This is a genomic window from Methanocella arvoryzae MRE50, from assembly GCF_000063445.1.
GTDB classification, from domain to species: domain Archaea; phylum Halobacteriota; class Methanocellia; order Methanocellales; family Methanocellaceae; genus Methanocella_A; species Methanocella_A arvoryzae.
This window is the reverse complement of record NC_009464.1, coordinates 2159998-2217668: the sequence shown is the minus strand read 5'-3', so window position 1 is coordinate 2217668 and position 57671 is coordinate 2159998. Positions and strand designations below refer to the sequence as shown.

Sequence of the window (57671 nt, the reverse complement as noted above, 5' to 3'; positions counted from 1 at the left end):
CGTCAGCCTGGGTTAAGCCCTTGCTGATACCGCCGGGGATGTAGGTCACGGGGTTGATGGACCTGCCCGCGGTGGCCTCGACGATCTGCTGGCCGATCTTCCTGAACATGACTGCCTCGGTGGCGAGAGCGGGGTTGGCGCCCACGATGCCGAAGACGTTCCTCTGGGTCGGGTTGCCGTCCGGGGTGAACACGAAGTCCGGTGCGCCCAGGAAGTAGAAATGGAGCGAGTGGGAGTGGATGTACTGACCGTACTGCATGAGCTCACGGAGCATGTTTGCAGTCTGGGGTGCCTCTACGCCGAAGCACTCGTCTACTGCCTTGGCTGCTGCCAGGTGGTGGGACACAGGGCAGATACCGCAGATCTGGGTGACGATCCTGGGGGCCTCTTCGACAGCCCTGCCCTGCAGGAACTTCTCGAAACCCCTGATCTCCATGATGTTGAGCCTTGCGTCGGTGGCCTTGTTGTTGTCATCGACGTCGATGGTAATCTGAGCGTGGCCCTCGATTCTGGTTACTGGTGAGACTTTAATCTGTTTAACCATGATAATCACCTTATTTCTTTGCCGTCTTCTCGACTGCCTTCTTGGTCAGGAACGAGGAGGGCATGGTGTACTTGTAGAAGTTGCCGATGGGGTCGTAGACTTCAGCCACGAACTTGTCCAGGTCGGTGTTCGGGTCGTCGTCGAGGCCGTAGCAGGAGGAGACTGCGCTGATCATGGCAGAGCCCTGCTCGGGAGAGTTCTCGCACGGGCCGAAGCAGCCGCGGCATGCTACGCCGGAGGACGGGCACATTGCGCCGCAGCCTGCCCTGGTGGCAGAACCGCTGCACAGGTATCCCTGCTCGAACAGGCACTTCTTCTCGTCGATGGTGCCTTCGAAGGGCCTGAGGATCTTCTTGAGGTTCCTCTCGGACTTCTCACGGGCGCACTCGTCGCAGACGGACTTAGTGCTGAGCTTGTACTCGGCAGCGCCCAGCAGGCTGAGGATAGCCTGGGCGATCATTGCCGGCCTCGGTCCGCAGCCCGGGATCATTGCGTCTACCTTGACGTAGTCGCTGAGGGGCTTTGCGTCCGGAAGCAGGGTCGGGAGGCCGTCCATGTACGGGTGCCTCTGGATCTCGTTCTTGGTGCTCTTGGTGGTGACGTAGACCTCTTCGAGCAGCTGCTCGGGGGTGTAGAGGTTAGCCATACCGGGCGTGCCGCCGAAGCAGGCGCAGCTGCCGAGAGCTACCAGGATGTCCACGTTCTTCCTCATCTCGAGTAACTCGTGGAGGTTGTCAGAGTTCCTGACACAGCCAGATACGATGCCCACGGTCGCCTTCGGGATGTGCTTGGTGTCCATAAGGACCGGGATGTAGACAAACTCGATCTTGTCAAGGATAGGTAAGAGAGCCTCGTGAGTGTCCAGCACCGAGATTTCACAGCCGGCGCAGGCGCCAATCCAGGTCTCTGCTACTTTTACTTTCGACATACGTTCAACTCCGTTTCGGGCTTCGCCGGAATATTATATTCCATAGTCACCCGATATTAGCTACAGTCTTTTTGCGGCAATGGGGTATATAACACTTTAGTTATAACTGAAAAAATTTTCACCCTGCCACTAATGCCTGCAGTGCAAGGGATTGTGACCCATGAGAAACTGGTTTTTTTACAGGCAACATTTTTAAGCTGCGATTGTTCCTATATATTATGTATCTACCCCTGTCAGGGCAATCACTACCTCACCACGAAGCTGTCGATATGGCGAAATATATCCTGCGCAATAGGATGCAGGTATTCTTGTAAGTTTCTATGTCAGGCAGAGTATTACGACTGCATGAGAATATAATATGTCTCGTGATACAATATAAGTTTAAATAGAGAATATGCTATATATTATAGTATCATTGCGATTTTGACAAATAAATTATAGGCAAACAATGATATATTATATGAGATATGGGAAAAAGTTTATATCACAATAATACTAAATATAGTCCTTAAACATGGTAAGCAAACCCATGTGGTAAGCAAGCAGGATAACCGGTGTTGTTTTTATTTATCGGCCGAATAGCGTAGTGAGAGAGAAGGGAGGATGATAGCGGAAATTGATCATTCAGGATAGAAAAGGATTTAATATGGTGAATAATACGCAATGAAAAACAAATATAAAAGCTTTAAGCCACCAATAAAAAATAATATAAAAATGGCCGCGTTGGTTGAAAAACGACTTCGTAAGCTATAAATAGATTGTGTAGTCATACAAAATCAACCAACTTATTAAAACCTAATGGCTGGTGCTAACGTGACGACAATATCATTAGATATCCAGAACAGGACCTGTACTGGTTGCAATAATTGCGTTGTCGCCTGCCCGGTCAATGCGTTGGAGTTGACGGTTGCCAACCCGGTAACCAAAAAGAAGACTTACAATGTTTTGAACGGTAAGGCAGTGGTTGTCGATGAGGAAGTCTGCAATGGTTGCGGCATTTGCCTTGAAGTCTGCCCTCAGAGAGCGATCACGCTTACAACGGAGTGAGATTGTATAGGAGGAGGAAATAACCTTGTTTCCCAGTTATTCGAAGAAAACAGAGAACAATAAGCAGGTAATCGAACAGAGGCTGCTGACCCAGAAGTTAAATCTGGCTGTGGACCTGGATCGGTGTACCGGTTGCGGAGTCTGTATTGACGCCTGTCCGGAAGAGGCAATTACCGAGGGCCCGATCGGCGCAGTAAGCCGTGGCAAGGCTAAGGTATCCAAGGTCGATGTCGACCCGAAGAAGTGCTCTTTCTGCGGTGTATGCAACATCCTTTGCCCGTTCAACGCCATCAAGCTGTCCGTAGACGGCGTAGAGAAACTCCCCATTCTGGAGCAGCAGGGCTTCCCGGTGCTTGAGAAGAAAGCGAAGATCGACGATGAGAAGTGCTCTCGCTGTGTGCTGTGCGAAGAGGTCTGCCCGAGGGACGCCATCAGGAGAGACGTCGCCAAGGTTGACCAGGGCCACAAGGCTGCTTCGACCATGAAGTACGCGATCGACTACAAGCTCGACGATGCGAAGTGCACCAAGTGCGGCATCTGCGCAGAGGCCTGCGACGCATTCAAGATCGAATACAAAGAGCCGACTCCACTGACAGTAAAGAGGATCGGCGAGGTCAAGTTCGACGAGAAGAAGTGCGACGCCTGCAAAGTCTGCGTAGAGATCTGCCCCGAGGATGCAATCTCCATCGAGCGCAAGATCATCGAAGAGCCCAAGCTCAGCGGCAAGGTCGCCATCGACACTAACGAGTGCGTCACCTGTACGTGGTGTCAGGTCATCTGCCCGAAGGATGCGGCGAAGGTTGAGAAGGTCTTCGAAGGCGAACTCACCATTAACACCGCCAACTGCCCGGCCGGCTGCTCTACCTGCGTAGACGTCTGCCCGTGCAACGCACTGTACCTGCCCGTAGTCGAGGAAGCAGGCCACAAGCCCGGCAAGCTCGCCTACAACAAGGACTTCTGCATCTACTGCGGCGCCTGCATCAACGCCTGCCCGGCTGACAGCACGATCACCATGAAGAGGAACAAGATCAACGTCACCGGCGAGAAGACCAACCTGTACAACAAGATCGAGGCCAAGCTCTTCGCAGAGAAGACCCCGAAGATCAAGGAGGCCTAAAAATGGCTGCATTAGAATCACAGGTAATAAACCTCAACAAGGGTTTAATCAACTTCACCCACGAGGTAGAGAAACAGGGCGGAGAGAACATCGGCGTCTGCTACCAGTGCGGTACCTGCACCGGCAGCTGCCCCCAGGGCAGAAGGAACGCCCTCAGGACCAGGAAGATCATGAGGATGGTTGCCCTTGGTATGAAGGATCAGCTCCTCCGGGATGATTCCATCTGGTACTGCTCGACCTGCTACACCTGCACTGACAGGTGTCCCAGGCATGTCAAGCCCACTGATGTTATCATCGCGCTGAGGAATATGGCCACCAGGGAATTGCTGGTACCGAAGAATTTCGTGCAGAACATGACGTTCATCTCGCAGACCGGCCATGCTGTGCCGAACAATGACGCTAACAGGGCTCTGAGAGTTAAGCTCGGCCTGACGGCAGAGCCGCCGACGACAGCCACGCACCCCGAGTACATCCCGGGCATCATGAAGATCATGGAGGCTACCGGTCTCATGGCTATCAAGGCTCAACTGGAGGCTAAGAAATGAGTCACTCAGCATCTAACAAGACATCCTTATACTTAGGCTGTATCGCTCCGAACCGTTACCCCGGCATCGAGGCTGCAACCTTGAAGACCGCTAAGAATCTGGGCCTGGAGTTCGCTGACCTCGTCGGCGCATCCTGCTGCCCCGCCCCCGGCGCGTTCGGCAGCATGGACGTCCTCACCTGGGAAGCCCTCGCAGCAAGAAACATCTGCCTGTCTGAACAGATGGGCCTCGACTGCACCGTCGTATGCAACGGGTGCTACAAGTCCCTGTACGACGTGAACGAGAAGCTCAAGGAGAACCCTGCTGAGAAGGCCAAGGTCAACGAGCTGCTGAAGCTTGCGGACATGGAATTCAAGGGCACCATAGAGGTACGCCACTTAGCAGAGCAGCTCTACAAGGATGTAGGGATCAAGAAGATCAAGGACTCGGTTGTCACGCCCCTGAACGGCATCAAGGTCGGCGTCCACTACGGCTGCCACATGCTCAAGCCCGCCAGGGAAAGAAGATTCGGAAGCCCCGCGTTCTCCACGGAAAGGCCCACCTTCCTCGATGAGATGGTCGAGGCACTCGGCGCCACCTCGGTGGACTACAGGGAGAAGATGATGTGCTGCGGTGCCGGTGGCGGTGTCCGTGGCTACAAGAAGGACTACGCGCTGGACATGACCAACGAGAAGCTGAGGAACATGCAGGAAGTCGGCGTCGACGTCATCGTAGATGTCTGCCCGTTCTGCCACCTGCAATTCGACCTCGGCCAGGTCGAGATTGCCGAAAAGTTCGGCGACAGGTACAACATCCCTGTGCTGCACTTCTCGCAGCTCTTAGGCCTCGCCCAGGGCATGAGTCCCGAGGAACTCGGCCTGAGCGCGCACCAGATCAAGGTTGACAAGTTACTCGACAGGATTGTGTGAGGGGATAAGATATGGCAAACGGTAAAGAAAACAGAGTAGGAGTCTTCATCTGTCACTGCGGTACCAACATCGCCGGCACCGTCAACGTGAAGGCTATCGCCGAATACGCGAAGACCCTTCCGGGCGTTGTCATCGCTGACGATTACCCGTACATGTGCTCGACCCCCGGTCAGGAAAAGATCAAGACTGCAGTCAAGGAGCACCAGCTCGACGCAATCGTCGTTGCAGCATGCACCCCGCGTCTGCACGAGCCGACCTTCAGGAAGGCAACCGAGCTGGCAGGCTTAAACCCGTTCGTCTTTGAGATGGCGAACATCCGTGAGCAGTCCTCGTGGATCCACATGAAAGAGCCCGAGAGAGCAACCGAGAAGGCCAAGGACATCGTCCGCATGGCTATCGCTAAGGCAAGGCTCCTCGAGCCGCTCGAGCAGAAGTCCGTACCCTGCGAAAAGACCGCAATGGTCATCGGCGCAGGCGTCGGCGGTATCGAAGCAGCCATGAAGCTCGCAGACTCGGGCATCGTCACCTACGTAGTTGAGAAGGAGCCGACCATCGGCGGCTACATGTCCAAGCTGGACAAGACCTTCCCGACCCTCGACTGCTCCCAGTGTATCCTGTCCCCGAAGATGGCAGAAGTCGGCAGGCACCCCAACATCAGGCTGCTGACCTACGCCGAGGTCGCCAACGTAGACGGTTACATCGGCAACTTCAACGTCACCGTCAAGAAGAAGGCAAGAGGCGTCATCGAGGATGCCTGCAACGGCTGCGGCGACTGCGCAACTGTCTGCCCGGTAAGCAGGCCTAACGAGTTCGATATCGGCCTCGGCCCGAGGAAGGCAATCTACATCTGCCACCCGCAGGTAGTGCCCCTCAAGTACACCGTCGACTTCGATTCTTGCGTCAAGTGCGAGCTGTGCGTGAAGAAGTGCGGCGACAAGAAGGCAATCAACCTCGACATGAAGGATGAGTTCGTCGAGATCAAGGTCGGCTCCATCATCGTGGCAACCGGCTTCGATCTCTATGAGATTGAGAAGAAAGAGGAGTGGGGCTACGGCGTCTACGACAACGTCATCACCGGCATCCACTTCGAGAGACTCATCAACGCTGCAGGCCCGACTGGCGGCAAGCTGATCAGGCCCAGCGACGGCCAGAAGCCCCACAACGTAGGCTTCGTGCTCTGCGCCGGATCGAGAGACAAGGACGCCCAGCAGTACTGCTCCAGAGTTTGCTGTATGTACTCGCTCAAGCACGCCCACCAGATCATGGAAAAGATGCCCGGTGTGACGCCTTACCTGTTCTACATGGACATCAGGTCCTTCGGTAAGGCATACGAAGAGTTCTACTACAGAATCTCTGACGAGGGCGCCAAGTTCATCAGGGGCAGGGTCGCCAAGATCCAGGAGCTCCCGAACAAGAACCTGCTGGTCCAGGCAGAAGACACTCTGCTCGGCACCCCGATCAACATAGAGCTCGAAATGGTAGTCCTCGCCTCCGCCATCGTACCCAAGAAGTCGACCGAGGAGCTCAGGAACAAGCTCATCATCTCGAGGAGCTCAGACCAGTTCCTGCTCGAGGCTCACCCCAAGCTGAACCCGTTCTCGACCTCGACCGACGGTATCTTCCTCGCAGGCTGCTGCCAGGGACCGAAAGACATCCCCGACACAGTAGCCCAGGCAGCTGGTGCAGCTGCAGCAGCGGCAGTACCCATCAACCAGGGTAAAGTCATGCTCGAGCCGATCGCAGGCAAAGTCGACGATGCACTCTGCTCCGGCTGCGGCGTATGCGTAGGACTCTGCCCGTACAAGGCTATCACCATGGTCGATATCGAAGATGGCAAGAGGAAGGCTAACCTGAACGACGCTATGTGTAAGGGCTGCGGCACCTGCGGTGGCGCCTGCCCGGCAAAGGCAATCAGGATGCAGCACTTCACCAACCCCCAGATCAGAGCGCAGATAGCTGCATTATTCACTCCTGCAGGCGGTGTCTAAAATGGCTGACGAATTTGAACCAAAAATCCTCGGTATCCTGTGCAACTGGTGTACCTACGCAGGCGCTGACCTCGCAGGTGTATCCAGAGCCCAGTATCCCCCCAACGTCCGTGTAGTACGTATCATGTGTACCGGACGTGTCGACCCGGCTTTCATCATGGAGGCATTCTCCCTGGGCGCGGACGCGGTTCTCGTGTCCGGCTGCCACATCGGCGACTGCCACTACATAGCTGGTAACTACAAGGCGAGGCGCCGTGTAGCCCTCACCAGGAAGGTCCTGGAAGAGATGGGCCTGGACGGCAAGAGGCTCAAGATGACCTTCGTCTCGGCATCCGAAGGTGCCCTGTGGGCAGAGGTCGTCAAGAACATGGTCGCCGACATCAAGAAGCTCGGCCCCAGCCCTGTCCAGAAGAAGGTCGCCGCCGCAGCCCACGGTGCTGCAGCAGCAGACGATGACCTCGCTGAACTCTCGAAGATAAGCGCTGGCAAGAAAGTCGAAGCAGCCCCGTTACAGAAACAGTAACACGGGCGTAAGGAGACCCGAAGATGACTAACTCGATAGAAGTAAATCTTATATCAGGCCGGACCGTCTGGCAGGGTGTGGCAATCGAAGGCCACAAGCATGACGACGGTTACATTAAGGCCTGTGGAATATGTGAGCTTGATGTCGCTGACATGAAGAAGCTTCACGTGTTCCCGGGCCAGACCGTAAAGGTAACATCCGCTTACGGTACTGTAATCGTCAGGGCGGTCAAGGCAACCCAGGGCCCGCACCCTGGGCTGGCCTTTATTCCCATGGGGCCGTGGGCTAACCAGGTCATCAGTACAGAAATGTACTCGACCGGGATGCCCAGCTTCAAGGGAGTCAAGGTCACGATCGAGCCAGCGCCCGGCGAGACAGTCGAGAACGGCATAAAGCTGCTCCAGAAGACCACCTTAAACCTCAAGCAGGAGGCCTAAACATGATGGAATCTAAGACTCAGGCTACTACTGAGATGAAGAACCTCAAGGTAGTCACGGATGTTGTTTGCCCCTTCTGCGGCACGTTGTGCGACGATATCAAGGTGATTATGGACGGCAACCGGATCGTCGACACGCTTAACGCATGTGTGATTGGCAATGAGAAGTTCAAGTCTGCTCAGGCAGGCCACAGGATCCTCGCCCCCATGGAGAGGGAGGATAACTCCGCAGAGTTCGCCCCCGTATCCTACGATTACGCAATCGAGAGGGCAGCCCAGATCCTGGCAAACGCCCGCAGACCGTTAATGTACGGCTGGTCCTCTACCTCGTGTGAGGCGCAGGCAGTCGGCAACGAACTTGCAGAAGTATGCGGCGCAGTCACCGACAACACCGCGTCCGTCTGCCACGGCCCCTCCGTGATGGCCATCCAGACTGTAGGCGCTCCGTGCTGCACTCTCGGTGAAGTCAAGAACAGAGCAGACCTCATCATCTACTGGGGCTGCAACCCCGTACACGCCCACCCGAGGCACATGAGCAGGTACACGACCTATCCGAGAGGCTTCTTCACAGAGAGAGGCTTCAAGGACAGGACTATGGTCGTCGTAGATCCGAGGCCGACTGACACCGCGAAGCAGGCGGACATTCACGTCCAGGTCGAACAGGGCAAGGACTACGAGCTTCTAGACGCCCTCAGGACTGTCATCCGTGGCGAGGACATCCCCGACGTGGTAGGCGGCGTCAAGAAAGAGGACATCAAGGCACTGGGAGATCTGTGCAAGTCCAGGAAGTTCGGCGTCTTGTTCTTCGGAATGGGTGTTACCCAGTCCATCGGCAAGCACAGGAACATCGACATTGCGATTTCTTTCGTGGCCGACATGAATAAGTACACTAAGTTCACCCTCGTCGCTATGAGAGGCCACTACAACGTGACCGGCAGCGGCCAGGTCATGAGCTGGCAGAGCGGCTTCCCGTTCAGCATGGACTTCTCCAGAGGCTACCCCAGGTACAACCCGGGCGAGACCGCGGCGAATGACATATTGCAGAGGCAGGAATGTGACGCAGCCTTAGTGATCGCATCCGATCCTGGCGCACACTTCCCGGTATCGTCCATGAAGTATTACGCCCAGATCCCGACCATCTGCATCGACCCGCACGAGACCCCGACGACCGGCATCAGCAAGATCGTCATACCGTCGACTATCGTAGGTGTCGAGGAAGAAGGCAACGCTTACCGTATGGACAACGTGCCCATCCGCTGCAGAAAGGTCTGTGACGCTCCGGAAGGCATCCTCTCCGACAAGGAAATCCTGGAGAGAATCCTGGCGAGAGTGAAGGAGATCAAGGCAGAGAAGAAAGGACAGTGAGAGGTATAGATCATGTCTGCAAAGCCACTGAAAGTTCAAAATGAGGTACTCATCAAGAACGGGTATGTATACGACCCGTTAAATGGCGTCAAGGGCGATGTTAAGGACATCGCTATCCAGAACGGCAAGATCGTTGAGCCCTCCAAGCTGTCCACTAAGGCGAAGGTCATCGATGCTAAGGGCAAAGTAGTGATGCCCGGCGGTGTCGACATCCACACCCACGTAGCAGGCCCCAAGGTCAACGTGGGCCGTATGTACAGGCCCGAGGACAAGCTCCACGACACCATGGAGCACCGCACAGACTTGCTAAGGGCAGGCGGAGGCTTCTCCGTCCCGAGCACCTTCGTCACCGCGTACAGGTACGCCAAGCTCGGCTACACCTTCGTCAACGAGGCGGCCATGCCGCCCCTTCTGGCAAGGCACACCCACGAGGAAATGCACGACACCCCGATCCTGGACCAGTCAGCCTTCACACTGCTGGGCAACAACTGGCTCGTGATGGAATACATCAAAAAAGGCCAGAAGGAAAACCTGGACGCATACGTCGCGTGGATCCTTAAGGCAACTAAGGGCAGCGCCATTAAGATCGTCAACCCCGGCGGAACGGAAGCCTGGGGCTGGGGTAAGAACTGCACGGACATCGACGACCCCGTACCGTACTTCGACGTCACGCCGAAGGACATCATCACGGGCCTGTGCGAGACCAACGAAAGGCTTGGTCTGCCGCACTCGATTCACCTGCACGGCAACAACCTCGGACACCCTGGCAACTACACCACCACGCTCAAGACCCTGGCCCTGACCGAGAACATCAGGACCAACAAGAAGTCGGGCAGAAACCAGAACGTCCACTTCACCCACGCCCAGTTCAACTCCTACGGCGGAACTGCGTGGAAGGACTTCGTATCCAAGGCTGACGAGATCGCCAATTACGTGAATAACCACGACCACCTGACCATCGACGTAGGCTTCGTTACCTTAGACGAGACCACGACGATGACAGCAGACGGCCCGTTCGAGTTCACCCTGCACTCTACCAACCACCTGAAGTGGGCAAACGTAGATGTAGAGCTGGAAACCGGCTCCGGCGTAGTGCCGTTTATCTACGACTCCAGGAACCACGTCTTCGGTATCCAGTGGGCAACCGGTTTAGAGCTCGGTCTGCTTGTCAAGGATCCGATGAAGTGCTTCCTGACTACTGACCACCCGAACGCAGGTCCGTTCACCAGGTACCCGGTCGTCGCAAGCTGGCTCATGAGCAAGAAGGCCAGGGACGCCAAGCTCGCAACTCTCCACAAGTGGGTTGCAGAGAGAACTCAGATCAAGGACATCGACAGGGAACTGAGCCTCTACGAGCTCGCCCAGATGACCAGGGCAGGCCCCGCAAAGGCGCTCGGCATGTCCAGGAACAAGGGCCACCTCGGCATAGGCGCAGACGGCGACGTCTCCATCTACGATCTGGACCCGAAGACCACCGACATCGGCCAGCAGCCGGAAGTACTCGTCAAGGCTCTCGAAGGAGCGGCTTACACCATCAAGGGCGGCGATATCGTCGTCAAGGATGGCGAAGTCGTGTCTGTAGACGCTCCGAAGTACACTATCTGGTCCGATGCAGACGGCTTTAACAACAAGGAAGTCATGAACGATATCGTGGAAAAGTTCCTGAAGTACTACTCGGTCACCCTGAACAACTACCCGGTGCAGGACGTCTATGCCCCGCATCAGCAGGTAATTAAGGCAGGGCCGCTGGCAGGAGGCAACTAATCATGGAAAAAGTTACCTTAACGCCAAACGGGGAAAAGTACCTCGTGCTCGAAGCTGAATGTATCACCCCGGACAACTTCGCGGGCAAGACTCTGGAAGAGATCGCTGACATGCAGGTGTGGGAGGGTAACACCACCCACCGCCTCGGCAAGTTCTTCGACATCAGCGGCACCACTGCCGCTACAGCCGAAGAGCAGGCAATCGTCATCAACGGCAGCGTTCCCAGAGTCAAGTACATCGGCTCGAAGATGACCGCCGGCGCCATCCTTTGCAAGGGCGACGTAGACATGTACTGCGGCGCCTGGATGAAGGGCGGCAGCATCCTCGTCAAAGGCAACGCCGACGCCTTCGCAGGCATCCAGATGGAAGGCGGCGACCTCGTCATCGAGGGCAACGCCGGCAACTACCTGGGCGCAGCATACCGTGGCGACTGGAGAGGCATGAAAGGCGGCAACATCCTGGTCAAAGGCAACGCAGGCTGCGACATAGGCGAATACATGATCGGCGGCACTATAACGGTGCACGGCAACGTCACCATCAACGCCGGCATCCACGCCGGCAGAGCTGTCGGCGCAAAAGAGCCCGGCGGAAAGATCATCATCCACGGCAACGCCGAAAGCAGAGTCGGCGCCCAGATGACCCGCGGCACCATCTACGTCCTCGGCAAGATCGGCACCATGATGCCAGGCTTCGCCCTCAAATCAACGGAAGAAGTAGAACTCGACGGCAAGAAGATGCCGTTCAAGGTATACACCGGTGACCGCGCAGAGGCCGGAAAAGGCACTCTGTACGTGAAGGCCTGAAACCCAAAAAAGTTATATAACACGTTGAACATCTCGTAATGAGATGTTCAATTCTATTTATTCGCCTGACAATTTTTCAGAGGATAACGTCATGCCGTGGTACAACGTTTTACTCAACTCCACCATCTCTACGACCCGCTACCTCAACGACAACTACGCCAACGTAGAGTTCAAAGTGATCGGTCAGGAAGAGAAAGACGGCCACATCTACCGCATCTCAGAGTTCATCATCGGCAACAAGATCATAGTACACTCTACCGTAGACATAGACATAGCAAATAATCCTCCGAAATTCATCGACATCATGAGGGAAGAGAAAACTCCCATCGGCGACGCTCTGAGGGACAACAACTACTTTGTAGAGCGGGAGATCCTGCACCACGACGTTTCATCCAAAGTATACGTAATGAAAGGTGACGTCAACCTAAAAATCACGGAAAAATACTACAATATGTAGATTTTTCTGCCAAATATACTATATTTTCGTCAGGCGTACCCACGCCATATGCCCGAAGTACTCTTACAGCTGCGGCCCGGAGGAAGGTTCAAGGACTATATCAGAGCCTTCGACATAGCCGAGCGGTCAGGCTTCGATGGCGTTGAAATTGAATCACGTGCCATGGGTTCAGACCCTGAACGCATGAACCTTCTTGCTCTCGAGCACGGCCTGCCCATAAAGAGTGTCATAGCGCAGGATCCGCTTAGCTATTACCTATTAGATAATACTTCAGACTATGAGGTAATAGAAGAAGTCGACCCGGAAATCGTTGTATTCAAAACGCCCAGCGCATCAGTGCTCAGCTGGCCATTGAGAAAAATTTTCTCCGAACAGGTCCGCAGATACGTCGAGAAGCTGGGTAAACAAAAAATAGCTATAGAGAATACGTATAAAACCGCCGTGTTGAGTAAGCCGATCTTTAATATAAAAGGACTAAGAGACTTCGTATACGAGCACGACCTCTCTGTCAACTTCGACGTCTCCGACTGCGCAGCTTCAGGCATGGACATCCTGTTATCCTGCGACATGCTGATCCCCAGAATAAAAAACGTCCACTTCAGCGACTATGGCGGCCAGGCATCGCGAGGACACATTTTCCCCGGCTTCGGTTTATTGCCGCTGGGCATGTTCCTGTCCAGGCTCAGAGAATATAAGTATAAAGGCCCTATCACGCTGGAAGTGGACCCGCGTGACATGCCTTACGACAGCGAAGACCATATAACATTATACAACGAAATTATAGGCTTCATCAAGAGCTACTTTTGAAAATTATATATGTCACAACTCTTCCAGCCGAAAGATTAAAAAGGCGGATCTTTGACAGGATTCCATAGCAAAACGAGATACGGCTCTCCAGCTCTACGATACCCTTAATTATTCGTCGCACTATCCGCCACTGCAGGCAACAGCACCACGAACCTGGCACCCTTCGAATAATCGCCCGGCACCCTGTCCTCCACCCATATCCTGCCCTTATAGTCGTCGACGAGGGTCCTCACCAGGTATAGCCCGAGGCCTTTCCCCGTCAGCTTCGACTGATCCCTGACCGAGCGTTGAAAGATAGCCTGCTTCCGCTCGTCCGAAATGCCAGGTCCGGTATCATCTATATCGATCCGGCAGAACAATTGCCCCTGCTCAGCTACAGATTTCACGAAAATATTGATCGTTAGATCACCGCTGGAATGCTTGATCGCATTACCCACGAGATTAACGAATACGTCTCTGACTAGCTCGTTAGCCCGAACTTTACAGTGGGATTGAGCCGAATAGTTGATGTTTATATTACGCCCTGGCACAGCCGAAAACTGGCTTTTGACATCTCCGAGTATCCGGGTTACATCGATCACAACTGGCGCGAGGCCTCCGCGCTTTTCTTTCTGGAGCTTGCGAACGCTGTCGATCAGGCTGGAGCTGCTTTTCAGCGAATCGACCGCATTAGTGATCAACTGCAAATCCTCCTCGGACAAATACCCTGTCGCAAGAAGCTTGTCTGTGGCCATTTCCAGAAACCCCAGCGAAGCCTGGTTCATGTTGTTGATATCGTGGCCCATCAGATCCACGTACAGCTCTGCCTGAGCTTTAGCGTCGGCCAGAGCGATCTCATAATGCTTTCGCTCCGTCGTATCTATAGCTGTCACAATACCTGCAGGCTTGCCCAGGTACTCGATTTGGCCGGCCGTAAACTGAGCCCACCGTAGCTCCCCGTCTTTGGTGATGTACTCAATCTCATACTCTGCCGGGACCGGCTCTCCCCTCTGCCTCGCCAGGCCGTACTGCCTGACCATATCCTTATACTTAGGGTGCACCATCTCCCAGAAATCCTTCTGGACAATTTCCTCGCGGCTGTAACCTGTAAACATCGTCGCAGTCAGGTTAGCATAGATGAGCTTTGTGCCCTGATACATGAAGATCGCCATGGGCGACAGCTCCGACAGCACCCGGAACTTCTCCTCGCTCTCCTTCAGCGCCAGATCGGACTTCTTACGTTCCGTGATATCCAGGGCCGTGATCACGCCAGACATTTTCCCCTTATAGACAACAGGCCCCACGCTGACATCACACCACCGCTCTTCCCCGTCCTTCCGGACGAACTTGATCTCGAACCTGGCAGGGAGGCTTTTACCATGCAGTAGCAAATCCCCATATTTTATGATCTCGTCTTTGAAATCCGGGTGGATCAGGTCCCAGTAATAAATATTCTTAAGATCATCAGAGCTATACCCGACCATCTCCATCGCTTCCGGGTTGGCATAAATTACCCTGTTGTTCTGGACCAGCAAAACGGCAGCCAGGGCAGTTTCTGAAAGAGCCCTGAAGAGCTCTTCCTTTTCTGCCAGCTCTCGAATACTCCTCTTGCGCTCGACGATTTCCGTGATGAAGGCGTAGTAGATGGGGACCGGGCCCCCGGCGGGTTGATACCGGTTTATGATCAGCTCCACAGGCAGTAAGGTTCCATCTGCCCGGACAATTGAAACTTCCTGCTTACGCGCTTCCCGTCCCAGGTCCTGATCATCCATCCCGGCAAGGATATGAGCTTTGGACTCTTGCGTCGTAAACTTGCCAGGCCACAGCTCTTTCTCGACCTGCTCCTGCGATTGCCCGGTCAGCTCATAGAACGGAGGATTAACAGTGATGATAGACCCGTCCCTCTGCCACGCAATAAAAGACACCGTATCGTTCTTAATCGCTTCTGCAGCGAATGAACCTAGTTCAGACAGGTCACGCATCCTGCACACCAGCAAATACTATACGTTTGTCTGTAAAAATGTTAGAAATGATAAAAAGCGAAATCGGTCGCTGATATTAGCGATGATCTCCACCGACTGTAATCAGAAACGTACAGTGCAGCGATTGCCTATAATAAGAAATAAAATGGATTGCTGCCCGGGCAGATACGATCACCCGACCGCCCGCCCGGGTCGCCGTACCTAAATACTAATATTTATTTCGCGACTGCTACTTTTTCCAGCGCCGCAACAGTGGACTCAAGCTTCTCCACAGGGATGCCAGCGATAAGCTCGTCATCCTCGATCTTCGCGTTCTTCCGGGAGCCGTTACACCCGAAGGAAGCGCAAATCTCCCCGGTCAGGATGGGCTCGGCGACTGCGTCAGAGCACACGGACTGGATGCCCGAAAAGTCGATGAAATTCCTGCCGCCGCTGCCGTAGATGTTCGCCTGCGCAATGCGGAGGAGCTGCTTCGGATTGCCGATGATGACGATGGCGTCAGGCTGAAAAGCCGCCTTCTCCAGCGGCGCGTATACAGTGGCATAATACTGCTCGTCGAGCCGTGGCACCTCATCGACCGTCCGCTTCGCCGCATTCTTCGTGCTGAACCTGCCAAGGCTGAAGTAGAAATCACCACTCCGGATGTTGGCCGGAGTCTCCATAAGGCCCAGCGCACTGGCGCCCCCGGCACAGGCGTGCTTCTCCTTCGGGGCGTAAAACACCTCGCCCGCCCGGGCCTTTTGCACCATCTCACAGTGCCTCACCTTCTCGCCCAGCTCCACAATGCCAGCCGGAACCTCTTCCTTAGAGCGTACCAGCTTGACAGCAACAGGCGAGCCCTTCAGGGCCAGGATAGACTTGAGCTTAGATGAGAGTTCCTCGTAAGTACTCATGATCAGACCTCTTAACTAGAAATTAACGGCGTGAAATGTTATATGCTTTTTGAATTTGAATCCAGAGAGCGATGGACACGAGAATCAAAAAGCCAAGGCAATAACGAGCCACAGCAGCACAGCCCTTTATCCTGACAACCGGAAAACAAATCTTTGAACCACGGCGGCACGGCGACAATGCGAGAAACGACTGCTGGATGGTTATTTAAACCACGGCGGCACGGCGACACAGAGACAACCCGTACTGGAATAGCAAGGCCCCTTTTTTAGATCTACGGCGGCACGGCGGGCTGACGGCATGGAGACAAGCGTGTTATCCAGTATCTCGGTATTATACTTGAAGGAGTTCAGCAGAGCATTGAAGCTTTCTGGCTATCGGCCGTGTACATGCGAAAGCGATTCTATAGTAAACGGTTTTTTGGTTAATGCGCTGTCTCCGTGTCGCCGTGGACTTAAAAAGGAGTACTCTGTTCGGCGTCGCAGTTGTCGCTGTGTCGCCGTGTCGCCGTGGTTCAAGTAATCATCTGGCCTGTCGTGAATCGCACGGTTGCCGTGTCGCCGTGCCGCCGTGGTTAGAACATTTAGCTTGTTATAGCTATATGCATCCAGCTATGACTCAAGTCAGAACCACGATGACAGGGTCTTTTGCTTTGTAGTCTCTGATACAGCGGTAGTCAGCCTTTCGAGCACTTTGTCGACCCGGTCGACCGAGAAGCTGTGCTCCTCGCACAGGAACTCTTTTATCTTCGCCGGCTCGGGCTTGCCCCACTTCACCTGATAGTCGTCGGTCACTGTCGGGTGCAGGAAGAACTCTTTTATGGCCTCCCAGTTCTCGATGGTCTGGCCCAGCTCATCCAGGATTGCGGGCATATTGTCACCGTGCTTTTTCACGAGCTTAAGGGCAGTCTTGGGCCCGACCTTGAAGATGCCGGGATTATAGTCCGTGCCGACGAGGATGGCCATGTCGATCAGTTCCTCACGGGTGAGGCCGAGAGTGGCGAGCACTTCCTGAAGCTCGATAACCTCCGGCTTGACATCCATGTAGATATTTTTCCTGGGCACCTTCCGCTTGCCCGTGATGGCGATGTTCCTGACGACCCGGGGCGCTCCGAACAGGAGGGAATCGTAATCCTGGGAGCCCACGTAGTCCGCGGCGCCCCTGGAGACCATGTAAGCGGCCTGAGCCTCGCCCTCGGAGGGAGCCACTATAAAGGGAATGCCCATATAGCCCAAAAGGACTTTCGCGTCGTCCACGATCTGCCGGTTGATGCTGGTAGAAGCCTGCGCGTATTTATAGGCCTCCGCACTTCCGGCAGCCTTCGCCGCCTCGTACATCTGCCTCGCCGCCTCCCGTACCTCCGCCCGGGCCTTGATCGTCTCCGCCTTGAACGACGGGGGCTTCCCGTCGAACACGAAGACCGGCTTCATGCCCTCCTCGACAAGGTTAGTCACACGGTAGATGATGCCCGATAGGTGAGACGTTACATTACCCCGGTCATCCGCGAGCGGAGCCCCGTCCTGCTGGCGGATGATGCTTAAAAACTGGTAGAGCGTATTATAGGCGTCGACCGCCACCGTGCGGTTATTCAGCTCTTTCAGCTCGATCTCCCTCGGCTCCACAAGGCCGCCCAAATCGACTCCCATACAAAAATCACTCCATACCACAAATGCGCCTAATAATAATATCACTTTTGCCGCCGGCCTGACGGCCGGAAAGAAACTGGAGCCACTACTGCGCTGCTACGACGGGTTACACGACACTGCGGTGAAGCATATTACCCCACACTGTTGTCTGCGATCAAGGCTGACGGCCATTTTAGCCCATTTTCAATGATTTAAATAATAATATCAGCCTGTTAGAGGTTTAGAGCATTATAACACCCCCTTTTGCAAATGTAAAGGCTATTTTGCTATATTTTCTTCAATTGAGCCCTCTGAACATCTTTTTTAACTGACAACTTTTATCAGACCTCGACCAGATGTGGTGATCGAAGGAAAAGGGAGTGTAGTTATGAAAATGGTATACAAAATATATGCAGCGGCAATCGTGCTGCTTACGGCAGCGCTGATAGCCACGCCCGCCAGCGCAATGCTGGGCTGCGGCCTCGGCGGATGCGGAATTGGCGCAGGACTGGGCGGATACGGACTTGGCGGATACGGACTTGGCGGACTCGGCGCAGGCGCCTGCGGCGCCGTCTCATACGGTGAGCCTCAGGACTGCGTAGCGACGATCGCGTGCAATATCCCAGTCACGACTCAGGTTCCGACCATCACGACCACAACCGTGCCCCAGGAAGTACCCATCACGGTTCCGGTGCAGTCCTGCGTGCCGGTCCAGGTGCCCAGGACTGTCGTCGTACCCGAGACGGTAAATGTCCCGGTCACAACCTGCGCCCAGTCCACGACGACTGTGCCGGTGACGGTGCCCGTCCAGACTTCGGTGCCCGTCTGCACTAAGATCCCGCAGGTCTACACCGTGCCCCTCGGCTGTGCAGCCCCGGCAGCACCCGCTTGCCCGCCCGCAGCAGCAGCACCGGCCCCTGGCCCGGCTCCGGCAGCAGCCAACATCTGCCCGCCGACCGGCATGGCAGCAGCAGGCGGCATACCCGCAGGCATCGGCGGCCTGACTGCCGGCATGTCCCAGGCACCCGCCGGCGCAGCCGGCGCAACTGGCGCAACCATGCCCCAGGCAGCAAGTGCCCCCACAACGGTTGCCCGCTAAATAAATAAGCCAAACCACAACTGAAGTAAAAGGTTGGGAAACCCTCCGAACGACAGAACGACAGAACAAACAATATATGAGCCGGCCTACACCGCCGGCTCTCACACTCATTTTATAAGCAAGAGATACTCTGTCCAGTAATTATTCACCAGAGAGATGCACAGCGATTCATAGTGAATAAATTACCACAGAGGCACAGAGAAACACAGAGACGCACAGAGAACAGCTTACCACAGAGGCACAGAGAAACACAGAGACGCACAGAGCAATTTTCTATTTTAAAGACGGATAGTGCAGAAATATTTCTGTAGTATCAACTCAATAGACCTGACACACGTAGACCGACCTATATGTTAACAGAAAGATATGGGCACGCCCCCTATACCAAATAAATCTCTGTGCACCTCTGTGCCTCTGTGGTAAACCAAATCTCTGTGAGCCTCTGTGGTAAAACCAGTACTCTGTGAACCTCTGTGGTAAAACCAGTACATTATGGTAAGGCATGTAGGCCATGCTATCGTGATAAAAATCGGTGTGTGGGAGGCTGATATTGCTATTTATAAGGGTAGCGTCTCACGCCACCGCATTTGAGGCAGGTGATGACGACGTTGTGGCCGTCTGCCCTGACGCGGGCGTTTGAGCCGGGGCGGAGGTATGCATAGCAGTCTTTACACACGTTCCTCTTCAGCTCACGGGGGATGCTGACCCTGTGGCGCATGCTGATCCTGCGGGCTATGTCAACGTAGCGGTCGGCAAGGTCGGGCCTTTCGGGATAGACTTCGGCAGCCATCTCGAACAGCCTCTCGATGCGCTGGTTGGCGAGGTCCACGTTGAACGATCGCTGATCACGTCCTTTTTTGCTTTTACCTTTCATCTGACCAGACCATCTATCGGCTAATCTAATCATAAACCTGACGGAATTCACTCTCGACAGATCGAAAATCTTCAAAAAGGTTTCTCCTCACCTATACGCCATGACCGGAGTCCCCGCGAACTGGGATTTACGGTTTGACTATCAGCACCAGTAATGTGATTAGCATTGAGCCGTTTCCCTGCGGTTCGTCACGTTCATGGCGGTATAGGTTTAGGTGGGTATTGAGGTGGGTATTGAGGTGGGTGTTGAGGTGGGTGTTGAGGTGGGTGTTGGAGATGGATTAGTGTAGCTGTAGACTTCCGATAAGGAAGATCCTATCACTACAGGCCTCCACCTGTGCAGCAGTCATCTGCGCAAGGCGCAGTCTCGTGCTACAAACGATATCAATGTAACGGGACTATATCAAATCTTTTGCTAATCCTTTGCGAAAATAATCGGGGCCAGGAAAAATAGTAATGACATTTCAAAAGTAAACCGCGTATTCGGCGAAACTGCCTCCGCTTATGCCGTTATTTGTCGCCAGCCTAAAGTCTGCCCAGCATGCGGACATGCTGGCAGCATACAACGTGCGAGGCGGCAGGGGACACACTGGCATCGTGCAAAAATTGAGCGATCTGGAGGCCCGCTAATAGGCAGAGGAAACAGTATACCACTGGAGCCCCGGGAAATATCCCGGAAACATCAGCGGAAGCACTTCCAGCAGCCTCAACAGGACCTGCCGCCATCCGGCCTCGTACGGGGAAAGCTGCTCTTCAGAAACGGCCGGAGTTCCGGCGCCCGAGGATGCCGGCGGTATGAAGACCGGCGACTGCTGCTGCCGCTGCCCCTGTTCCTGCCCCTGTCCCGGCAGAGGCGTCGATACGCCCGGAGCACTTACGTCTGCAGACAGGCCTGCGTTAAACCACGATCCTGTCCGGCCTCCCAAAAAGGTCACGGGCGACGACGTAGCAGAGAACGGTTGATTACTACTAATACTAATATTATTACTATTACTACTAATACGATTATTACTAATACTGCTGCCCGTTTCGCCCTCAGCCCCGGGATGGGTCTGCTGCGAAGGCGTAGCGCCGGCCGGATAAGGGTATTGCATACCTGGCTGTTGCTGTGAGGCATATCCAGATTGCGGCCCGGACATGGCGGAAGAAGCCGGGGCGGAAGCAAAGCCGGTCCCGGGGCTGGCTGGCATCTGCCGTATGCCGGATACTCCCTCCGGTGGCATACCCTGGTAGGGCATTCCATCGGGGCTACCATAAGCGACAGGCATAGGAGAAGCGCCGGCGGCAGGCGTCGCTACCGCAGAAGACACTCCCCCTCCGCCTCTGGCTCCTCCTGCATAGCCCGTCGTACTGCTGGTCGTCGCGTTAGTGTCCGGCTTGAACGCGGTCATGAACCCCGACACCAGCGCCGCCACGACCCCAATAATGATAACGGCAGCCAGGGCTGCCACACCCAGTTTAATGAGGTTCCACTTCACAAAAACCAATGAGAGTATTCGGGAACCGGGGAAATAAACGTAATCCGACTTTTTGAGCGTGGCTGTAATATGTACGCTGTGTTATACGTTTTCCGGTTGTCTCTGTGTGGGCGAACGCTGTCTAACGCTGCGCTGTGCTACTCCTCACAGATGCCACAGATTACGATTGATACCACAGATAAATATACTATATAGGAATACTGTGAGAATCCACAGATACTGACACGAGATCACAGAAAGGCGATGCAAGGGTATTCGAATTAATCAAATATCGATCAGGCAGTTAAATGTAGCCCAACTATTGTGGTTATCTGTGAATCGAGCGTAAGCTGTGCTATCCATAGAAATCTGTGGAATCTGGCAGAATCATCAGATTCTGAATCATCCGTGGAATCTGTGAGGTTTTGCACAGCGCAGCGTTCGACCTGCTGTCTCATCACACCCAAGCAACCAGAAAACGCACAGCGCAGCATTCTTGTACGTTTGTTTAGGCCGCCTTTGCAGCTGCTCACATAATTATATCCCCGGCATGATATGCCAAAGTTTATAACCATGCAACCAGCATAAAGCATGCCGAAAGAGCCCGATTTCTACTCATTATTCAGGCCTATGGAGTGAACCAAGCGTGAAAGAAGAAATGACCAGCGTAGACGTGTACGCGGTGGTCAAAGAGTTACAGTTTCTGGTAGATGCTAAGCTGGAGAAAGCGTATCAGACCTCTGCGGACGAGATTCGCCTGCGGCTGCAGGAGTTCAAGACCGGCAAGTATGACCTTATCGCCGAGGCCGGGAAGCGCTTACACATCACGGCCAACGCGCCGGAGTCGCCAAAGCTGCCGCCGGCGTTTGCCATGATCCTGCGAAAGTACACCATGGGCGGCAGGATCACGGCGATCCGGCAGCACGGCTTCGACCGTATCGTGGAGATTGAGACGGTGAGGGCGGGAGAAGGCAACATCCTGATCGTGGAGATGTTCGCCCGGGGAAACATTATCCTCGCCGACGCAGAGCGCAAGATCATCATGCCCCTCAAATCCCTCAAGATGAGGGACAGGGACGTGGTCCGGGGGGAGAAGTACGAGTACCCTTCCCCGCAGCTCAGCCCGCTGGGCCTGACGGTCGATGAACTGTCCCGCCTCTTTAAGGCGTCGGATAAGGACGTTGTCCGCACCCTCGCCACTCAGACCAGCATCGGGGGCATGTACGCGGAGGAGGCCTGCCTCATCGCCGGCATTGACAAGGGCAGGGAAGCGAAGTCGCTGATGGAGAGCGAAATCCAGGTGCTTCTCCGGGGCATCGAGCGGGTGTTCGCACCTCTGATAGTGGGCACCCTGAAGCCCCACATCGTCCGCAAAGACGGCAAAGACATCGACGTCCTCCCGATCGAGCTGAAGCGGTATGAGGGTGAGGGCTACGAGAAAGTCTACTTCGAGACGTTCAACAAGGCGGTAGACGCGTATTTCGGCGCCAGGATCAAGACCGAGGCCAAGGCGGCCATCGTAGAGAAGAAAGCCGAAAAGCTCGGCGTCTTCGAGCGCCGCCTGCGTCAGCAGCAGGATGCCATCGCGAAGTTCGAGAGAGAGGAGCAGGAAAACGCGAGGAAAGGCGAGGTCATCTATGCAGAATATCAGAAGGTAGAGGAGATCATCAAGGTCATCAAAGGCGCCCGGGACAGGGGCTACTCCTGGGACGACATCAGGAAAATCCTCAAAGACGCTAAGAAAGCCGGAAATCAGGCCGCTGCGGCAATACAGGCCATTGACTCCGCAACAGGCCTGATCACAGTAGTGCTGCCTGAAGCCACGGTAAACATCGACGTGAAGCTGACCGTGCCCCAGAACGCTCAGGCTTACTACGACAAGGTCAAGAAAGTCCAGGCCAAGAAGGAAGGCGCGTTGAAAGCCATCGAGGAAACCAGGAAGGCTATGGCGAAGGCGCAGCCGAAGGTGGCCGAGCCTGGTAAGCCGGTCCAGAAGAAGGTCTCCGCGAAGCCCCGGAAGCCGAAGTGGTACGACCGGTTCAGGTGGTTCTTCACCTCGGACGGCTTCCTTGTAGTGGCAGGCAGGGATGCCGACACCAACGAGGAGATCGTCAAGAAGTACATGGAAAAGAACGACGTGTTCTTCCACGCCCAGGCCCACGGCGCGCCGATCACGGTCCTCAAGACCGCGGGAAAGCCGGTGACAGAGCAGGCGCTGGCCGAAGTAGCCCAGTTCGCCGTCTCGTATTCGTCAGTGTGGAAGGCCGGACAGTTCTCCGGAGACTGCTACTGGGTAAAGCCCGAGCAGGTCAGCAAGACCCCGGAGCCCGGAGAGTACGTGGCCAAGGGAGCCTTTATAGTCAGGGGCGAGAGAAACTACGTCAAGGACGTGCAGGTCCGCGCCGCAATCGGCATCAGGTTCGACGAACAGGGCTGCTACGTCATCGGCGGCCCCGTGAAATCGGTCAAAGCCAGGGCGAAGTACGTGGTAGTCATCGAACCCGGCGACTTCAACCAGGGCGACGCTGCCAAGAAGATCTACCGCTACCTGATAGATCACGCATCAGAAGAGGACGGTAAAGCCATCCGCCAGGCGGCATCACCAGATAAGATCATGATGTTCATGCCGCCCGGAGAGACGAGGATATCGGGACAATGAAGGTCAACAAGGAAGAGTACCGGGGCGACTACGGGGAAATCTCGCTGCAGCCGGAGTCGTTAGACGATCTGTGGCACCTCAAGTACATCGTAGAGCCCGGCGACACTGTCTTCGCCATGACCTTCCGGGCCGTGGACTCCGTGTCAGACAAGATCCGCCCGGACAAAGTCGAGAAAAAGCTCGTGCGGCTGGGCATCAAAGTCGAGTCCACCGAGTTCCACAAGTTCTCCAACAGGCTCAGGATCAAGGGCACCATCATCTCCGACCTCGACGCCGGCGCCTACCATACTCTAAACATCGAGCCGTATTCGGAGTTGTCCATCGCCAAGCACTGGAAATCAGACCAGATCGAGCGGATCCGGGATGCAGTCGAGGCGTCGAAGCGCCCTGAAGTAGAGATCGTGACGATAGAAGAGGGCGAAGCCGCCATCGGCTACCTTCGCCAGTACGGCATCGAAGAAGTCTCCCGCATCCGCCAGGCGTCGTCGGGCAAAAGAGAAGGCGCCGACGCAAGGTCGGTCGACGGCAGAGGCGAATTCTTCGGCGAAGTGGCCGCCCAGCTCAAGTACGCCGACAAAGTCCAGACCATCGTCGTCGCCGGCCCCGGCTTCATCAAGGACGACTTCGTCAAGTTCCTCAGGGTCAATCATCCGGCCGTAGCCCAGAAAGTCATCGTGGAAGACACCTCCTCCATAGGCTCATCCGGCTTCCAGGAAGTCCTCAGGCGAGGCGCCATCCAGCGCGTCGCAGAGGAAAACCGGATCACCAGAGAAGCCCAGCTAATCGAAGCCCTCCTCTCGGAGATAGCGAAGGACGGCAAGGCCACGTACGGCTTCGCGGAGACCAAAAGGGCAGTCGACTACGGCGCCGTCGAAACACTGCTGATAGCGGACGAGACGCTGCGAGGCCTGAGAGAAAAAGGCGCCCGCGACATCGAGTCATTAATGAGAGACGTGGAGCACGCCCGGGGCAAAGTCGTCGTCTTCTCCACCGAGTTCGAGCCCGGCCAGAGACTGGAGAAGCTGGGAGGGGTTGCATCTATACTGCGATTCCCCATCGGCGGCGACTGAACACGATAACACAGGGCTTCTTTTTTACCACGAATAATAAAAGAGAAATGGTTCACCACAGAGGCACAGAGAAACACAGAGACTTTTTAAATTAAAGTTCTGTTGATAATTAATTATATAATAAGCCTCTGTGAGCCTCTGTGCACCTCTGTGCCTCTGTGGTAAGCAGTTCTCTGTGCGTCTCCGTGTACTCTGTGGTGAGAAATTGACGGTGCCCGATCTTGATATTCACGGAACTTTTCCCCGGAATGACTTTAAAACTTGGTAAGCCGACTCTACTTAATATGGGCCTGCGCAGTGAGATCATCGATATTTTCAGGAAGGACTGGAACCTGTTTCTCGCAACGAACGCACTCTTCTTCGGTGCCACAGGAATAGGCGCTCTCGTAGCATTTTTCCTCCCGGAGACACAGGTGGCGGTGCTGGCGGTGTTTGCGCAGGAGCTGAAGAGCGGGACGCTGTCGCCGGTGGGCGGGGCGTACGGGACTGGCAACATCCTGAAGGCCGCCTGGATGACGTTTGCCAATAACCTGGTGTACGGGACCATTCAGAGCCTCACTCTGCCGTCGTTCCTGTTTCCGCCTTATGCTTTGCTGATGGGGGTCCTGAGGGCGCTGACCTGGGGGATCGCTTTTATCATACCCCAGGGACAGATGACGCTCCGGGTGGTTCTCCCTCACCTGCTGACTTTGCTGATAGAGGGAGAGGCGTACGTGATCGCCATCTTCGGGTGCCTGCGACAGGCAGAGGGACTGCTCTGGCCCGCCAGGCTGGGGGAGACTTCGAGGGTCGGAGGGTACCTGCGGGCAGTGAGGGATAACGTCAGGCTGCTCATACCGGTCACAGTAATCCTCGTTGTCGGCGCGCTATACGAAGCTTTTGAGCTGCTGGTGATCGCCGGGCTATACAGGACTTGATAACGGGTAAAGAGAAAAGAGATATATGATTATGCACGTTCATATATCAACCATCAGGCAAGTGATACTGTGCTCAAAGACGGCGTACTGAGAAGGGCGAGAAAGATCTGCAGGCTGCCTGCGATCGACAAGGATCACATTGTCAGGAAGGGCAAAGACCTGATACCTGTGCACCCCGGGACGATCGACAGCCTCAAGCAAAGCATCCGCCTGCCCGAGATCAGCATGGACATGATCATCGACAAGAGCAGGCACCTGATCAGCCAGAGCAGCTACTACGAGGCTCTCTTCTACAACAAAATCTTCAGCTACTCCATCCCGAGCATCTCGGAGATGTACGCCAACAGCAAGTTCAAGACCGCCATCTACAGGGCAGATGAAGAATCCCCATGCCTGGACGAGATCTTCTACAAGTTCGAGAATCTGATTCCGTATGGCAAGGAGTACTGGTTCGCCATCTTCACATCCACGGACGGCAAGAAGCCCATGCAGCTCGTCTCCTGCTTTGGAAGGCGTAACTCTCGCAGGTCCGTCATAGACAACGTCGAGGTGAGCGGCCTCAACCCCCGCGGCAACGAGCTCAACACGGTAGTCGGAGCCTGGTGCTTCGACGGCAAGAGAAAGGTGTACGCCAACACGGTGGAATCGAAGACCATCACCGGCAAAGAGTCGATCACCTCCGCGGGAAACGGCCTGAGCATGACCATGTCGGGCACCGTGCCGGAGTACAGGGTTACGATCGACAGCAAGGAGATCACCTGCGACTTCAAGCTGATGAAACCGAAGTCCGGATACGACGTGGAAGTCCTGAACGAGCTCAAGATGGGCCTGAACTACCAGGTCTACAACCTATACTACGACTTCGAAGGCACCCTGAACGGCAAAAAGCACAAAGGCCGGTGCTACCTCCAGAAGGTCATCCTGTCCACTCCTATGCCCTCGTGGAACTGGTGCCGCATCGTCTTTAAAGATGGTTCGTTTCTGGTGTTCTTCAAGCCCTACATAGGAGTCAAGGAGTTAAATTACACCATCCGCAACCGGGGCTGGTTCTACTCCGCGAAGCACGACAGGATCATCTGGTTCAACAACATCGACGTGTACTACGATAAGAAGCAGGTGAACTGGCGGTTCAAGTGCAATACTGAGAGCTGTTCTTTCGATATTTCGGTGAAGGCCTACGCTGATCACTGCCCGACTTTCAGGGGCGCGGGAGCGTTCGACTACCATGAGTTTATGGTCAGCGTGAAGAAGTTTAAGTTTGTGTCCGGTGACGTGGTTGTCAGCATGAAAGATACGGGTCCTGGAGCGGGTATGGTCGAGGACGGCAGGGGCATCTGGATTTAGTGCCCTTCGCTTCGCTGCGGGCAGAGAGAAGGGGCTGTAGGGTATAGCCCTTGCACGTTAACTCGTACAAAAGTTTTAATATCTACGGTGCTAGTGTTCACAACGTTGTTTTTGGACTCGTGGGGTAGCCAGGATATCCTACCGGGCTTCGGACCCGGCGACCCGCGTTCAAATCGCGGCGAGTCCGCTGAGTTTTAAAATACAGGGAAACCTTTTTAGAAAAGGTTTCCCTGTACACCACTAATTACGAAGGCTTATTCTAAAAGCAGTACCCGCACCCGACACCCGGTTCTTTAACGGACATGATCTATACCGCATGTGCGGCATCGCCTTCTGCTGCCGGCGGCGTTCGATTAGATGCTGCCCTTATGGCCCGAAAAAAGTATAAAGTGATCAGGCCTGAATCATAGTCTGATGTTATTGATAGCGGGCGACATCGTCAACTTCCTCGTCAACTTCCTCTCGAGCAATCCCTTCTGCTGCGTGGTTGTCTTCGCGCCGGGGCTGATTGTCCCGATCTACAGGTGGATCAAGGACCGGCTGAAGAGATAAGTCCCGAAAGATGACGACATTGCGCTGTCTTTCGCGTTAGCAGGGAGCAGCGCTCGTCTTGCAGTGTCACGCTTCACGCCCCTTCTGTGGCTTTTTCCAGATCTGATCTTCTGGCAATAGCCCACCGGATCGCCTTATCGATCTCGACCACGAAGATCACTGACAGCGCCACAGGTATGATCACCATCAGCTCTTCGATCGAGAGGGACGTGGTCCTGAAGATCCCCTGCAGGGGCGCCCAGTAGATGAGGGCGAACTGGGCGATGATCGAGGCGATGATGCTGGAGAACAGGAATGGGTTGGCAAGCGGGTTCATGCGGAAGGCGGACTTCGTCTCTGACCGGGCGTTGAAGACATTGAATAGCTGGAATAACACCAGCGTGGTCAGTGCTGCCGTCCGGGCATGGTCGAGGCTGGCGCCCTGCTGCAGTTGCCACCAGAAGACGCCCAGCGTACCCAGGGCCAGTACGAAGCCTATGACTACCAGCCGCTCCATCATCAGCCGGGAGATGACCGGCTCTTTCAGGGAGCGGGGCCGGGTATACTCGATGCCTTTTTCGGGGGGCTCGAATGCCATGGCTACGTCCTGCAGGCCGTTGGTCACCAGGTTCAGCCAGATGATCTGGGCGGGCAGCAGCGGCAGGGGCAGCATCAGGATGATGGTGATCAGGATCAGGATGACCTGGCCCAGGCCGCTGGAGAGGAGGAAGAGGACCACTTTGCGGATGTTGGCGAACACGACCCTGCCCTCCTTGACTGCGGCGAAGATGCTGGCGAAGTTATCGTCGGCGATGATGATCTCGGCGGTCTCCTTGGCCGCATCGGTCCCGCTCTTACCCATGGCGACGCCGATGTGGGCGGCCTTCAACGCGGGGGTATCGTTGACGCCGTCGCCGGTGACCGCCACTACTTCTCCCCGCCTGATCAGCTGCCGGACGATGCGGAGCTTGTGGATCGGCGATACCCGGGAGTAGATGGAGACTGAGTTCACCTTTTCAAACAGCTCTTCGTCGCTCATGCGCTCCATGTCGTCGCCCGTAATCACAGGGGCGTTGAGGTCGCTCACGATCTCCAGCTGGTTGGCGATGGACAGCGCCGTTGCCTTGTGATCGCCGGTGACCATGATCACCCGTATCCCGGACCTTTTCGCCTGCTTGATCGCTTCATGCACTTCTTCCCGCGGCGGGTCGTACATGCCCTGGAGCCCGAGGAAGGTGCAGCCGGAGGAGATCATCCCGACGTCGAAGTGGTTCGTGCCGGCGGGAAAACGTTTGGAGGCCATGGCAAGAACTCTCAGCCCGTCCCTGCCGAACGACTCTGCGACCCCGGTGATCTCGCCCCGATCCAGCCTGGCTTCGCTGCCGTCGGGCAACTGCATAGTATCGCACATGGCTGCGACCTTGTCCGGGGCGCCTTTGATATACGCGATGCTCTCCCCGTTTTCGGCCGAGCGGTACAGGCCAGCCATGTACATCCGGTCGGACTCGAAAGGGATCTCGTCCAGCCATGCGTAGTCGACTAACTCTTTCCCCTCTTCCATGCCCCCTTTCATGGCTGACACGATCAGGCTGACCTCGGTGGGATCGCCCAGAGGCTTGTACTCCTTCGTCGTCTCGTCCTGCTCCAGGCTGGACTCGTTAGCCAGCAGCCCCGCCCGCAAGCAGGAGGTAAGTGCCACGTTGGACGTATCGCCGTCCTCCGGCACGATCTCGCCCGCGGGGGAAAAGCCGCCGCCGGTCAGGCGATAGTACCTGCCTCCGGCGTAGATACGGACCACTGTCATCTCATTGCGAGTCATCGTTCCGGTCTTGTCAGAGGCGATCACCGTAGTGCTTCCCAGCGTCTCTACTGCGGGCAGCCGCCGGACGATAGCGTGCCGTTCGGCCATCCTGCTCACGCCGATGGCGAGGGTGATGGTGATCACGATGGGCAGACCCTCGGGAATTGCGCCCACGGCCAGTGCTATGCCAGTCAGCATCATCTGGTACAGGCTCTCCCCTACCAGTACGCCGAGCACCACGACCACGGCGGAGATGCCGAGGACAGCGATCCCTATCTGCCGGCTCAGCGTCTCCAGCTTTTCCTGCAGCGGAGTCTTCGACCGGGCGACGGTCGCCACTTCTCTGGAGATCTGGCCCAGCTGAGTGTTCTGGCCGGTAGCGATCGTCACGCCTGTGCCTCTGCCTGAGACCGTGAGAGTGCCCATGAAGGCGATGTTGTCCGCCTCTCCAGGGGACGGCCTGGGGTTGTCCAGCTTATCGGCCGTTTTCCTGGAGGGCAGAGATTCTCCCGTCAGCGCAGACTCATCGATCTCCAGCCGGATGGTCTCGACCAGCCTCAAATCCGCGGGCACCCGGGTGCCTGAGGTGAGCATCACCAGATCTCCAGGCACGACCAGTTCGCTGTCGATCTCCCGGACGTGGCCTTCTCGCACCACCATCGCTTTCGGTGCCGCCAGAGATTTTAGGGCGCTGACCGCCTTCTCGGCTTTCAGCTCCTGGAAAAACCCGACGATAGCATTAATGATGATGACCAGCAGGATGACCCCTGTATCTACCCAGTCCTGCAGGAAAGCCGTGACCATGGCGGCGATGACGAGGATGTAGATGAGCGGGTCGGTAAACTGGTGAACTGCCAGCTTCACCAGGCTGAAATGCTGCTCCTGGGCGAGAGCGTTCCGTCCGTACTTCTCCAGCCGTGCGGCCGCTTCCGCAGCCGTCAGTCCCGAGTGGGAAGACCCGAGTTCCTGAAAGACCTCCTCCGGCAGTTTGTCAGAGTACAAAGGAAAAACCTCTACAATATTATTGCAATGCGTATATAAAAATGGTAGTGCATTATGGAATTATTGTCATATAGACATAATAGGCCGCGAAGAGAACGAAGAACAAGGGGGAGAACGTTACTGCTGCCGCTGGACAGGGAAGCGGCATCCTGCTGCCACAGCTGGATCGAAACAGTCCGGGGACGCGCCGGCCAAGTCATATAACCATAAAAATTCAAGGTTTGTCTGATGCGTGAGGCCGCCCTGGAGTACGAAGAATCGCATGCCGTAACGGATGACATCACCGACGCCCTCGTAATAAGAGAGGGCAACATCACCCTGGTGACCGAGAAGAACGGCAACATACCTGAGGGAGAGGAACATGGATACGGGCTATACCACAGGGACTGCAGATTTCTCAGCGGGTACACCAGCCGCCTCAACGACAGGCTTCTACTGGACATCCTCTCCAGCGACGAGAGGGACTACGGGTCTACCGTCGTAATGACGAACAGGGCGTTTACCGACGACCGGGGCAGGCCAGTGAAGAAGAACACGATAACCGTGCTCAGGGATCGCATCATCCCCGGCATGGTCAGGGAGACCATCTCTATCACCAACCACAACCAGTTCGTCGTCCATGCCAGCCTGACCCTGAAATTCGAGGCGGACTTCAACGACATATTCACGATCAGAGGCATAACCGGAAAGCAGAGCGGCCGGCTGGAAAAGCCGGCCTTTAACGGGAACACTCTCGTATTTACATATCACGGGAAGGATGGCAGGACCCGCACTACCACGATACAATTCGACCCGGCCCCCAGATGTACAGACGGGCATAACTGCACGTATCAACTTCAGCTCCAGCCATCCCGGACTTACAAGCTGGAACTGCATATCCATGTGGAGGAGAAGGAGGAAGGAACGCCGAAGGAAAGCCATCTCAGTCCTATGAGCGGCCTGACCATCGAGGAGCGCCTGGAGAGAATCCGGGCATCCTACGCGTATACGATGGAATGCTGCGGCAAGTTCGGCACCGACAACCTCATCTTCAACCGTATTTTTCTCCGATCGCTGGCAGACCTCAGGCTCCTCAACATGAGCAGCCACGGGCACATCTTCCACTCAGCCGGCGTCCCGTGGTACGATGCCCTGTTCGGCAGGGACAGCATTATCTCCGCTATCCAGTCCATGCCCTACGAATTCAGCAAGGCTAAAAGCACCTTACGCCTCCTCGCCCGGTACCAGTCCAGGACTTACGACGACTGGAAAGACGCAGAGCCGGGCAAGATCCTGCACGAGCTGAGAGTGGGAGAAAAAGCGAACCTGAACGAGATCCCCATGATCCCATACTACGGAAGCGTGGACTCCACCCCTCTCTTCCTCATCCTGCTCGCCGAATACATCGGCTGGACGGGAGAAGCCGGCCTGTTCCACGAGCTTTTCGAGCACGTGACTGCAGCCATGGAATGGATGGACAACTACGCGGATCCCGGAGACATGGGCTTCGCATCATACATCCCCCGCTCCCCGAAAGGCCTCTCCAACCACGGGTGGAAGGACTCCAAAGAAGCTATCAGCAGATCCGATGGCACCCTCGCCAGGCCCCCGGTCGCGCTCTCAGAAGTACAGGGTTATTTCTACATGGCCAAAGTCTACATGGCGATCCTGTTCGAACGGCTGGGCGAGAGGGAGATCGCCAGGCGACTCATCCACGACGCCCACGAAATCAAGCGAAAGTTCAACCAGCACTTCTGGATGAGCGAAAAAGGATTCTACGCACAGGCGATCGATAAGGACGGCCTTTGCGACGTGATCTCCTCCAACCCCCTCCAGTGCCTCTGGACAGGCATCGTGGACAGCAGCCGGGCAGAAGACATGGTGAAGCGCATGTTCGAGCCGGACATGTTCACCGGCTGGGGCATAAGAACCCTGTCGTCCCGGGAGAAGAGGTATAGCCCGCTGGGCTACCACACAGGCACCGTCTGGCCTTTCGACAACTCGATCATAGCGCTGGGCCTGTGCAGGTACGGGTTCAAGGAAGAAGCTAACAGGCTGCTGACCTGCATGTACGAGGCGGCCAGCCAGTACCCCCGGTACCGGCTGCCCGAACTGTTCGGAGGCTACGACCGGGAGCACTACAGCGTGCCCACCCGATACCCGGTAGCCTGCAGCCCCCAGGCCTGGTCCGCAGGAACTATACCTTACATGCTGTCAGCAGCCCTGGGCTTCATCCCTAATGCACTAGACCAGAGGCTGACCCTGATCAAGCCCACCCTGCCCGCGTGGGTGGAAGCCCTGAAAATCAAGGACCTGACCGTCGGCGGCATCCCGGTCAGCCTCGAATTCAAACGCATCGGCACCGACACAATGGTCAACGTCCCCGGCGAGACAGACCTGGACGTCGTGGTGCACTACTGAAACTGGCTCCAAAGTGCGACTGGAAAGTTAAAAACCCGGCCCCGGTAATAAAATTGAGAAGGGGCGCCGATCTACGCCGGCACCATCTCCTTCTTTTCCCGATCCCAGTGGCGATGCTGGGCGATCGCCTTGCGGAAAGCCTCGAAGAACTGGCCGAAGTCCCCTGTCTCTGCGGCTGTGACGACGCCCCTGTCAGAAACCAGCCCTTTCTCGCCCTCACCTGAGAGTTTTACGCCTTTGATGCTGGAAGCTTTCAACAGCTCCACGCCTTCTCCCGTGGCCGCGATCGGCTTGCAGTGCCTGAACGCCTCGTTGATGAAGTGAACGGCACTGCCCTGGCTCTTCAGCGCCTCCACGCTTTCCCTGCCTCCGGGCACGAAGACGGCGTCGAACAAGACCGAGGCGGTCGTCTCGTAGCTCTTGTCCACCATCACCTCCCCACCCCCGGATCCTCTGAGCGTGCCCTGGGTCATGGAGACGACTTTAGCGCTGGCGCCTTTTTCTTTCAGCAGCTTCAGGAGCTGCTCTACATGGGAAGCGTTAACGCCGTTGGCGGCGAGGATGGCGACCTTCCGGCTCTCGATCGTGTCAGGAACCTTATTCGCCTGGCTTAACGCCGGAGACTTATCCAGCCTGCTCTTCTTCTGCGGGGCTTTCGCCTCCGGCACCTTCACGCTCACGCCTTCCGCGATCATCCGCCCGAGCTCCGGGTCCACGTTAGCGAACATGTCGGCGATCCGCTGCCGGATCTCCAGGCTCTTCACCTTGCCCACCTCGAAGTGGAACGCCTTGACGATATGCTCCTTCTCGGGCTCCGTCATGCTGTTCCAGAACAGGGTGGCCTGGCTGAAGAAGTCCTTGAAGCTGTCGCTCCTCGCCCGGATTTTCTTACCCTCCACCTTCTCGGTATAGTGGACGTAGCCGTGCTCCTCACGGGATGCCGGCCGGGGGTCCCCGTTGCCCACGGTGTTAGGGAAGTAGGCCGACTTGCCCTTGTTGATCGTCATCCGGTGGTAGCCGTCCCGCTGGTTGTTATGGTAAGGGGCGAGTGGCCTGTTGATGGGTATCTCGTGAAAGTTCGGACCGCCAAGGCGGATCAGCTGGGTGTCCAGGTACGAGAACAGCCGTCCCTGCAATAGCGGATCGTTGGTGAAGTCGATGCCCGGCACCACGTTGGCGGGGCAGAAGGCCACCTGCTCCACCTCGGCGAAGAAGTTATCGGGCTTTGATGTCAGGGTCAGTTTGCCGATGATCTTCAGAGGCACCTGCTCCTCCGGCACAATCTTTGTGGCGTCCAGCAGATCGAAGTCGAACTTGTGCTCGTCCTCCTCCTCGATGATCTGCACCCCGAGCTCATACTCCGGGTAATGGCCTTCTTCGATCGCCTCGTAGAGGTCCCGCCGGTGGTAGTCCGGGTCCTTCCCCGCTATCTTCTGAGCCTCGTCCCACACTAGAGAGTGAACGCCCAGCTTCGGTATCCAGTGGAACTTGACAAACCGTCCTTTTCCCTGCTTGTTGACGAACCTGAACGTGTTGACTCCGAACCCCTGCATCATCCGGTAGCTTCTCGGGATGCCTCTGTCCGAAAGGACCCACATGATCATGTGGGCGTTCTCGGGATGGCTGGCCACGAAGTCCCAGAAGGTATCGTGAGCGGCGGAAGCCTGGGGCATCTCGTCGTCAGGCTCGGGCTTGATCGAGTGGACCAGGTCGGGGAACTTAATCGCGTCCTGGATGAAGAACACGGGAATGTTATTGCCAACGAGGTCGTAGTTGCCGTCCTCGGTATAGAACTTGGTGGCGAAGCCCCGGGCATCCCTCACCGTATCGGCCGAGCCCCTGAACCCCACAACCGTCGAAAACCGGACAAAAACCGGAGTCTTCTTACCGGCTTCCTGCAAAAATGATGCCATCGTGTACTCCGCCATCGACTCGTAGCACTCGAAATACCCGTGAGCGCCCGTACCTCTGGCATGGACAATACGCTCTGGAATGCGCTCGTGATCGAAATGGGTGAGCTTCTCCCTGAAATGAAAATCCTCCAGCAGAGTCGGCCCCCGTTCACCTGCCTTCAGGGACATGTCCGTTTCGCTTACTCTGACGCCCTGGTCAGTAGTCAGAAACTGGCCCTCCGGGTACTCCCTGAACTCCTCAAGATCCTTTAGCTTGCTCTTCTCGTCGACGTCTATGTGTGTGGCTTTTTTAAGCTGCTCGCTCATGTAGTAACCTCCGCATAATGGCCATCGCAGTAAAGAGACTAGATGCCGGCTGGCGTCAGCATACGATAGCTGCCATTATCGTAAACTAAAAAGTAGATGGGTGGACGACAGGTTAAATATTATCGCAATTATATTATAATATTTGGCTGGAAAAGCCTTACTATGGTTATTTTGGGCACTATATATCAAAGATTAAGGCAGCAGCCTTAACTCATGTTAAAAAAGTCCCTCTGGCAGGCATCGCCGACGAGCACAGGCCCGGTCAGGTTAATCCTGGACCGCCTGACGGCTCCGAATTCGCTGAGGCCGTCTGCCGTAGTAGAAAAGACCGTGTCGCCCAGCATGGCCATCGAAGCGAGGCCTCCGGCAGCCTCGGCAGTCTCGACCGCGTCCAGCGCCCGGCGGCTGATCAGGCCCGTGTCGACCGCGAACTTCCTGGACAGGCGCATGAACTCTTCGAACGTGGGCTTCTTCAGCAGAGCTTTCAGGCACCGCTCTCCGGCAAGGCTGATCAGCTTCTTCTCCTGCTCATCCGATAGCACGCCTTTGGTGGAAATAGGGCCGAAGTGGACGTAATAGATGTAGTCAGGGGCCGTCGGGATGCGGTCGAGGGCAAAGGGAGTGCCGGGCTGCAGCCTGATCTCGACGCCGCCGTTGCTCATGCCTGAAACGTCCCCGAGGCCTGTACCGCTGGCGACTTCGGCCAGATGGGCGGCATAGCACAGCTCGTTAAACGTCCTCTCCAGCCCCAGCAGCTGGTTCAGGGCCAGCGCCGTGCTCATCGCCCCGGCAGCGCTGGCGCCAAGGCCGCCGCCGATCGGCACCGAGAGGCGGCTATTGACCAGTACAGGCTGATCGGTGAGCAGATCAATAAGGGTTCGGGTGGTCGTCGCCTCGCTCTCCACGCCATTCAGGAGGACCCTCGTCTCGCCGTCGGGAAGCAGGGTGACCTCAGTGTAGACGCCGTCATCGAGGGACAGCCCCGCTCCGCATGAGCCGGTTTTCAAAGGGTCCTCGTGCTCTCTGGCCACGAAGAAGCCGGTAACGTGCCCCGGCGCGAACGCCCTCGCCTTCATTTGAAATACTCCGAAACTGCCTTCAGGATCGCTCCGGCGATCACGCTCTTCTTCCCTGTAACCCTCGCCGTCGGGACTTCGTACCGGATGATGAACACGTCGTTGACCGAGGAGTCCCGGACACCGCCGAACCGGTTGGCCACGATCAGGTTGGCCCCCGACTCCTCCAGCCGGCGCTCAGCCCGACTCACCAGCTCATTCTCATCAACCGTGTCGGCCTTGAAGGCCACGATGAACAGGCCCGGATAATCGTGCCTCACCCTGTCAAGGATCTTCGGGGTAGGCTGCAGCGTGATCGTGAGCGAGCCCGCAGAGCTGATCTTATCAGGCGCCTTCTCCACGGTGAAATCGGAGATGGCAGCAGCGCTGACGTAAATGTCGTAGCCCTTCTTAAGCTCGCCGAGGACGGCTGCCATCATGTCCCCGGCACTCTCCGCAAACACGTCCCGGATGCCAGGCACGCCAATACTGTCCTTGTGGACCACCGTGACCTCCGCCCCCTGCCGGAACGCTTCCAGCGCCAGCTCGACGCCCATCCTCCCGGTGCTCCGGCTCGTCAGCACCCGGATCGGGTCGATCTCCTCGAAGTTGGGGCCGCTGGTGATCAGCACCCTCTTGCCCCGGAGCGGAGACCTGGAGAGCACCCGCTCGACATTGAGCACGACCTCGGCGTTGTCCGGAATCTTGGCGATGTGCTCCTCCCGCTTCGGCATCAGGAATTTGATACCCATGTCTTCCAGCTTCCTGATGTTCTGCCTGACGATCAGGTGATCATACATGGAGCCATGCATGGCCGGCACGATCAGCACCGGAATCTTCGACCCGATGGCCGTGGTGGCGAACGTCGTGACCGGAGTATCATCGACCCCGGAGGCGATCTTGCCGATGGTGTTCGCCGTGCACGGGGCAATAAGCAGTAAATCGTAAGCCTCCTTGCGCTCGCCGCACAGGGCGACGTGCTCCACGTCCCCGGTAATCTCAGTGATGACCGCCCTGCCAGTCGCATACTGGAGCGCATACGGGTGAATGATCGTCTGCGCCGCCTGACTCATCACTGCCTGGACGACGGCTCCCCTACGAATGAGTTCTCTCGCCAGCCTGACCGTTTCGACGGCCGCAATGCTGCCCGTCACCGCTAACACGATCTTCTTGCCTTTCAGAGAATCGCTGACAGTGCCGGTCAGATCAAGCGTGGGGTGAGAGACATCGAGAGTCATGGCTTTAACCATTGGATAATGGGCATAATTCCTTTTTAAATGTTAGCGTCAAGAAAGCGATGTCGATCAAAACATACCCTTACACCCGGCCATTGCAGTGAGCCCGGGAGCGAAGACGAACGCTGCGCTGTGCCAGACCCTCACAGATTCCGCAGATTCCGACAGAATCCACAGATTCCGACCGATAGCACAGATGATGGACAGTGAAACGTTATCGACTTCACATTCATACCTGTTGATCGATCAATGAATCTGTGGTATCGATTTCATCTGTGCAATCCAGTAATCATCTGTGGATTCTGTTTCAATCTGCGGAATCTGTGTGGTTTAGCACAGCGTAGCGTTCGTGTTGCCGATTCACTCCTGATATAAATACTCTATTCCAGCACCTTTTTCAACGCCCCGTAGGAGATGACATCGTTTATGCTCTCCACGAATTTGATGTTCTCCGGCTTGCCGCTGGCCAGGGCGTTACGTAGTAATATCGGCGTCAGGTCGACGTCCCGGGCGCCCCGGCACGTCGATAATACACAGTACTCGGCGCAGTACCCGGTGAGGATGACGGTGTCGACGCCGAGCTTGCGCAGGGTTTCGAGAAGAGGGGTTTTGGTGAACGAGTTACTGTAGGTCTTGTGGATGTGGATGTCCGAGTCGAGAATATCCAGGCTTTCGGGTAAGTCAAAGGCATCGTTACCGGGAACTCTGTCGCCTTCGATGTCCTGGACGCAGATGATGGGCAGATTTTTCTCTCTGAAAAGTTCTATGGCTGCATTGATATACTCGATGGCGTCGTTGAGAGACTGAGCAGTGACCGGGTTCTTGAAGAACTCCTTCTGGACGTCGATGACTAAGAGGGCGGGTTTCATGTGCCATAGTTAATACGAGGGTAGATATAGCTGTTATTGAGAGTGGTAATAGACTGGCAAAGTGCGCTGAAGGGGATATCCCCAGCCTTAAACTATCAGCGCCAAAGGCGCATAATCCCCACTACTTTTATATACTCAAAGTTACTATGACGAGATGTCTACTCGAAAGTATCTATCTATGTCTGGAGATAATTTACATGGCTAAGACTAAAGCAGACGCTAAATCCCGCAAGGCCGGCAGTAACCTGAAGGCTTGCAGGCAGTGTCACAATCTACTCGAAGGCGACGTTTGCCCCGTCTGCCAGTCCGGCGCACTGAGCGAGGACTGGAGCGGCTACGTGGTCATCATCGATCCGGCGAGGTCCGAGATCGCGAAGCTGATGAATGTCAAGCGGCCCGGCAAGTTTGCCTTGAAGGTGCGCTAAGTTGATCTATAAGTTGACGCCGGCGCTGCGCGATGACCTGAAGACCCCGTTCGGTACGCTGTACCCGGGCAAGGGCGAATCGTGCCTGGCGAAGGTAGTGAAAGCACTGGACAAACCCCCCAAGATCATCTCCATCGGGGACGTGACCACTTTCTACCTCATCAAAGCCGGTGTCGTGCCCGACATGTGCCTCGTCGACGACCAGACCATGCGTCTGCCGGTCGACCACGAGGTCCGCAAGGGCACTTCCCACCACACCTTCAAAGAGCTGCGAGTCAGCAACCCCGCTGGCGTCGTCACCCAGGCGCTCATGGACCTGATCAAGGACAACATGAGCTCGACAGAGCCCGTCCGCATCTTCGTGGACGGAGAGGAAGACCTGGCGGTCATACCCGCCTGCCTCTACGCGCCGATCGGCTCTGCCGTCATCTACGGCCAGCCCAACGAAGGCGTGGTCGTGGTCAGGGTGACCGAGGAAAAGCGGAAAGAGACAAAAGCTCTCCTGGACAAGATGGAGAGAGTAGACGAATAAAGACAGAATTTACGATCATCAGTCAACAAATGGTGATAAGTATGGAAATAAAAGTACTGGAAGAAAAGAACAACCCGCTCCTGCAGAGGCGCGAGGTAAAGTTCAGCGTAAGCCACAACCTGGGCACCCCGTCCAGGCAGGAGATCAAGAATAAGATCGCCGCCTACCTGAACTCGAAGCCGGAACTGGTCATCATCGAGCGCATGAGGTCCGAGTTCGGCAAGCGCGAGACCAGGGGCTATGCCAAGATCTACGAGACCGAAGAGCGCCTGAAGCGCGTCGAGAACGAGCACATCATCCAGAGGAACCAGAAGCCTGTTCCGAAGGAAGAGCAGAAGGAGTGATCTGAATGGCAGCACCAAAAGCACCCGCAAAGGCACCGGCAGCACCGGCAGCATCTAAGGGCGGCGCCAAGGGCCCGGCCAAGGGCACCAACACCAAGGCCCGCATGTACGAAGTCAAGGACGGCAAAGTCAGCCGCAAGGGCCAGACCTGCCCCCGCTGCGGCGACGGCGTCTTCATGGCAGCCCACAAGGACCGCGTCTCCTGCGGCAAGTGCGGCTACACCGAGTACAAGAAATAAGTCAGGTACAGACTTTTAAACCATAACTATCACCGTGACGGACGCTCCCCCGGATCGGGCGATGATTATAGGTATGCCGCAGGCGTGTTAGCCCGGAAGGGTATTACCCGGCACGATTGCGGCGTACAATCAACATTTTTCTATATATTAAACGCTTACAGCGAGGCGTTTTGTCCCAGGTTGCCTGGGCATGGTGAGATAGCAAGACGAACGCTGTGCGTTTCTGGTTGCTCTTGTGTAGTGAGACAGCAAGACGAACGCTGCGCTGTGCAAAACCTCACAGATTTCACGGATTGAAACTGATTCCACAGATTACGACTGGATAGCACAGATTACGATGGATTCCACAGATAACAAAATGTTCTGATCGAGTGCTCTTATACTTGCTATAGGTGATCGAATAGTTAGAGTATTCCTTCTGTGATATCGTGTAGTAATCGGTGGATTCAGCAGAGGAATCTGTGGAATCAATCAGAATCTGTGCCATCTGTGTGGATTAGCACAGCGCAGCGTTCGTGTATGTTCACGAACCCATGGGCAACTTATTGCAACCCGAACTCTTTTAACCCCGCAGGTGAAAATTAGATCGATTGCTATGCCGGACCAGCACCCCGAGAGTAATAATGATGTCACCGCAGAAGTGGAATATCTCGGCGTCGACGATGAGACCGGGGCCGATCTGGAGCGGAAGGCTGAACTGGATGCCATCGCTGACTCGATTCGGCAAACTCTTAAAGGACGCCGAGTGCTGGAGGTGGCGTGCGGCACGGGGTACTGGACGAAGATCGCGGCGGAGGTGGCCGCTCACGTGGTGGCGCTGGACATCTCGCCGAAGATGCTGGCAGTCGCCCAATCCAGGGCACTGCCCCCGGAGAGCGTGGAGTTCTGCGTGCATGACGCCTATGAGCTGGCCTCAGTACAGGGATCGTACGACGCCGGCCTCGCCATATTCTGGCTGTCACATGTGCCCAGAGATAGAGTGGAAAAATTTCTCGGAGGTTTCCACAATCGCCTCGGAGAGGGCTCGGTGGTGTTCATGGCGGACAGACTCTACACGCCAAAGACAGGGGGTACTCTTATGGTAAAAAGGGGCAGCCCGGATACGTTCAGGCTGAGGCGGATGCCCGACGGCAGCATGGGGGAGATCATAGTGAACTACTATGATGACAGCTCGCTTCAGCCCCTGCTGGCGCTTTACGCTGAAGATCTCGAGATCAGCGCGGGCGAGAGTTTCTGGTGGCTGCGGTACAGGGTGAAAAACAGGGTGAAAAACATCAAATAGCATAAGCGCTTATCTTTTAGAAACATGGCGCCGGACATCTTTGAAATCAAGCTGAATAAAAGACAGGAGAAGAAGGCCCTTGACATCGCGAGCAAGCAGGGGAACTTCACTATATTTTTGGGAAAAGAGGGCAAGATCCGTATATCCGCCAAGAAGGAGAAGCCTAAGAAAGGCGAAACCCATGCAGCTACTGTCGACGCCAGTAATAACTATTATGAGTGGCTGATCGGCTGGCTCGCCCAGCAGGGCATCGTGCCCTCAGAGGAGCTTACGAGCGAGATCGAGCGGCTCTTCAAGGCCGAGAGAGATGCGGAAGACGAGGAGTTCAGCAACACGGTGAACCAGCTTGACGTCGTCACCGCCGGCACGATCGAGAGCCTCCGGGCCAGGCTCTCTGAGGAAATGTGCTCAGGCACGCTCAGCACCAAGCTGAAGAACGACTACCGGTGCGTGATCAAGCGGCTTGATGCCCGGGACTACAACGCGAACTACATTGCAAAGTGGACCGCCCGGACCATGGGCGAGCAGGAAGGCCTGGCGTACATGGGCAACATCAAGGAGATAGAGAGCCAGTTCGGCACGAAAGTGATCAGATGCCGCATGTACGGCCGCATCTTCCTGGACGACGCAAAGCCGATCAAGCCCGGAAAAGGCCTGAAGTGGATCAGGCTCGTTCAACCATAATCCGATCGATTGCTATGAAATGTTACACCGGCCCCGCCGGCAAAGCCGATTTTTTGAAGGCCCCTGAAGGCCTGCCTGTGATCATCGACGTCCTGCGGGCTTCTTCCACCATCATCGTCGCCCTCGCCTCGGGAGCCCGAAAGGTAATTCCGGTGGAGGACGAAGCTGAAGCCCTCCGGCTCGGCCGGGAACTGGGAGCGATCACCATCGGCGAGCGCCAGGGCATAAAAATCAAGGGTTTTGACCACGGCAATTCTCCGACCGAGCTGATGGCCTCCGATCTGAAGGGCAGGACGGTTGTGATCACCACGACCAACGGCACAAGAGTAATGGTCGAAGGCGGCATCATCGCCAGCACCCTCAACGCAGGAGCCGTGGCAGATCGAATCAGGTCGCAGCCCCACGCTTACCTGCTCGCCTCCGGCTCGCCCCTGAAATCAGATGAAGACCTGTGCGCCGCCCTGCTGATCGAGAACATCGCCGGCAGAATCAACGGAGGCGAAAACCCAGAAAGAGCCGTGCAGGCCGCCACAGAGTCGCTGGAGGGCAAAGCCCTGCTCGAGGGCATCAGAGGCTCTGCTTCGGGAAGAAAGCTGACAGCTTATGGCTCCGGCAGAGACGTGGAGATGATCTGTACTGAGATTAACACTTATCCTTTGATACCGGTTTACAGGAACGGAGCGATAACACTGCTGTAATATTCATTTCTGAACTTTTAGGACTGTCAGGTACGGTTTACACGAAGTACGCAAGGTACGCGAAGTACGCGAAGTTTTACGATAAGATCATTTCCCAGCATGCCATTTTTACCGTACTTTGAGTACTTTGAGTATAGTTTTTCTTGAAACTTTTTGGACATTCCTGTGCCCGGATGTTCGCCTTTTGAACGCCTGCATTCGCAGGCGTTCTCGAGGCGATGCGTGAACGATCGCTGCGCTGTGCCGGGACACAGATTGTACAGATTTGACAGATTATACAGATACTACCTGAAATAGGATATCGTCTAACCAACTTTTCCTTATCGCATCTGTCCAATCTGTATCATCTGTCCAATCTGTGTCCAAGCACAGCGCAGCGTTCGTCATCGTTCACACGTGAATAAGCAAGGGCTATACGCCCCACGATCTGATCGGACAGACATCCAAAAAGTTTCAGAAATGACTATACTTCGTGTAAACGGTACGGGCACTAGTACAATAGGTTTCCTAAATATTGCCGCAGGCTTCAATTATGAGCACCCTTCTTCCTCACTTTTTGGACGCTAGATTATAGCCCGTTTCTACTGACGTCCGATATAATTTATTAATATATAACTGCGCCCGGCTCGTTTTTACTATTCGTTTACAGGACAATAAACATTATATAGTTGCATACCATATGTGATAAGCATCTAAAAATTGAGGAGCATTATGGAAGTCGAGACGCTGAAGCGGCTGGCCCTGATGGGCGCGAACAAGGAGCAGGTGAGTCTCTCATCATCAATTTTCGCGACCTCGCTGGGCATGAGCCCCCAGACGGCGGCAAGGCGGCTGTCTGCCCTGGAAGAGGACGGGTACATCACCCGGGTCGTCACTCCGGAGGGCCAGAAGGTCCGGATCACGGAAAAGGGCATCACGTGCCTGAAGTCCGAGTACCGGGACTACTGCAGCATCTTCGAAGACGGCGGCGCCCCCGTCATGAGGGGCAAAGTGGTCACGGGCCTGGGCGAGGGCCAGTACTACATTTCGCTGGACGGCTACCGTAACCAGTTCAACGATAAGCTCGGCTTCGACCCGTACCCGGGGACCCTGAACGTCCGCCTGACGGAGCCCTTCATCCCGGCCGAGCACGAAGCGGTCGTGATAGCCGGCTTCAAAGGAGAGAACCGGACCTTCGGGGGATGCAAGTGCTACCCCGTAAGGATCAAAGGAGTCAGGGCAGCCATTATCCGCCCGGACAGGACGAGCTACCCGCCCAACCTGATAGAGATCATAGCTCCGATCAAACTGAGAGAGTCGCTCGGCCTCCGGGACGGCGACGAAGTAGAGGTGACGCTGGAATGATAGACGACGCTATACAGGCCCTCCGCAAGGGCCAAGTGATACTGCTTTACGACTACGACAACCGCGAACGCGAGACCGACCTGGTCGTCCCCGCAGAGTTCACCACCCCGCAGATCGTCTACCAGCTCCGCAGGGACGCCGGTGGCCTGATGTGCGTGGCCATCGACCCGGTCGCGTGCACGAAGCTGGGCATCCCGTATATCGTGGACGTGTTGAAGTACGCCGGAGACTCGGGCAACGGGTTCGGCGCCATCGAGTCGATCTACGAGAAGGTAGGCGACATTCCATATGACTCCAAGTCCTCGTTCTCGCTCTGGGTCAACCACCGCAAAACCTACACAGGCATCACCGACTACGACCGGTCGCTCACCATCACGAAGTTAGCCGACATCACAAAAAGCGCCCTCAACGGCAACAAGATCCCCTTCGGCCAGGAGTTCAGGTCGCCCGGCCACGTGCCGCTGCTGCGCTGTGCTCCCAACCTCCTGAAAGACAGGAGAGGCCAGACGGAGCTGTCCATCGTCCTCGCCAGGGCGGCAGGAGTCACTCCTGCGATGGTCATGTGCGAGATGCTGGACGGGGAAACCGGCAAGGCGCTCACCAAGGAAGATGCGAAGGCTTACGCTAAGAAGCACGGCCTCGTCTTCGTAGAGGGCACTGAGGTCGAAGAGCTCTTCAAGAAGATGCAGAGCCAGAACTAACAGTTTCTCAATTTTTTCTTTTTTAATAAGCCGGCCCGGAGGACTTTCGGGCGACGGGTAACATGTGCCTGGGGACTATACCATAATATGATATTCACTATCATGCTGCCTGCGATCGATGGATAAGGCTAACCGTAATCAGTTTCATGCAAGTCTCGGGAATCTAAAAAGGTATAGAAAAAAGGATTCCGGCCCTATAGAACAGGACCGTTGCTCAGCATTTCTTTTTTCAGCTCACCGAAGGTAGCCATCCGCTCTGCAAAGGCATTGTGGCGGTGGATGCTCTCCTCGTTGACCTGCTCGATGGTGATAACCGCATCGTCGGGCAGGCTGGGGAACTTCCGGACGAGGTTCTTGGCCATTGTCCTCACGCAGTCCTCCACGAACTTGGGGTTCTTGTGGGCGGAATGGACTACGTACCGCTCGTCCTCTCTCTTGAGCAGCTCGTACATCTGGGAGCTCATGGAATTTTCGATGATGTCGATGATCGCCTCTATTGACACTTTCACGTCATTCCCGGACTCGATCTTGATGGTGCCGACGCCCCGCTGGTTGTGGGTAGGCATGGGCATGTCATCCAGGAACTCTGCGATCACGTTGTCGGCCACGCCGAGCGCTGCCAGCTTCTTGAACGCGGTCTCCTTGGAGATCTCCTGGGCGCACGGGCACGCTGTCATGGCGATGACTTTGGCGCCGATCGTCTTGCGAATGATGCCGCCCCGGACTACGATGGCATCGGCGTAGATGTCGTAGACTTCCTGGCATTCGAGGCCGGTCTTCGGCGACTTCTTCTTCATCATGTACTCGCCATGCATCCTGACCTCCGCGTTGGAAGCGTACTCATGGGTCTCGAGGAGCCGCTTCGCCACGTCTACGCACAGGTCTTCGATCCGGTACACCGGCTGGTTGAGCGCCTCTTCCAGCGTCCGGTCTATGGCCTCAAGGTTCCTGGACAGGTTCGCGCCCTTTCGATAAGAGGGCAGGTCGACGAAAATGTCGAAGGTAGGAATCAGAATAATCGGTCTCTTGTCGCTCCGGGTGATCTCCACCATCTTTTTGACTTCGGTCACGCCAACGCGTGTCAGGCCGACCATCACATCCGGATTGCTTGCTTGAACGTCGGGGAGTTGCACGAATTTCACCAGGGATTGTATTCATTAGGGTCTTGTAGTAGCATAAGGTTTACCGTATGCTCGATCGAGGATCGCACGGACGAGGTGAGCCGAGGGGAATCCGCTCATCGCCGGCCGTGCGGCGCCAGCCGCTCAAAATCGACTTACGGCGATGCTGGCGCACGATCAGGACTTATTCCCGCTTCGTTTATGTACTTTCTGTGAAATCGATCGAGCCGCCGGTCGCCGAGACGAGGCACCGGCGCACCTCGCCGATGCCCCGGGAAGTCATCCGTCCGCAATCGTGGCCGGCACAGGCCTTTTCGACCGCCTTCGCCGCGAAAGCCGGGCCGAAGATCACCGCCACCTGCCACTCCCACCGTCCCAGTAAAGAGAGTACCTCGCTCGCAGGCAGCAGCCGTTCCTCAGGCCGGAGAAGGCTGTCTGCGGCCAGCAGGCGCTGTAAGTGCCGGGCCGCAGCCACGGCCGGCAAGCCGGGGGGCAGCAGGACGACTGCGTATACATCCGAGTATACCTGGCCCGCCACCAGCAGCCTGCGATCGCCATCTTCCGCAGAGAGCACGTCGATGCCCAGCGCCCGGCAGTCGTCAGCCAGCCTCAAGGCATCCTCGCCAGGCGGATAGCAATCCCTGCCCGACACGATGCCGAGCACCTTCATACCGCTCCCGGACTCTGCCAGGTCCCTCTCCACCGCTTCGAAGGTTCGCCTTACGTGTCCCTGTTCCATGCTGTCCATACTTATTTTCAGCAAAGTATAAATAACATATGCCACACTTAATTACAATTTGTAGAAAAATAGTATGGTATGCATATGAACAGCCTATCCAGAGAAATGCTGCTGTCGGTCGACGACGATGACGTCTGCGCCCGGAAGACGGTGATGAACGGAGAGCCTGCCGGCGAAGGCCCGCTGACAGCAGCGGGGCTGCTATCGGTCGACGACGGCGTCGACATGCCTGCAGTTTCCGGGGAGAGAGCGTGGGTGGAGAACGATGAAAGCCCGGTCGCAGCGGAAAAGCCGGCCGCCCCGGCGCCGGAAGAAGGGTCGGGCACCGAAGTGATCAGGAGCTACAAAGTGGGCACGCTCTGCACTGCCCAGGTGCTCTGGGACCGGGCGGCCGGCCAGTACAGGTACGAACTGATCGAGCCCCGGCTTACTGCTGCAGAAAAAGAGGCGTACGAATACATCATTGCCGAACTGCACAAAAAACCGAGGTCCGAGCTGGCCATGATGAGGCGGATCGGAGGCCGGGAAAGGATCCTCAGGAAGTTCGACCAGCTGTGTACCTCCCGGGGAGTCAGGGGAGCATCCAGAGACCGGCTCCTGTACTACATCGAGCGGGACTTCTGGGGCTACAAGAAGATCCACGCTTTGCTGCAGGACAGGAACGTGGAGGACGTGAGCTGCAACGGCTACTATCAGCCTGTTTACGTGTACCTGCCCGAGTTCGAGTCGATCCCCAGCAATGTAACATTTACCTCAGAGGAAGAGCTGGACGACTTCGTCATGTACCTGGTCCAGCGTGGAGGCAAATCCATCAGCGCAGCCCGCCCCATACAGGACGTCGCCCTTCCCGACGGCTCCCGACTGAACGCCACCCTGTACCGGGAAGTCAGCTCCGGGGGCACCACCTTCTCCATAAGGCTGGCCAACAGGGCTCGCAGCGCAGCCGAACTGATACGCCACGGCACCTTTTCCCCCGAGGCGCTGGCTTTCCTGTGGCTGGCGATGGAGAACAGGTGCAGCACCGCCTTCATCGGCGGCACTGCCTCCGGAAAGACCGCCGCCCTCAATGCGGTGGCCGCCTTCATCGTCGACCGCAACAAGGTCGTCACCATCGAGGACACCCGGGAAGTACGCCTGTCCAGCCGGAACTGGACCGCGCTGGTCACCCGTGAGACCGGCGAGTCGCCCATCACCGAGTTCGACCTTCTCGTCACCGCATTCAGGCAGCGGCCCGAATACGTGATCGTGGGAGAGGTGAGGACTCCGGAGGGCGCCCGCACAGCCATCCATGGCATCAACTCCGGGCATACGGTATTGCTGACATTCCATGCCGACAGTGCCCGGGGCTTCTTCAACCGTCTTACTCATGAGCCCTTCAGCATATCGCCGTACGTAGCGGCAAGCCTGTCTATCTGCGTATCCCTGTCCATGGTAGTCCTGCCTTCAGGAGGCGGTGAAACTAGGGCGAGGCGATGTCTCGCCATCAGCGAAGTGGCAGGCGTGGAGGACGACAGGCTCCAGATCAACACTGTCTTCGAATGGGACCCCGGCACCGACTCGGTCCAGATGAGGCCGGCAAGGTCCGCGGTACTCGAAAGAATCAGGGAATACAGAGGCTGGAGCGAAGAGCAGCTCATCGCAGAGATCGCCGAGCGGGCAGCAGTACTGCGGTGGCTGGCCCGCAACTCGGTCAGCGGCGACGATGGAGTGCGAAAGGTGGCGGAAGCGTTCCGCAGGAACCGTCGCAGGTTGCTGGACTACATCTCCGCTCACCCGGCGGCAGGAGGCGATACGAGTGATGTCCTTCCCTGAGATCGGGGTGATCAGGCGGGCTTCCCGGAGCCTGTCGGAGTCGAGGCAGATGGGAAAGCACGCTATCGCCTACGAGAAATGCCGGCTCGACCGGGAGTTCGGCGACTACGTGTATCACACCTGTATTTACGCTGCAGCGGCATCCTGTCTGGTCCTCATCGCAGGAGCGGCGGTCGCCCTGGCAACCAGGGCTGATGCGGCGCAGGCGCTCGCGTATACGGTGGCAGGAGCAGCCCTCGCGGCTCCGGCAGTGTTTCTGGGCAGGCTGTGGTCCGTATCCTCCTTCAAGGACTACAGGGGCGCACTGATAGATTCGACGCTGGTGTACGCGGTCGGCCTCATGCTGGCAATGGCCAGCTTCAACGTGCCCATCAGGAGGATCTTCAGCAACCTCTCCAACCTGTCCGACGTATATGGCAAGGAGCTGGCGCTGGAAGCCACATACGTGCTCGCCCTCATCGAGGAGGACGGCATGGACGTCATCTCCGCCATGCGCAAAGCACAGGCGACCTCCCCCTCCATGCTCTGGCAGGAACTGCTCATCGGCATCACCGCGGTGTACAGCAGCGGCGGCCTGCTGAAAGAATACCTGGAAGGCAGGTACCGGGCGCTCGCCGAGAAAAAGATGGCGGACGTGCGCCGGTATAACGAGGCCGTGCAGGGGATGGCCTCCGTGTACCTGTCAGTGATCGGCATCGCCTCGATCTTCATAGCGATCATCAACCTGGTCTTCAACATGACAGGGATGGTAGCAGGGAACGCCTTCGTCTGGATCGACGCCATAGTGATCGTACCCCTGGGCAGCTTCATAATGGCGAGAGCGCTGAAAGCCGCCTCTCCGGAGGGGTGAGCGGCCGTGAACATCCTTAAAGGCTTCCAGGCAGAGGACCTGTGCCCGGCGCTCAAGTCGGCGGGCATGGGCAGAATCCTCCTCGCGGCGACGCTGCTGGGCACTACTGCAGCCGTGGCAGCCGCTCTGCTGTCACAGCCCGCAGACGTGATCGCGTACGTCCTGATCATGGGGACGCTGGTGCCTGCTGCGATCGCCTACGGGATCACGGCATCATACGACAGCGAAGTAAACACCCGGGCCCCGGAGCTCTTTTACGACCTGTCGGAGTACATCGGGGCAGGCGGCTCGATAATCAAGGCACTCAAGCGAGTCTCTGCAGGATCTTACGGCACGATGTCGGACGAGATGAGCCGGGTGCTCTCAGAGGTAGAGGACGAAGGGCTCGACCTCGCCGCCGCCATGAAAGCGATGGCCGCCAGGGTAAATAACGCGTACATCAGCAGGTCAGTGGCAGTGATCTGCGAGGCCCTCACCTCCAGCTCGGACCTGGAAGGCATCCTGAAGATGGTCGCAGCAGACGGCCGGCTGTCCATGTCACTGCTAAAGGAGCGCCGGTCAGGCCTGCTGGCGGCAGTTGTCGTCATGTACCTGACCACCATCATCCTGCTGCTCGTGGTCTCGCTCTGCATCACCTCGCTGGTCCCCATGTCACAGCAGCTGAAAGCGCTGTCCGGTGGGGACTATGGCGGCATGGAAAGCCCGCGGGAGTTCGCCCTCCCCTACTATTTCCTCGCCATATCGGTGGCAGTCTGTTCAGGACTCATTATCGGAGAGATGAGAGACTGCTCTGCCTTCGGGGGCCTCAAGGACGCAGCCATACTGGTCACGCTGGCATTCATCGTGTTCGAGGCGGTCGTCTTTCCGGGCTTTAACCTGATGGAGGCGCTGATGCCATGAAGAACCATTACGGTGTCTCGGAGCTGCTCGGCTACGCTATACTGGCCGGCGTAGTCATGATCGCCGCCATCGGCGTGTCAGCAGGGGCGGGCGACCTGATAGCGGCCAGCGTCCGATATGCCGGGCTGGAAGAAGCCACCACCTCTATGCAGGCCTTCTCAACGGCCGCTGCACGATCGGTAGCTTCGAGCAACGAATACCCTGAAGCCCTGGAGATGATAGTTCCACAGGGCTACGATCTGGTCCTGCTGGACGGGGATGACGACTGGCACGCCATCACCATATGGTCCGGTGGCACTGAGCTGACCACCCTCCGCCCGGGAAGCATCAGCCTCAGATCCGCGTTCAGGTCGTCAGGCTGGGAAGGAGGAGGGGTTTTTGTCGAGGATGGAGGCATATCAAAGGCAGAACAGAAGCCTGCGATCTTCACCGCCTCCTCCCCCGGCGGCCAGACATCGCTATACCTCAGCATACCCTGCCTGTCGGCAGACACCGCCGTCATCCCCCAGGGCAGAAGCGTCGTGCTGTCGCTCCGGTGCCAGTCCCGGGACGATTTCTCGTGGCCGGTGCCGCCGGGACAGCAGGTCACAGTCGAGGTCAGGACAGACAGCACAGACGGGTGGAAACAGGTACTCGAAGCTCAGGGCTTTTCCGTAACGACGGGCCCGGACAGCGTCAGAGGATCACGAGGAGGGATAAGCCATGTACGCCTCGCAACAGCTGAGCTGCAAGTCGAAATACTTTGATAGGGGTATCGCCACCATGGCCGAGTATATCCTGCTCCTCGGCGTATCTCTCACCGTCTTTCTTGCCCTGTTCGCCGCTTTCAGCATGGCTGCGGCCACGGCGGAAAACGACGCCACAGCCATTGTAGCGAAAAATATCGCATCCGCCGTCAGCGCGGCCATCTGCGGTGCAGCCGGAGACGGCACTGCCTCAGCACACATAACCCTCGAACTTCCCCCGGACATCTGCGGTAAGCCATACGTCATATACCCGTCTGCCGACGGCCGCCACCTGATCGTGATGGTAAGCAGGACAGGCCAGCCGCAGAAATACGAGACGCCACTTGAGCTGCGGGCTGACGGGGTTCGCATAGAAGGTTTCGCGGCAAGTGATCAGGGCGAGCTGCGCATTTCCTATGACACGGGGGCCAGGATGGTGACGCTGTCATGAGAAATGATTCGGGAGGAGCCTTCAGCCTCGACCTCGTAATCGCGCTGGGCATCCTGATAGCCTGGATAGGGGCAGCGGTATTGTTTACAATGAGCACGCTTGCCGTAGAGTATACGGACCAGTATTCCGTCGGGCTTAAGCCCCTCGCGGAGAGAATCGGGGACACGCTGGTCGAGAGCCCCGGGGCTCCCAATGGCTGGCACCTGAGCCCGGACCTGGCCAGGGGAGCGACCATCATAGGCCTGTCTGACGGCTCCCCGTGCATCCTCTCCTCCGAGAAAGTGTACTCTCTCAGCTTCTTCAACGCCACTGAGCTGGGGAGACACCTGGCGCTGGACGACTCGGAGAACACCTACGGCATCAGGATAGAAGTTTCGACGGACGACGGGTCGATATCGGTTGCGTCCGGGTACGTGGTGGACGACGGGACGCTGGACGTGGTCAAGTCGACCCGGCTGGTATTGATCAGGCAGCCTGACGGGGTGGAGAGAAGCGGAAAGCTGATCGTGCTGTTATGGAGGGAACATGCCGGCACCCGGGCGGCGGACTTCTGAGGCCGGGGCGGTATACACGGTTGAGGCAGCCTTTGCCGCCGTCCTCCTCATCTCCGCTCTCGCACTCATCGTGCATATGCAGCCTGCCGAACCGCCGGCGGATACTGACGACCTGCGGATCATGTCCTCTGATTTGCTGAACATAATGGAGCACAGGGGCAACCTGCCCGGACACCCGGACTTCGCCCATGTGATCACTTCGAGGGACGACTGGGAGGCCCGGGCGCCCGAACTGGAGGCTGATATCAGGACGATGCTGCCGCCGGGGAGCAGGTTCTTCCTCACGACGCCTTTCGGGGATGCGGGGGATGTTCCGCCCGACTGCGCCCCCAAATTTGTGCGGCCATTTCAGGCGTTCGTGCCGGAGACTAACACGATAGTCGAATGCAGGCTGATAGTCTGGAGGGCGTAGGATGAGAGAAGAGGATGGCCAGATGATCTTGCTGTCAGCCGTTATCACCTGCATATTCCTGATACTGATAGTGCTCTGCCTTAACAGCGTGCGGGAGTCGGCTGCCATGCCTGGCTATGCCTCTTCTACGGAGGAGGCTGAGAACGTGCTCTGGGCCCAGGATGCCTGCATACGATGGTATGCGGCGGCAGCCACTGCAGGGTATTCGTGGGACCGGCGATATGAAGCGGCAAACGAGTTCAGGACGACGACAACTCATGCGCTGGCAGGAATGGAAAAGAACCTCCAGCGGCGAGGCATCGCTTACTCCTTCACCTTTAACGACTCTGCAGCCCGCCCCTTCGCTTCCGGATATTCGCCAGGAGAAGTAGAGTGCATCGGAGGCGTACTTGTCAGCCGGACGGGCGCAGGAGTAAAAATCGTCGGCTGCGGCTACGACGTCAGGCTGTATGACAGGTCGGCCAACTATGAGGCTACCAGGCTCGTGGCCTGGTGATCAGGATGCTTAACACATTATCGGGCAGCTAGCACTCGTACCTCGGCAGGTTATCCCAGCCGGACTCCACGAAGAACATAGGCTTGTTGAACAGGCGCTGGTGAAGCGACAGGTAGTCCTCCAGTACCTGAAGCACCTCGTCCCGGGGGACGAAGTATATCATGTGGTCCATCCTCTCGGTGATCCTGTCGATGTCTTCGAACAGGGAGCTCATATCGTTAACGACGACAAAGTCGTTATCCACCATCTGCTCCATGGACTTACAGAGCTGCTTAGTCCTTTCGAGAAGCCGGTACTGAAGCCGGTTGTACTCCTCGAGGTTCCTGACAAAGTCGTCGATGCTCTGCACCTTCCCGTCGGCCACTATGGACCTCCCAGCATCAAGGTATTCCGCTGAAATGTCGGCCATGGATAGATCAACGTCCGGGAAGTCGACCTTAATTCGCCTGTCGTTTTTCATGTTTTCCCTTAGGTAGACAGAATGATAAAAGTATATATCTTTTCTCGTACAACTGGTGTCTGTTAGGCAATAAGGGCATGATTAGCGACCGGTTTGGCTTATAGGCCAGCCCCAGACTTATTTTCTTGATTAAATGTGACTTTTGCATAAGTCGATAACAAGTATATGGGCATTGCAGCCGTTGGCGTTTTTATGCATAGTAAAAACGTTGGTACGGGCTGGCAGATGCCCGTTTCTTGCTTCGATTGCCATTGTAAAATACTTTCTGACATACCGCTCATGATGCTGGAAGCGGTTGACTGGCAGCGTTTCCGATACCTCGAGAAGAATAATAAGATTGGGAGGCCTCCCCAGTACAGTCGGATCGCCTTGCTACGAGCACTTCTCTACATGGAACTGGCAAATCTCTCGAGTGTCAGTGAACTAGTAAGAATACTCAAGGGCGACAATTATAAAATGCGGATTCTCGGCTTCGACCAATTACCTAGTGAGAGCACGTTCAGCAGATTCAAAGACCAGGTAGACACCGACCGGATCATGGTCCTGTTGACAAGCATGATCTGGAAGAAAAACCCGGATTTCATGAGCATGGTTGGGGTAGACAGTACCAGCCTCCCTGCGTTCACCCGGAGTGATCCTGAGGCCTCATGGGGGTACGATCACATCAATGATAAAATGTACTACGGGTACAAAATCCACTTACTTTACGATCTGATTACACTGGCGCCGATCTGCAGTATTGTCACTCCTGCCAACATGCATGACACTACACAACTACTGCCATTACAGAGGAAAATGGGCAGTCGCATACTCCTTGTTAAGGGATTGTTCGCTGACATTGCCTATGACTCTAAAGAGCACTTGGAACGCATATACCCGATCGGCATACCATTGATCAACCGAGTTAACCGGCGGAACACGAAGAAAGAGCTACCCAGGTACCGAATACAGGAGTACATCCCCTTCCACGACATCACCATGAACAAATTATATAAAAACAGGATGCACTGCGAGTACACGAACTACCTGTTGAAAGAGCACCTCACCTTAAAACGAGTAAAAACTACCGGAATCCTTCGAGTTACTGTAAAGACCGGACTCACCCTGATAGCACGACAGATACAAGTACTCTACCAGGTTAAACAGGGAGCAAACCCCAGGACAACGATCATCGAGTGAATTATGCAAAAGTCTCTTGATTAAATGCAATATTTCTCCTTATAGTATACGGACCGATAACGAAGAACCCGAACTACTCTTTAGGAATAAACACAACTGACAGAAACATTTATATACTAACACAAGGCAATGCACTTCTAAGTAGGAAGGATGCTTCCGACCATAAAGAACTATCGTGAGCGGTGGAGGAATACTATTGCCTTCGGATAAGATCAAAGCGATTTTCGACCTGATCGAGAAAGAAAAAATCAAATACGTCGACTACAAGTTTATCGACGTTCCCGGCATCTGGCAGCACAAGACGCACCCGATCGCCGAGCTGGACGAAAGTATATTCACAGAGGGGAGCGGCTTCGATGGATCGAGCATCAGGGGCTTCAAGGGCATCGAAGAGAGCGACATGATCCTCGTGCCCGACCCGGAGACCGCCTTCATCGACCCGTTCATCAAGGAGAAGACAATCTCCATCACCTGCGACGTCAAGGAGCCCGGCACGCTGAAGAACTTCGAGAACGACCCGAGGTACATCGCCAGGAAAGCAGAGCAGTATCTGATTGACTCAGGCATCGCAGACACCAGCTTCTGGGGCCCTGAGCTCGAGTTCTTCGTGTTCGACGACGTCCAGTACGACGTCATGTCCCCGTACAGAGGCACCAGCTACTCGATCAACTCCAACGAAGGCATCTGGAACTCAAACGCCAACCATGTCCCCAACCTCGGCCACAGGGTCAGGTTCAAGGAAGGCTACTTCCCGGTCTCTCCCACGGACACCCAGACAGACATGAGGAACGAGATGGTCGGCGTCATGCACGAAGTCGGCATTCAGGTAGAACTCCACCACCACGAGGTCGCGACCGCCGGCCAGGCGGAAATCGACATGAGGTTCGACAGGCTCAAATGCATGGCAGACAAGGTCATGAAATACAAGTACGTCGTCAAGAACGTCGCTGCCAGGAACGGCAAGACTGCGACCTTCATGCCTAAACCCCTGTTTGGCGATAACGGCAGTGGCATGCACGTCCACCAGAGCCTGTGGAAGGACGGCAAGCCCCTCTTCTACGACAAGGACGGCTACGCTATGCTCAGCCAGACCGCTCTGTACTACATCGGCGGCCTGCTGACCCACGCGCCAGCCCTGCTGGCCATCTGCAGCCCGAGCACCAACTCCTACAAGAGGCTCGTGCCCGGCTACGAAGCCCCGGTCAACCTGGTCTTCTCGAAGAGCAACAGGAGCGCTGCAATCAGGATCCCCATGTATAACAACAACCCCAAGTCCAAGCGTATCGAGTTCAGGCCGCCCGACGCGACCAGCAACCCGTACCTCGCCTTCTCGGCCATGCTCATGGCAGGCCTCGACGGCATCAAGAACAAGATCGACCCCACAGAGGCAGGCTTCGGGCCGCTCAACAAGAACATCTACCACCTGTCGGACGAGGAGAAGGCGAAGATCAAGTCGGTGCCGGGATCCCTGGAAGAGTCGCTTAACGCACTGGAGGCGGACCACAAGTTCCTCACCCAGGGCAACGTCTTTACCGAGGCCTTCATCGAGTCCTGGATAGAGTACAAGCGCTTAAACGAGGTTAACCACGTCCGCATGAGGCCCCACCCATACGAATTATATCTGTACTATGACGCCTGAGGGCGTCATAGTGTATAGCTTCACTTTTTTTATTTTTTTTTAAGATGCCTCTCCGTGCGGGCCGTCATCTTGTACTAACAATTGCGCTGCATGCCAGATCGATCGCGATCCGGGTGGCTGTCGAATGGGCCAGAGGATTGAGCATCACGAAGTCGTGGATCGTTCCCAGGCATCTGACTGCAGTAACTTTAACTCCCGCGTCGATCAGCTTGTGGGCATAAGCTTCGCCCTCGTCCCGCAGCACATCAAACTCTTCTGTGATAATAACTGCCGGCGGCAGGCCTTCCAGCTGATCCACAGATGCCTGCAAGGGCGACGCCAGCGGCTGTCTTCTCGCAGCCCTGTCGGGCAGGTACTGATCCCAGAACCACTTCATCGCCTCCCGGCTGAGCCAGTAGCCATCTGCAAGCTGACGGTACGAAGACGTATCCATGCCTGCGTCGGTCACAGGGTAAAACATTACCTGCAGGCTGATCGTCGGGCCTTTCCTCTGCTTGGCCATCATCGGGACTACGGCTGCCATGTTTCCGCCGACGCTGTCTCCTGCCACGATCAGGCGAGAACCGTCGATATGGTGCTGGTCGCCGCTTTCCGCCATATACTCGGTCGCCCGGTAGCACTCCTCAATAGCCACCGGGTACCGTGCTTCCGGGGATCGGGAGTAGTCGACGAAAACAACGGCTGAACCGGTCAGGTTAGCGATCTCCCGCACCAGCCTGTCGTGAGTATTCTTATCCCCCATTACCCACCCGCCGCCGTGGAAGTACATGATAGCTGGAAGCGTTGTTTTGCTGCTGCCCTCGGGCCTGACGATCCTGAGACTGACCTGCCCGGCGGGCCCCCCGAGAATGCTCAGGTCCTCGATGTCTGCCGGAAGCAATGAAACCTTACTGGCCTGCTGGACTTTGGTGAGCGCCATCCTGGCGTCCGAGGGTGACATCCTGTAGACAGGCGGGCCTCCGGCAGCCTTGATCTTGTTCAGAAACGCCTTCACGTCCGGCTCAATGCCTCTGGCCGGTGAAATGACCGCTTCGCTGCTCAATCAAAATTCCTCCACAATGGTGAACGTATACTGGATATATAAAAGACAATTTTTTCAGGCGTACTGGTAAATCATTTCACGGTAATACACGGCATAGCCCCAGGCAGACTAATTCATAAAAGAAGAGATATGCTATGGCTATTCACAGGAAAACTTTTTTTCAAAAAGTTTTCCGTGAGCCTTTCAAAAACTTTTAAATAAGGCAACTCCTTCGGAGTTGCAAATCTTACTTTACTTTACTTTACTTTATTTAATGGCAGCCGCTGCAGCCGGACCCGCAGGTCTGGTTGGGGTTCCTGACGATGAACCCGGAGCCGTACGGAGTCTCGATGAAGTCGAGCTGGAACTCCTTGAGCTCTTCTGCGAGGTCTTTGCTGTAGACCAGGTTGATGCCGTTAGAATTAGTAGTGACGTCGTCCTCGGTCTTGTTCATGTCGAGAGCGGGAGCGTACTGAGGGCCGGAGCAGCCTGCGCCGGCGAAGTAGATCCTGATCATGTGGTCGGCCTTGTTTTCATTGGCCAGCAGCGTCTTCAGCTCAGATGCTGCCTTGTCGGTTACTGTCACCAAGATATATCACCTGAATTTTACTGATTATAGTTTTTATATTAGGTACAAATAGCTTGTGGCAGAAAATGAGGCCCGGCCACTTCGGGCCGGGCAGACAATTGATGCAACATCTGCCGGTATACCGTTTCACCTGGTCGTATAGGCTATCACTGCTATCGGTTAACTGCTATAGCTTTTGCCTCCGGAGCAACCCGGCGCTCGCTCCTGATGCGAAGGGACAACAAGAAGGAGACC

At 56.1% G+C, this 57671-nt stretch carries 56 protein-coding genes, 1 tRNA gene and 1 pseudogene (2 of these 58 only partly in view); 40 read left to right on the top strand and 18 right to left on the bottom strand.

The window, feature by feature from the left end; all coding sequences use genetic code 11:
• Positions 1-544 carry the 5' portion of a Ni/Fe hydrogenase subunit alpha gene (locus RCI_RS10985; RefSeq protein ID WP_012036509.1) on the bottom strand. 872 nt of this gene lie to the left of the window's left edge, so the window shows 544 of its 1416 coding nt (coding positions 1-544); it begins with the start codon at positions 542-544; the stop codon falls past the left edge of the window.
• Positions 545-554: 10 nt separating this feature from the next.
• Entirely contained in the window at positions 555-1472 is a 918-nt protein-coding gene (locus RCI_RS10980; RefSeq protein ID WP_012036508.1) for an NADH-quinone oxidoreductase subunit B family protein, read from the bottom strand.
• Positions 1473-2270: 798 nt separating this feature from the next.
• On the opposite strand from RCI_RS10980, the gene RCI_RS16360 reads away from it, so the two are divergent.
• Genes RCI_RS16360 through RCI_RS10925 form a run of 12 tightly spaced genes read left to right on the top strand, consistent with a single transcriptional unit; the run spans position 2271 to position 13232 of the window.
• Positions 2271-2519, top strand: a complete 249-nt coding sequence (locus RCI_RS16360) for a 4Fe-4S binding protein (protein WP_012036506.1) — start codon at positions 2271-2273, stop codon at positions 2517-2519.
• Positions 2520-2544: 25 nt separating this feature from the next.
• Complete coding sequence (locus RCI_RS10975) at positions 2545-3636, top strand: 4Fe-4S binding protein (protein WP_012034601.1); 1092 nt, start codon at positions 2545-2547, stop codon at positions 3634-3636.
• Positions 3637-3638: 2 nt separating this feature from the next.
• Complete coding sequence (gene hdrC / locus RCI_RS10970) at positions 3639-4181, top strand: CoB--CoM heterodisulfide reductase subunit C (protein ID WP_012034600.1); 543 nt, start codon at positions 3639-3641, stop codon at positions 4179-4181.
• Complete coding sequence (hdrB, locus tag RCI_RS10965; protein ID WP_012036505.1) at positions 4178-5089, top strand: CoB--CoM heterodisulfide reductase subunit B; 912 nt, start codon at positions 4178-4180, stop codon at positions 5087-5089. Before hdrC ends, hdrB begins: the two co-directional genes overlap by 4 nt.
• 11 nt (positions 5090-5100) lie before the next feature.
• The gene (locus tag RCI_RS10960; protein WP_012036504.1) at positions 5101-7077 is read left to right on the top strand and encodes a CoB--CoM heterodisulfide reductase iron-sulfur subunit A family protein; all 1977 of its coding nucleotides are present in this window, start codon (positions 5101-5103) and stop codon (positions 7075-7077) included.
• 1 nt (position 7078) lies between these two features.
• A complete protein-coding gene (locus tag RCI_RS10955; RefSeq protein ID WP_012036503.1) occupies positions 7079-7600 on the top strand; it encodes a hydrogenase iron-sulfur subunit in 522 nt (173 codons plus the stop codon).
• A gap of 23 nt (positions 7601-7623) precedes the next feature.
• Complete coding sequence (locus RCI_RS10950) at positions 7624-8037, top strand: molybdopterin dinucleotide binding domain-containing protein (protein WP_012036502.1); 414 nt, start codon at positions 7624-7626, stop codon at positions 8035-8037.
• Between the two features lie 2 nt (positions 8038-8039).
• On the top strand, positions 8040-9401 hold the full coding sequence (locus tag RCI_RS10945) for a formylmethanofuran dehydrogenase subunit B (protein ID WP_048198492.1): 1362 nt from the start codon (positions 8040-8042) through the stop codon (positions 9399-9401).
• A 12-nt stretch (positions 9402-9413) separates the two neighbouring features.
• Positions 9414-11165, top strand: coding sequence for a tungsten-dependent formylmethanofuran dehydrogenase subunit FwdA (fwdA, locus tag RCI_RS10940; protein ID WP_012036500.1), 1752 nt, complete (start codon positions 9414-9416; stop codon positions 11163-11165).
• 2 nt (positions 11166-11167) lie between these two features.
• Complete coding sequence (locus RCI_RS10935; RefSeq protein ID WP_012036499.1) at positions 11168-11968, top strand: formylmethanofuran dehydrogenase subunit C; 801 nt, start codon at positions 11168-11170, stop codon at positions 11966-11968.
• A gap of 43 nt (positions 11969-12011) precedes the next feature.
• Positions 12012-12425 carry a hypothetical protein gene (locus tag RCI_RS10930; RefSeq protein ID WP_012036498.1) on the top strand — a complete coding sequence of 138 codons (414 nt, stop codon included), beginning with the start codon at positions 12012-12014 and terminating at the stop codon, positions 12423-12425.
• A 48-nt stretch (positions 12426-12473) separates the two neighbouring features.
• The gene (locus tag RCI_RS10925; RefSeq protein ID WP_012036497.1) at positions 12474-13232 is read left to right on the top strand and encodes a sugar phosphate isomerase/epimerase family protein; all 759 of its coding nucleotides are present in this window, start codon (positions 12474-12476) and stop codon (positions 13230-13232) included.
• Positions 13233-13336: 104 nt separating this feature from the next.
• On the opposite strand, the gene RCI_RS10920 is transcribed toward RCI_RS10925, so the two are convergent.
• The 3 genes from RCI_RS10920 to fen all read right to left on the bottom strand — a co-directional run bounded on the left by RCI_RS10920 (position 13337) and on the right by fen (position 17730).
• A complete protein-coding gene (locus tag RCI_RS10920; RefSeq protein WP_148266602.1) occupies positions 13337-15193 on the bottom strand; it encodes a PAS domain-containing sensor histidine kinase in 1857 nt (618 codons plus the stop codon).
• A gap of 215 nt (positions 15194-15408) precedes the next feature.
• Complete coding sequence (locus tag RCI_RS10915; RefSeq protein WP_012036495.1) at positions 15409-16086, bottom strand: DUF169 domain-containing protein; 678 nt, start codon at positions 16084-16086, stop codon at positions 15409-15411.
• Positions 16087-16707: 621 nt separating this feature from the next.
• Complete coding sequence (gene fen, locus RCI_RS10910; protein ID WP_012036494.1) at positions 16708-17730, bottom strand: flap endonuclease-1; 1023 nt, start codon at positions 17728-17730, stop codon at positions 16708-16710.
• A gap of 367 nt (positions 17731-18097) precedes the next feature.
• Here fen and RCI_RS10905 point away from each other — a divergent pair, with 367 nt between their 5' ends.
• Positions 18098-18808 (top strand): hypothetical protein, encoded by a 711-nt coding sequence (locus tag RCI_RS10905; protein ID WP_052309959.1) that lies wholly within the window; start codon positions 18098-18100, stop codon positions 18806-18808.
• Between the two features lie 553 nt (positions 18809-19361).
• Here the strand turns inward: RCI_RS10905 and RCI_RS10900 are convergent.
• Entirely contained in the window at positions 19362-19682 is a 321-nt protein-coding gene (locus tag RCI_RS10900) for a ribonuclease P protein component 4 (RefSeq protein WP_012036492.1), read from the bottom strand.
• A 503-nt stretch (positions 19683-20185) separates the two neighbouring features.
• Here RCI_RS10900 and RCI_RS17515 point away from each other — a divergent pair.
• Positions 20186-20311 (top strand): hypothetical protein, encoded by a 126-nt coding sequence (locus tag RCI_RS17515; RefSeq protein ID WP_269446472.1) that lies wholly within the window; start codon positions 20186-20188, stop codon positions 20309-20311.
• On the opposite strand, the gene RCI_RS10895 is transcribed toward RCI_RS17515, so the two are convergent.
• A complete protein-coding gene (locus RCI_RS10895; RefSeq protein WP_012036491.1) occupies positions 20308-21168 on the bottom strand; it encodes a hypothetical protein in 861 nt (286 codons plus the stop codon). The two genes, RCI_RS17515 and RCI_RS10895, sit on opposite strands and share 4 nt — an antisense overlap.
• A gap of 616 nt (positions 21169-21784) precedes the next feature.
• Here RCI_RS10895 and rqcH point away from each other — a divergent pair.
• From rqcH to RCI_RS17055, 6 genes are all read left to right on the top strand, one after another.
• Positions 21785-23797 (top strand): ribosome rescue protein RqcH, encoded by a 2013-nt coding sequence (rqcH, locus tag RCI_RS10890; protein ID WP_012036489.1) that lies wholly within the window; start codon positions 21785-21787, stop codon positions 23795-23797.
• On the top strand, positions 23794-24867 hold the full coding sequence (locus RCI_RS10885) for an mRNA surveillance protein pelota (protein ID WP_012036488.1): 1074 nt from the start codon (positions 23794-23796) through the stop codon (positions 24865-24867). The genes rqcH and RCI_RS10885 overlap by 4 nt, the downstream gene beginning before the upstream one ends.
• A gap of 284 nt (positions 24868-25151) precedes the next feature.
• Positions 25152-25784, top strand: a complete 633-nt coding sequence (locus RCI_RS10880; protein ID WP_012036487.1) for a hypothetical protein — start codon at positions 25152-25154, stop codon at positions 25782-25784.
• A 69-nt stretch (positions 25785-25853) separates the two neighbouring features.
• Positions 25854-27128 (top strand): hypothetical protein, encoded by a 1275-nt coding sequence (locus tag RCI_RS10875; protein ID WP_012036486.1) that lies wholly within the window; start codon positions 25854-25856, stop codon positions 27126-27128.
• 113 nt (positions 27129-27241) lie between these two features.
• Positions 27242-27315 (top strand) — tRNA-Arg (locus RCI_RS10870).
• A 227-nt stretch (positions 27316-27542) separates the two neighbouring features.
• A complete protein-coding gene (locus RCI_RS17055) occupies positions 27543-27680 on the top strand; it encodes a hypothetical protein (protein WP_158308909.1) in 138 nt (45 codons plus the stop codon).
• A gap of 73 nt (positions 27681-27753) precedes the next feature.
• Here the strand turns inward: RCI_RS17055 and RCI_RS10865 are convergent, their stop codons facing one another.
• The gene (locus RCI_RS10865; RefSeq protein WP_012036485.1) at positions 27754-30462 is read right to left on the bottom strand and encodes a cation-translocating P-type ATPase; all 2709 of its coding nucleotides are present in this window, start codon (positions 30460-30462) and stop codon (positions 27754-27756) included.
• A 228-nt stretch (positions 30463-30690) separates the two neighbouring features.
• Between RCI_RS10865 and RCI_RS10860 the strand changes: the two genes are divergently transcribed.
• Positions 30691-32862, top strand: coding sequence for an amylo-alpha-1,6-glucosidase (locus tag RCI_RS10860; protein WP_012036484.1), 2172 nt, complete (start codon positions 30691-30693; stop codon positions 32860-32862).
• 71 nt (positions 32863-32933) lie between these two features.
• On the opposite strand, the gene RCI_RS10855 is transcribed toward RCI_RS10860, so the two are convergent.
• From RCI_RS10855 to RCI_RS10840, 4 genes are all read right to left on the bottom strand, one after another.
• Positions 32934-35081: a catalase gene (locus tag RCI_RS10855; protein WP_012036483.1), complete on the bottom strand. Its 2148-nt coding sequence runs from the start codon at positions 35079-35081 to the stop codon at positions 32934-32936.
• 206 nt (positions 35082-35287) lie between these two features.
• Positions 35288-36157, bottom strand: coding sequence for a pantoate kinase (locus RCI_RS10850; protein WP_012036482.1), 870 nt, complete (start codon positions 36155-36157; stop codon positions 35288-35290).
• Positions 36154-37374 (bottom strand): bifunctional phosphopantothenoylcysteine decarboxylase/phosphopantothenate--cysteine ligase CoaBC, encoded by a 1221-nt coding sequence (gene coaBC / locus RCI_RS10845; RefSeq protein ID WP_148266600.1) that lies wholly within the window; start codon positions 37372-37374, stop codon positions 36154-36156. Before coaBC ends, RCI_RS10850 begins: the two co-directional genes overlap by 4 nt.
• A 377-nt stretch (positions 37375-37751) precedes the next feature.
• Positions 37752-38240: a cysteine hydrolase family protein gene (locus RCI_RS10840; protein ID WP_012036480.1), complete on the bottom strand. Its 489-nt coding sequence runs from the start codon at positions 38238-38240 to the stop codon at positions 37752-37754.
• A gap of 197 nt (positions 38241-38437) precedes the next feature.
• Between RCI_RS10840 and spt4 the strand changes: the two genes are divergently transcribed.
• The 9 genes and pseudogenes from spt4 (at position 38438) to ribB (ending at position 44489) form a co-directional block, all read left to right on the top strand.
• Positions 38438-38665: a transcription elongation factor subunit Spt4 gene (spt4, locus tag RCI_RS10835; RefSeq protein ID WP_012036479.1), complete on the top strand. Its 228-nt coding sequence runs from the start codon at positions 38438-38440 to the stop codon at positions 38663-38665.
• A 1-nt stretch (position 38666) separates the two neighbouring features.
• A complete protein-coding gene (locus RCI_RS10830; RefSeq protein ID WP_012036478.1) occupies positions 38667-39197 on the top strand; it encodes a GTP-dependent dephospho-CoA kinase family protein in 531 nt (176 codons plus the stop codon).
• Between the two features lie 41 nt (positions 39198-39238).
• Positions 39239-39541, top strand: coding sequence for a 30S ribosomal protein S24e (locus RCI_RS10825; RefSeq protein ID WP_012034502.1), 303 nt, complete (start codon positions 39239-39241; stop codon positions 39539-39541).
• A 77-nt stretch (positions 39542-39618) separates the two neighbouring features.
• A pseudogene (locus RCI_RS16355) lies at positions 39619-39780 on the top strand (30S ribosomal protein S27ae); the annotation flags it as partial.
• A 595-nt stretch (positions 39781-40375) separates the two neighbouring features.
• Positions 40376-41062 (top strand): class I SAM-dependent methyltransferase, encoded by a 687-nt coding sequence (locus RCI_RS10815; protein ID WP_012036475.1) that lies wholly within the window; start codon positions 40376-40378, stop codon positions 41060-41062.
• A 24-nt stretch (positions 41063-41086) separates the two neighbouring features.
• Positions 41087-41746 (top strand): hypothetical protein, encoded by a 660-nt coding sequence (locus tag RCI_RS10810; protein WP_012036474.1) that lies wholly within the window; start codon positions 41087-41089, stop codon positions 41744-41746.
• 14 nt (positions 41747-41760) lie between these two features.
• Positions 41761-42444: a 2-phosphosulfolactate phosphatase gene (locus RCI_RS10805; RefSeq protein WP_012036473.1), complete on the top strand. Its 684-nt coding sequence runs from the start codon at positions 41761-41763 to the stop codon at positions 42442-42444.
• A 711-nt stretch (positions 42445-43155) separates the two neighbouring features.
• The gene (locus tag RCI_RS10800; protein WP_048198491.1) at positions 43156-43788 is read left to right on the top strand and encodes a DUF120 domain-containing protein; all 633 of its coding nucleotides are present in this window, start codon (positions 43156-43158) and stop codon (positions 43786-43788) included.
• Positions 43785-44489 (top strand): 3,4-dihydroxy-2-butanone-4-phosphate synthase, encoded by a 705-nt coding sequence (gene ribB / locus RCI_RS10795; protein ID WP_012036471.1) that lies wholly within the window; start codon positions 43785-43787, stop codon positions 44487-44489. Before RCI_RS10800 ends, ribB begins: the two co-directional genes overlap by 4 nt.
• Before the next feature lie 194 nt (positions 44490-44683).
• Here ribB and mptA read toward each other — a convergent pair whose 3' ends face one another.
• Together mptA and RCI_RS10785 are read right to left on the bottom strand one after the other, a co-directional pair.
• A complete protein-coding gene (gene mptA / locus RCI_RS10790; RefSeq protein WP_012036470.1) occupies positions 44684-45631 on the bottom strand; it encodes a GTP cyclohydrolase MptA in 948 nt (315 codons plus the stop codon).
• A gap of 178 nt (positions 45632-45809) precedes the next feature.
• Positions 45810-46349, bottom strand: coding sequence for a hypothetical protein (locus RCI_RS10785; RefSeq protein ID WP_148266599.1), 540 nt, complete (start codon positions 46347-46349; stop codon positions 45810-45812).
• A gap of 78 nt (positions 46350-46427) precedes the next feature.
• On the opposite strand from RCI_RS10785, the gene RCI_RS10780 reads away from it, so the two are divergent.
• The 8 genes from RCI_RS10780 to RCI_RS10745 are packed head-to-tail and all read left to right on the top strand — an operon-like array spanning position 46428 to position 52549.
• Positions 46428-48161: a type II/IV secretion system ATPase subunit gene (locus RCI_RS10780; protein WP_012036468.1), complete on the top strand. Its 1734-nt coding sequence runs from the start codon at positions 46428-46430 to the stop codon at positions 48159-48161.
• Complete coding sequence (locus RCI_RS10775) at positions 48148-49011, top strand: hypothetical protein (RefSeq protein WP_048198484.1); 864 nt, start codon at positions 48148-48150, stop codon at positions 49009-49011. Before RCI_RS10780 ends, RCI_RS10775 begins: the two co-directional genes overlap by 14 nt.
• Positions 49012-49017: 6 nt before the next feature.
• Positions 49018-49911, top strand: a complete 894-nt coding sequence (locus tag RCI_RS10770; RefSeq protein WP_012036466.1) for a type II secretion system F family protein — start codon at positions 49018-49020, stop codon at positions 49909-49911.
• Positions 49908-50657 carry a hypothetical protein gene (locus RCI_RS10765; protein ID WP_012036465.1) on the top strand — a complete coding sequence of 250 codons (750 nt, stop codon included), beginning with the start codon at positions 49908-49910 and terminating at the stop codon, positions 50655-50657. Before RCI_RS10770 ends, RCI_RS10765 begins: the two co-directional genes overlap by 4 nt.
• Entirely contained in the window at positions 50614-51087 is a 474-nt protein-coding gene (locus RCI_RS10760; protein ID WP_148266598.1) for a DUF7266 family protein, read from the top strand. Before RCI_RS10765 ends, RCI_RS10760 begins: the two co-directional genes overlap by 44 nt.
• Positions 51084-51641, top strand: a complete 558-nt coding sequence (locus tag RCI_RS10755) for a hypothetical protein (RefSeq protein ID WP_012036463.1) — start codon at positions 51084-51086, stop codon at positions 51639-51641. The genes RCI_RS10760 and RCI_RS10755 overlap by 4 nt, the downstream gene beginning before the upstream one ends.
• Positions 51613-52053 (top strand): DUF7262 family protein, encoded by a 441-nt coding sequence (locus tag RCI_RS10750; RefSeq protein ID WP_048198482.1) that lies wholly within the window; start codon positions 51613-51615, stop codon positions 52051-52053. The genes RCI_RS10755 and RCI_RS10750 overlap by 29 nt, the downstream gene beginning before the upstream one ends.
• Before the next feature lies 1 nt (position 52054).
• Positions 52055-52549, top strand: coding sequence for a DUF7261 family protein (locus tag RCI_RS10745; protein WP_012036461.1), 495 nt, complete (start codon positions 52055-52057; stop codon positions 52547-52549).
• A gap of 28 nt (positions 52550-52577) precedes the next feature.
• On the opposite strand, the gene RCI_RS10740 is transcribed toward RCI_RS10745, so the two are convergent.
• Positions 52578-53009: a hypothetical protein gene (locus RCI_RS10740; protein WP_012036460.1), complete on the bottom strand. Its 432-nt coding sequence runs from the start codon at positions 53007-53009 to the stop codon at positions 52578-52580.
• Between the two features lie 192 nt (positions 53010-53201).
• On the opposite strand from RCI_RS10740, the gene RCI_RS10735 reads away from it, so the two are divergent.
• Together RCI_RS10735 and glnA are read left to right on the top strand one after the other, a co-directional pair.
• Entirely contained in the window at positions 53202-54188 is a 987-nt protein-coding gene (locus tag RCI_RS10735; RefSeq protein WP_012034999.1) for a transposase, read from the top strand.
• A gap of 196 nt (positions 54189-54384) precedes the next feature.
• Entirely contained in the window at positions 54385-55827 is a 1443-nt protein-coding gene (gene glnA, locus RCI_RS10730) for a type I glutamate--ammonia ligase (RefSeq protein ID WP_012036459.1), read from the top strand.
• Between the two features lie 64 nt (positions 55828-55891).
• On the opposite strand, the gene RCI_RS10725 is transcribed toward glnA, so the two are convergent.
• The 3 genes from RCI_RS10725 to RCI_RS10715 all read right to left on the bottom strand — a co-directional run.
• Positions 55892-56869: an alpha/beta hydrolase gene (locus RCI_RS10725; RefSeq protein WP_012036458.1), complete on the bottom strand. Its 978-nt coding sequence runs from the start codon at positions 56867-56869 to the stop codon at positions 55892-55894.
• Positions 56870-57119: 250 nt separating this feature from the next.
• Positions 57120-57434, bottom strand: coding sequence for a HesB/IscA family protein (locus RCI_RS10720; RefSeq protein WP_197535262.1), 315 nt, complete (start codon positions 57432-57434; stop codon positions 57120-57122).
• Positions 57435-57589: 155 nt separating this feature from the next.
• Positions 57590-57671: the 3' portion of an MFS transporter gene (locus RCI_RS10715; RefSeq protein WP_012036456.1), read on the bottom strand. It continues 1130 nt past the right edge of the window; only the last 82 of its 1212 coding nucleotides appear in the window; its start codon lies beyond the right edge, outside the window — the gene reads right to left on this strand; its stop codon occupies positions 57590-57592.

What these genes read in the sequence shown, in the direction of transcription:
- RCI_RS10840 (WP_012036480.1), bottom strand. Translation starts at nt 38,240, where the DNA reads ATGAAACCCGCCCTCTTAGTCATCGACGTCCAGAAGGAGTTCTTCAAG.
- fwdA (WP_012036500.1), top strand. Translation starts at nt 9,414, where the DNA reads ATGTCTGCAAAGCCACTGAAAGTTCAAAATGAGGTACTCATCAAGAAC.
- RCI_RS10765 (WP_012036465.1), top strand. Translation starts at nt 49,908, where the DNA reads ATGAAGAACCATTACGGTGTCTCGGAGCTGCTCGGCTACGCTATACTG.
- RCI_RS10945 (WP_048198492.1), top strand. Translation starts at nt 8,040, where the DNA reads ATGATGGAATCTAAGACTCAGGCTACTACTGAGATGAAGAACCTCAAG.
- RCI_RS10885 (WP_012036488.1), top strand. Translation starts at nt 23,794, where the DNA reads ATGAAGGTCAACAAGGAAGAGTACCGGGGCGACTACGGGGAAATCTCG.
- RCI_RS10950 (WP_012036502.1), top strand. Translation starts at nt 7,624, where the DNA reads ATGACTAACTCGATAGAAGTAAATCTTATATCAGGCCGGACCGTCTGG.
- RCI_RS10905 (WP_052309959.1), top strand. Translation starts at nt 18,098, where the DNA reads ATGAAAATGGTATACAAAATATATGCAGCGGCAATCGTGCTGCTTACG.
- RCI_RS10930 (WP_012036498.1), top strand. Translation starts at nt 12,012, where the DNA reads ATGTTCAATTCTATTTATTCGCCTGACAATTTTTCAGAGGATAACGTC.
- RCI_RS10805 (WP_012036473.1), top strand. Translation starts at nt 41,761, where the DNA reads ATGAAATGTTACACCGGCCCCGCCGGCAAAGCCGATTTTTTGAAGGCC.
- coaBC (WP_148266600.1), bottom strand. Translation starts at nt 37,374, where the DNA reads ATGACTCTCGATGTCTCTCACCCCACGCTTGATCTGACCGGCACTGTC.
- RCI_RS16360 (WP_012036506.1), top strand. Translation starts at nt 2,271, where the DNA reads ATGGCTGGTGCTAACGTGACGACAATATCATTAGATATCCAGAACAGG.
- RCI_RS10785 (WP_148266599.1), bottom strand. Translation starts at nt 46,349, where the DNA reads ATGGAACAGGGACACGTAAGGCGAACCTTCGAAGCGGTGGAGAGGGAC.
- RCI_RS10780 (WP_012036468.1), top strand. Translation starts at nt 46,428, where the DNA reads ATGCATATGAACAGCCTATCCAGAGAAATGCTGCTGTCGGTCGACGAC.
- RCI_RS17055 (WP_158308909.1), top strand. Translation starts at nt 27,543, where the DNA reads ATGTTATTGATAGCGGGCGACATCGTCAACTTCCTCGTCAACTTCCTC.
- RCI_RS10815 (WP_012036475.1), top strand. Translation starts at nt 40,376, where the DNA reads ATGCCGGACCAGCACCCCGAGAGTAATAATGATGTCACCGCAGAAGTG.
- RCI_RS10825 (WP_012034502.1), top strand. Translation starts at nt 39,239, where the DNA reads ATGGAAATAAAAGTACTGGAAGAAAAGAACAACCCGCTCCTGCAGAGG.
- RCI_RS10810 (WP_012036474.1), top strand. Translation starts at nt 41,087, where the DNA reads ATGGCGCCGGACATCTTTGAAATCAAGCTGAATAAAAGACAGGAGAAG.
- RCI_RS10760 (WP_148266598.1), top strand. Translation starts at nt 50,614, where the DNA reads ATGTACGCCTCGCAACAGCTGAGCTGCAAGTCGAAATACTTTGATAGG.
- RCI_RS10960 (WP_012036504.1), top strand. Translation starts at nt 5,101, where the DNA reads ATGGCAAACGGTAAAGAAAACAGAGTAGGAGTCTTCATCTGTCACTGC.
- hdrC (WP_012034600.1), top strand. Translation starts at nt 3,639, where the DNA reads ATGGCTGCATTAGAATCACAGGTAATAAACCTCAACAAGGGTTTAATC.
- RCI_RS10955 (WP_012036503.1), top strand. Translation starts at nt 7,079, where the DNA reads ATGGCTGACGAATTTGAACCAAAAATCCTCGGTATCCTGTGCAACTGG.
- RCI_RS10860 (WP_012036484.1), top strand. Translation starts at nt 30,691, where the DNA reads ATGCGTGAGGCCGCCCTGGAGTACGAAGAATCGCATGCCGTAACGGAT.
- RCI_RS10925 (WP_012036497.1), top strand. Translation starts at nt 12,474, where the DNA reads ATGCCCGAAGTACTCTTACAGCTGCGGCCCGGAGGAAGGTTCAAGGAC.
- RCI_RS10755 (WP_012036463.1), top strand. Translation starts at nt 51,084, where the DNA reads ATGAGAAATGATTCGGGAGGAGCCTTCAGCCTCGACCTCGTAATCGCG.
- RCI_RS10900 (WP_012036492.1), bottom strand. Translation starts at nt 19,682, where the DNA reads ATGAAAGGTAAAAGCAAAAAAGGACGTGATCAGCGATCGTTCAACGTG.
- RCI_RS10745 (WP_012036461.1), top strand. Translation starts at nt 52,055, where the DNA reads ATGAGAGAAGAGGATGGCCAGATGATCTTGCTGTCAGCCGTTATCACC.
- RCI_RS10920 (WP_148266602.1), bottom strand. Translation starts at nt 15,193, where the DNA reads ATGCGTGACCTGTCTGAACTAGGTTCATTCGCTGCAGAAGCGATTAAG.
- RCI_RS10935 (WP_012036499.1), top strand. Translation starts at nt 11,168, where the DNA reads ATGGAAAAAGTTACCTTAACGCCAAACGGGGAAAAGTACCTCGTGCTC.
- RCI_RS10750 (WP_048198482.1), top strand. Translation starts at nt 51,613, where the DNA reads ATGCCGGCACCCGGGCGGCGGACTTCTGAGGCCGGGGCGGTATACACG.
- RCI_RS10735 (WP_012034999.1), top strand. Translation starts at nt 53,202, where the DNA reads ATGCATAGTAAAAACGTTGGTACGGGCTGGCAGATGCCCGTTTCTTGC.
- spt4 (WP_012036479.1), top strand. Translation starts at nt 38,438, where the DNA reads ATGGCTAAGACTAAAGCAGACGCTAAATCCCGCAAGGCCGGCAGTAAC.
- RCI_RS10980 (WP_012036508.1), bottom strand. Translation starts at nt 1,472, where the DNA reads ATGTCGAAAGTAAAAGTAGCAGAGACCTGGATTGGCGCCTGCGCCGGC.
- RCI_RS10880 (WP_012036487.1), top strand. Translation starts at nt 25,152, where the DNA reads ATGGGCCTGCGCAGTGAGATCATCGATATTTTCAGGAAGGACTGGAAC.
- fen (WP_012036494.1), bottom strand. Translation starts at nt 17,730, where the DNA reads ATGGGAGTCGATTTGGGCGGCCTTGTGGAGCCGAGGGAGATCGAGCTG.
- RCI_RS10850 (WP_012036482.1), bottom strand. Translation starts at nt 36,157, where the DNA reads ATGAAGGCGAGGGCGTTCGCGCCGGGGCACGTTACCGGCTTCTTCGTG.
- RCI_RS10775 (WP_048198484.1), top strand. Translation starts at nt 48,148, where the DNA reads ATGTCCTTCCCTGAGATCGGGGTGATCAGGCGGGCTTCCCGGAGCCTG.
- hdrB (WP_012036505.1), top strand. Translation starts at nt 4,178, where the DNA reads ATGAGTCACTCAGCATCTAACAAGACATCCTTATACTTAGGCTGTATC.
- RCI_RS10855 (WP_012036483.1), bottom strand. Translation starts at nt 35,081, where the DNA reads ATGAGCGAGCAGCTTAAAAAAGCCACACACATAGACGTCGACGAGAAG.
- RCI_RS10740 (WP_012036460.1), bottom strand. Translation starts at nt 53,009, where the DNA reads ATGAAAAACGACAGGCGAATTAAGGTCGACTTCCCGGACGTTGATCTA.
- RCI_RS10915 (WP_012036495.1), bottom strand. Translation starts at nt 16,086, where the DNA reads ATGAGTACTTACGAGGAACTCTCATCTAAGCTCAAGTCTATCCTGGCC.
- ribB (WP_012036471.1), top strand. Translation starts at nt 43,785, where the DNA reads ATGATAGACGACGCTATACAGGCCCTCCGCAAGGGCCAAGTGATACTG.
- RCI_RS10800 (WP_048198491.1), top strand. Translation starts at nt 43,156, where the DNA reads ATGGAAGTCGAGACGCTGAAGCGGCTGGCCCTGATGGGCGCGAACAAG.
- RCI_RS17515 (WP_269446472.1), top strand. Translation starts at nt 20,186, where the DNA reads ATGCCGTTATTTGTCGCCAGCCTAAAGTCTGCCCAGCATGCGGACATG.